Genomic DNA, 56,432 nt, shown 5'->3' with positions numbered 1-56,432 from the left:
CACAGCCTGCGGCGCGACCGTAAAAGCCTGATCGACGTCGAGGCGTCGATGAACGAGTACCTGGAGCAGCGCGACTGGCGCGTCAACGCCAATGCCAACCAGGGCTACTCGCTGGGCGGGCTGATTCTCAACGTCTCCGGCAAGGTGATCGCCAACTACTGGCTCGATCACGTCTATCCACCCGCCGTCGGCGCGGCCCACCGCAACGCCGACCTGCACATCCACGACCTCGACATGCTGGCCGGCTACTGCGCCGGCTGGTCGCTGCGCACGCTCCTGAACGAAGGCTTGAACGGCGTGCCGGGCAAGATCGAATCGTCACCGCCCAAGCACATGTCGAGCGCCATCGGCCAGATCGTCAACTTCCTCGGCACCCTGCAAAACGAGTGGGCCGGGGCCCAGGCCTTCAGTTCCTTCGATACCTATATGGCGCCCTACGTGCGCGCCGACGCCCTGAGTTACGAGAGCGTCAAGCAGTACATCCAGGAGCTGATCTACAACCTGAACGTGCCCTCACGCTGGGGTACGCAGACGCCGTTCACCAACCTCACGTTCGACTGGGTGTGTCCGGAAGACCTGCGCGAGCAGGTGCCGTTCATCGCCGGCGTCGAAATGCCGTTCACCTACGGCGATCTGCAAGTGGAAATGGACATGATCAACCGCGCCTACATCGAGATCATGATGACCGGCGACGCCAAGGGCCGCGTGTTCACCTTCCCGATCCCGACCTACAACATCACCGAGGACTTCGCGTGGCACAGCCCGAACGCCGAGCTGCTGTTCGAAATGACGGCGCGCTACGGCCTGCCCTACTTCCAGAACTTCCTCAATTCGGAACTGAAACCGAACATGATCCGCTCGATGTGCTGCCGCCTGCAGCTCGACCTGCGCGAACTGCTCAAGCGCGGCAACGGCCTGTTCGGATCGGCCGAGCAAACCGGTTCGCTCGGCGTGGTGACCATCAACTGCGCCCGCCTCGGCTACCTGCATGCCGACGACGAGGATGGCCTGTTCGAGGCGCTCGACCGCCTGCTCGACCTTGGCCGCGACAGCCTGGAAATCAAGCGCAAGGTGATTGAGCGGCATATGGACAATGGCCTGTTCCCCTACACGAAGCGCTACCTGGGCACCTTGCGCAACCATTTCTCGACCCTGGGCGTGAACGGGGTGAATGAAATGATCCGCAATTTCACGTGGGGCGAGCAGGATATCGCCAGCGAATGGGGCCATGCGTTCGCCTTGCGCCTGCTGGACCATGTGCGCGCGCGCATGCTGGAATTCCAGGACCAGACCGGCCATATGTACAACCTGGAAGCGACGCCCGCCGAAGGCACCACCTACCGTTTCGCGCGCGAAGACCGCAAGCGCCATCCGGACATCCTGCAGGCCGGCACCGATGCCATGCCCTACTACACCAACTCCTCGCAACTGCCGGTCGGCTTTACGGACGACCCGTTCGAGGCGCTGGAACGCCAGGATCCGCTGCAGCGCAAATACACGGGCGGCACCGTGCTGCATCTGTACATGAGCGAGCCGCTGTCCACGGCCGACGCCTGCCGCCAGCTGGTGCGGCGCGCGCTAAGCCGCTTCGGCCTGCCGTACATCACCGTCACGCCCACGTTTTCAATCTGCCCCAAACACGGCTACCTCGGAGGCAGCCATCCGTTTTGTCCCAAATGCGATCTCGATCTGATCGCGCGCAAGCAACGCGAAGTTGCGTAACCACCCAAGGAGTAGTCCATGTCAGACCTGAGCCAAGCCGTTTTCTTCGTTCCCCAAACCATCACCCTGAGCGACGCCGAGCGCCAGCCCTGCGAAGTCTGGACCCGCGTGATGGGTTATCACCGCCCTGTGTCGTCCTTCAATACCGGCAAGAAGGGCGAGTTCCACGAGCGTACCTGGTTTACCGAGCGCGCCGTTGCGGCGCGCGGCTAGCATGGGTGCCGGCGAGCTGCGGGTGGGCGGCATCACCGCCTTCACCGCGACCGACTTTCCCGGCAAGCTGGCGGCCGCGGTGTTCATCCAGGGATGCCCGTGGCGCTGCGGCTACTGCCACAATCCGCATCTGCAGCTGCGCCAGCACGGGCCGCTGACGTGGGCCTCGGTCATGGCGCTGCTGGTGCGCCGTGCCGGTTTGCTCGACGGCGTGGTGTTCAGCGGCGGCGAGCCGACCATGGATCCGGCCCTGCCGGACGCCATGGCGGCCGTGCGCGAGTTGGGGCTTGCGGTCGGCCTGCACACGGCGTGCATCTACCCGCGCCAGTTGAAGGCGGTGTTGCCGCTGGTGGACTGGGTGGGGTTCGATATCAAGGCGCCGTTCGACGCCTACCAGCGCGTGACGGGCGTCTTCGGCAGCGGCGAGCCGGCCCGCGCCTGCCTGGAGATGATCGTCGACAGCGGCGTGCCGCACGAATGCCGGACCACGCTGCATCCGGCCCTGCTGTCGGAGGCCGAGGTGGAAGGCCTGGCGGGCACGCTGGCCGATGCTGGCGTGCGCAATTACGCTATCCAGACCTTCCGGGCGCAAGGCTGCGCCGATGCGGGCCTGAATGCGACCGCCGGCGTAGTGATGGGCGAAGCGGCACTGGCGCGCATCGCGGCGCGCTTCGAGAGCTTCGTGCTGCGGCCTGCCTAGTCTGGCCTATTCCGGCCTATTTCTGCGCCGTCGTTTCCACGCCATGGCTGCAACTGGCCGAAACGACGCGCTCTTTTCTCAATTGCCCGACATCGCTGCGCAGCTGCGCCGTCAACTCCGCGGCGTGCTCGCGGTCGAAATCGGCATGCATCCGCTTGCGCACCCCAAGTTCATTGAGCATCACATGCTAGTCCGGCACCACGCCTTGCTGCGCCAGGCACTGGCGCGCGCAGGCCAGCGGACAGCCGTCGATGGCCAGTACCGGGCGGCCGGAACGGGCCAGCTTGACCAGCGGCGCAACGCCCCCGCCCACGCCGGCGATGCACGACATTTCGGCCGCGCCGCTGCGGTCGAGCGCCAGCGCCAGATGGTTGGCCATCTGCGCCGCGCTCGAACAACCCGAACATGAATACACCAGCGGCAGCGCCGCCCTGTCCGCATCCATCATCACTCTCCTTCAGTTGGAGGCAGCCCAGCGCCAGCGCGCCGGCAGCAGGCGCTCCGGGTCGAACAGCGCCACGTCGATCGCGTCGATCGTGTTCTTTACCAGCAGCCCCAGTTCGGTATCGCCTTCCATGGTCAGGCGACGCGAAAAAAACAGGGTGTCCGGATCTTCGCGCCGCTGCGCCAGCAGCAAAAAGTCGCGCGCGCTGGCGCCGATCGACAGGTCGGCCTTGCCGGCCCCCGACAGGGCGACAAAGCGCGATCCGCGCCAGCTCACATCGAAGCGCACCCCGGCGTCGGTGACGCCGATGCTGATCGAGCGCCCTTCCAGTGCGGCGCGCACGTCGCCCGGCAGTTGCGGCCCGAGCACGCGGCTCAAGCCGGCGGCGAACAACAGCGAGCCGGGAAAACGCGGCAGGTGGCCAAGCGCCCGGGCCAGCGGCTTCGGCAGGATCGGATAGACGGGCGCTTTCATGCCGCCTCCCGCCTGTCGAACGCCATGCCCGGCTTGCCATGCCAGTAACCGTCGCAGGGCGCCGCCGGCATCAGCGGCGCCAGGCCGGCCTGCGCCTGCGCGCCGCCGATCTGGCCCAGGCGCGCCCGGTCGAACAAGCCGACGATGGCTTCGGTATGCTGCGCCTGGGGACTGATGCGCATCACGTCCGCGCCCATCGCTTCCATGTCGGGCATTTCGCCGAGCAGGTTGTACACCAGGTGCGACTGGATCTGGGTGCCGTTCAGGATCAGGAAGGTGTCGGCGTCGCGCGTGCGCAGCTCCAGGCCGTCCGGATGCGCCATGCAGCTGAACTGGCAGTCATCCTTGCCCAGGTTGCGGTGGCGCGCCGTGAAGCAGCGCGCGGAAAACGCCAGCGGCATGCGCCCGTAGGCGAACACCTCGGTTTCCAGTCCCGCCGGGCGGCTTTGCAGCATCGTCGCCAGCGCAGCGCGGCCCATTTCGAGCGGCATGACCCAGCGCCGCGCGCCCAGCTGCGCCATCAGGGCCACGCTGTCTTCGTTGTACAGGTTCAGGTGCGGCCCGGCCACAAACGGCAACGCGCCATCGAGGCAGTGCACGGCGCCGATGTCGTTCGCTTCGACCGCGAAGCGGCCGTTCGATGTCAGCTTGCGCAGGTTGGTCAGGTCGCTGCCCGATTCGAGCAGCGCCTGGGTCGACAGCACCACCTCCTTGCCGGCGTCGGCCAGCATGGCGGCAAGCGACAGCCAGTCGGGCAGGCGCAGCTCGTGGCGCCGCGAGCAAACCGTTTCGCCCAGGTAGACAATATCGACCGCGCTTGCCGCCACCGATTCGTAGAACGCCATCATCGTATCGCGCGGCCAGTAGTACAACACCGGACCGAGGGCCAGTTTCATCATAGTGCCTCCCTTACTTCCATGAGCGGTGGTAGGCGCCCAGCGTATGCTGCTGCCCCTCTGCCACCTTGTTCAGATCGGCCATCCAGGCCTGCTTGGCCGAAAAGCGCTTCGGACTGGCGCGGTACTGGTCGATTGCCTCGCGCCATACGCGCGTTACCTGCGCCACGTACGCGGGACTGCGCTGGCGCCCTTCGATCTTGATCGCGCTCACGCCCAGTTCAATGAGCTGCGGCAGCAGCTCCAGGGTATTGAGGCTGGCCGGTTCCTCGATGGCGTAAAACTGTTCGCCGGCGACGTCGAAACGGCCCTTGCAGAGAGTCGGATAATTGGCCTGCTCGGCGTCGGCGTAGCGGTCGATCAGCACGCCGTTGAGACGCGACTCCAGCCCGGCCGGCGTCTGCTGCCAGCGCACCGCCTTGGCCGGCGAACACACGCCGTGCGTGTTGGGCGACTCGCCCGTGGCGTACGACGAGAGCGCGCAGCGCCCCTCGACCATCACGCACAGGCTGCCGAAGCCGAACACCTCAATCTCGACCGGCGTGTTGCGCACCACCTGCTCCACCTGCGCCACCGACAGCACTCGCGGCAGCACCGCGCGCGCGATGCCGAAATGGCGGTGGAAAAAGTTGATGGCCTCGTAGTTGGTGGCCGAACCCTGCACCGACAGGTGCAGCCGCAGCGCCGGATAGCGCTCGGCGGCGTAGCGCATCAGTCCCGGATCGGCCAGGATCACGGCGTCGATGCCGGCGCCGGCGGCGCGGTCGATGGCGCGCCGCCACAGCGCGCCGGCGGCCGGTTGCGGATAGGTGTTCAGCGCCAGCAGTACCTTGCAGCCGCGCGCGTGGCTGTAGGCGATGCCCTGTTCGATCGCGGCCTCGTCGAAGTTCAGGCCGGCGAAGTTGCGCGCATTGGTCGCGTCGCGAAAGCCGAGGTAGACGCAGTCGGCGCCGTTGTCCACGGCCGCCTTGAGTGCCGGCAGGCTGCCGGCCGGGCACACCAGTTCAAACGGCGTGGCGCCGTCGGAAGTATTTGACATCATGTTCATTCGTCGTAAGGTGGGGCCTGCACTGTAGCCCGACGGCATGCCGGAAATCTTTGACCTGCATCAAGGATTTTCGGCATGCGAAGCGGCGACAATGACCCCATGGACAAACAGCAGGAGAACACGATGGAGACTATCGGCAGCTATCTCGAAGCCGACCATGTTCGTTGCGATGCGCTGTTCGCAAGCGCGCGCCACGCCGTGCGCAAGGGCTCGTGGCGCGAGGCGGGACACGCCTTCGCCACGTTCTGCCACGCGCTCGAACGCCATTTGCTGATGGAGGAACGGATCGTGTTCCCCGCTTTCGAGAACGCCATTGGCGCGGCCAGCGCGCCCACCGCATCGATGCGCAGCGAGCATCTGCGCATCCGCGGCGTGGTGCAGCGCCTGTCCAATGCGCTGCGCGGGCGCGACACCGAAGCCTTCCTCGATCATGCCGACACCCTGGGCATTGTGCTGTACCAGCACAGCGAAAAGGAAGAAGGCGTGCTCTATCCGATGATCGAACGCGTACTGGCGCCAAGCTGCCACAAGCTGGTGGCGGCCATGCAGGCCTTCGGTGCGATGGACGACATGGCCAGCGCCGCATGAACGCCGGCACGCCCCACATCCACCACATCGACGTGCGCGGCCTGGAGCCACCCGAGCCGCTCGAGCGCGTGCTCGACGCGCTCGAGACGCTGCCGGCCAGCGACCACCTGTGCATGCTGATCGAACGCGAACCTCGCCCGCTGTACCGCATCCTCGCGCACAACGGCTATGGCCACAGCACCACCGTCTTGCCCGACTATCAATATGAAGTGCGGATCTGGCGCCGCGCGCCGGACGCCTGACGCATGCAGCGCACCATCTCGCTCGAACAGTCGCCGCCGCTCGGCGCGGTGCTGCGCTACTTCCTCGCCACGCCGGTCTTCGCGCTGCTGGCCGGCGCGCTGCTGCTGTGGCAAGGCGCCCCGGCGCTGGCCTCGCGCTGGTCGCCCTCCACCCTGGCGCTGACCCACCTGCTGACGCTTGGTACGCTGGGCATGGCCATGGCCGGCGCGCTGATCCAGATCCTGCCCGTGGTGGCCGGCGTCACGCTGCCGCGTGCGCGCATCCTCGGTCCCGGCGTGCACGCGCTGCTCGCAGGTGGCACGGCGGCGTTGGCGGGCGCTTTCCTGTTCACCCGCCCATGGCTGTTCCAACTGGCGCTGCTCCTGCTGCTGCCCGGCTTTACGTGGCTGATCGGCGCACTCACGGTGGCCTTGTGGCAGATGCCGCCGCCCGGCGCCCTGCCGATGACGGCCACGGTCAGGCTGGCCCTCGGCAGTCTGCTTGTCACCGTGTGCCTCGGCGCGCTGCTGGCGGGCGCCTTTGCCTGGCCGGCATCGGCCGCGCTGCTGCCGCTGATGCTGGCCACCGACGTGCACGCGCTGTGGGGCGTGTTCGGCTGGGCGGGATTGCTGCTCGTTGGCGTGTCGTTCCAGGTCGTGCCCATGTTCCAGGTGACGCCCCTGTACGACAAGCCGCTGCCGCAGGTGCTGGGTGTGACGATTTTTCTGCTGCTGGTCGTGTGGACCGTGAGCGCCGCGGCGCTGCGCGCGCGCCTGGCCTGGATCGACACCCTTGCCAGCGCGCTGCTGCTGACCGCCTACGCGCTGTTCGCGCTGGCCACGCTGCGCCTGCTGGCGCGCCGCAAACGGCCGCAGGCCGACGCCATGACCCTGTTCTGGCGCCTCGCAATGGCCAGCATGCTGGCCTGCGCGGCACTGTGGGCGGCAGCGGCGCAGGTCGCCGGCGATGGCCGCACCATGGCGATGGGCGTCCTGATGCTGGCCGGCTTCCTCTACTCGACCATCAACGGCATGCTGTACAAGATCGTGCCATTCCTGCTCTGGCGCGACTTGCAGGAGCGCGCCGCCGACGGTCAGCGCGTGCCGGCGATCAAAACGCTAATCCCCGACCAGGACGCGCAGCGCCAGTTCTGGCTGCACGCGGCGGCCCTGGCCTTGCTGGTGACGGCCTGCTGGTGGCCGGCGCTGCTGGCGCGGCCGGCGGCCGCGGCGATGTGCCTGTCGGCCGGCTGGCTGTTGCTGAACCTGGCGACTGCGCTCAGGCGCGCTTGCAACGCAGTCGCCTCCGGCCCGGCGCGCACGGCCCCATGGCCGACGTCCTGATCGGGATGGCGTTACCGCCTTGACGAACACCTCATAAACACATACCTAAGCTTCCCTTAGCCAAGAGCTGTGCGGCAATCGTGTCGCACCGGAGCTTCGTCGGCAATGGCAGCTATATTCCCGATGGAACGATCCTGCCGGAACGGGTACTGGTCGGCGTGCACACCCATGCCCCGAAGAACGAGCGCATGGAAAGCGGCGACACCTGGCTCGGCTCGCCGCCGATCCACCTGCCGGCGCGCGAAAAGGTGGCGGCTACCCGGAATGGCTGACCGACCGGCCGTCCGCGCTGTGGCGCATCGGACGCACGCTGGTGGAAACTTTCCGCATTGTCGCGCCGCATGCCTTGGTGATCGCGGTCGGCTACACCGTCGTGCTCGACCTCATGCCGCTTGCCGCTGGCGGGCCGACGACCGATATTACCGAGTTCGACTGCGTGTCGATTGGCGATTACAGCGAGCTCAACGCCTTCGCCTGCCCACAGACGCACCGGTATGAAGACCGGGTGATGAAGATCGACCATGTGGAGATCGGCAGCAAAGTGACGATGGGACCCCGCAGTGCCGTGCTCTACAGCGCCAAGGTCGGCGACAACGCCCGCCTGGGTCCCTTGACCCTGGTCATGAAGGGAGAACATATCCCCAAGGGGACCAGCTGGGCGGGCTGCCCGGCGGCCCCGGCGCGCCCTTGAGCGCCTCCACAACCGGGGTCAGACCTCAATTAAGAAATGTTGCTCAATTGAGGTCTGCCCCCCGTGCGATCCATGTCATGCGCGGCCGGTAAAAACGAGGCTGGCTACCAGCGCATCGGCCAACTCAACCACCACGGCATGCCGCCTGCGCGCTTCCGAACGCTTTTTCGACTGGATCTGCTCCATATCGGGTTCCTGCACCGGCTCGCACGCAAGCCCATAATCGCCATCGGCACGACGTTCGGCGCCCAGCTCATTCCACATCTGGTCGTAGTCGGCCAACACCTTGCCGCGACGAATCGCGCCGTGCACCACGCGGTTCGCATTCCCGACCAGCCGCACGCGGCCGCAACCGAAGGCATACCCGAGCTGCCGCACCAGGGTCACCAGTAAATGCTTGGGCCGCACGCCGTGCAACTCGCGCGTTGCTGTGCGGATCGATTCAAGCCCATCGCCACCCTTGGGCCCCTGAATGCAGCCGATACACACAATCGCCGCCCCAGCCTCCTCCGCAAACGTGAACGCCAGCGAGAACACCGGCGTTCCACTTTCGCACAATTGCAGCACCAGCTCGCCTTCGCGTTCCATGGTGGACACGGCGCGCAACTGCAGCTCGTACACGGTGCCGGTTTTCCCCTCAACCGATCCGAGCGGCACGCCGGCGCGCGCGGCGGCGACGATCATCGGCCCCAGCCCGCGGCTGAATACGAAGCCGTAATGAATCGCCAGCACGCGCAGACGCGCTTCCGCGCACAGCACATTGCTCATGTAGGGGCGATAAATCTTGTACAGCAGCTTGGGGGAATCGCGGACCAGGTCGCAAAACACCGGATGCGCGTTCAGTACGCGCAGCCATTGCCCGGTAACACGGCGGTGGAATAGCGCCCGCGCATGCAGCTTGAGCCGTTCACGCCAATATTGCGACGTGGGCAAACTGGCCGGCACGCCCGAGCGCAACGTGATCGACGGCGTCAGGAAAAATGTCTCCAGCCCCCCTGCGAGAGGGCCTTCTTGAAAATTCATTGCGCACTCCGGAGGGCAATCTGAACAATGCAACAGTTGGCTTGTCGTCCGAACACCACCATCGCACTAATTGCCTATTGTAAATTAAAATAACCGTAGTAAATACATTTTATTTCCTGATGCACACATAAGCATAGACGCACGCTAATAGCTCCATGGAATTGATCCACGCTGAATGCACTGCCAATGCGATATTTCCACGCAGCATTTCAAGTAAAATGACCACTTTATCCGACCGGTCTGCAGGAATGCGTTTTCACCACACTGACATTACCCTCCTGCCGCCGTATGAACGCCTGTTCGGCCCCGTCACGCAGGCAAGAATCATTCGTCTGTGCGTTCTGTACCTGGCGTTGTTCGGCGCCGGATCGGCTTTCCTGTTCCTGTCGCACCAGGAGAACCTGCGCATCTTCGGCATGGGATTGATCGTGCCCGGGGGCGGCTTCCTGGCCCACGCCGACATCTGCACACAGAATGGCATCGGCCACCTGCTCGCCGCTCTCGCCGGTGTGGCCGCTTTTGGGTTTTCGCTGATGATCTGGTTCGGCACGGGCAATATCCTTGCGCCTCCCCTGGTCTGGCTGGGACTGGCCATCGGCGCGGCCACCATGCGCCATGGCGCGCTGCGCGAATCCACCGTCGGCATGGTCTTTGCCGGTCTGGCGCTGGCGATGAGTGCCACGGCGGTCGCCATGGCCGCCTGGTTCGCGCTGGGGCGCCGGCAAAGGCGGCTCGACAATGCTTATCTGGCCAGCCAGACCGGCCGCCTCGGCCTGATCTTCGACGCCGGCATCGCCCCCGCTCGCGCAGCCGAAATGTCGCTCGAACACCTCCAGCGCCTGCGCTTCGCGCTCGATCGCGCCCTGCAAGCGCTCGACCAGTTCAACGGCTTCGAAAAAATCGACCAGTTTCAAACCGCCGCCACCCGCTATCAGCTGAACTTCCTGGCGTACGGCGTGGCGCTGACCCAGGCGCGTTTCACGCCGGCCTTTCGCGGCTACATGCACGACGCCCAGATCGCGCTGCTCGACAAACAGGCGCAGCACCAGGTCTGGTCGTACTGGAAGCTGGAAAACCTGTGGGGCAACCTGCGAGCCGATCCCGACCCGGTGGCGCGCGAAAACATCATGTACACCGGCTTCGTGGCGTTGCAAATGGCGCTGTTCGGTGCCAGCACGGGACGCCGCGACTTTTCAGAAACCGGCCGTTTTACACTCACCCACCCGTCGGGCAAACGCTACGCGCATGATGCCGCCTCGCTGGTGGGGCGCCTTGAGCACGAGTACAGCACCTCGCCCTACTATCTGATCGCGTGCGAACCGAATTGGGTCTACCCGCTCTGCAATACCATCGGCGCGAGCGCCATCATGGCGTTCGACGCCCAGCATCAAGAGCAGCGCTGGGCCGCCCGCGCGCAGGACTTCCGCCATCACCTGGAAGCCGAGTTCCTCGACGGCTTCGGACGCTACGTCCCCTGCAAATCGGCCCGCACCGGCCTGGCCCTGCCGGCCATCGGCGGCGTGATGCCGCTGGCGATGCCGTGCTTCTTCCTCAACGTAATTGCGCCCGACCTGGCGCGCCGCCAGTGGCTGCTGCTGCGCCGACAGCTGTTCGACCGCAGTGGCGCATTGCGCCGCCGCGCCTTCTGGCCTATCGATACCGGCAACTACGGCTTCTCGCGCGCCAGCGCCTACTGTGCCACCGCCCTGGCGGCCGCGGAACTGGGCGACAGCGCCGTCTACAGCGCTTGCCTGGACGCGCTGGAAAAAGAATGCCCAAGTGTGTTCAAGGATGGCGTGATCCACCGCCGCAAGGCGTCGGTATGGGCCCATGGCGTGGAACTGATGGCCCGTGCCGGCGCGCGCGACGGCTTTCGCGATGTGATCGTCGCCCCGAAACCGGTAACGGGACCGCAGCTGGACAGCCTGGCCTACCCCGCCATCCTGGTCGCCAGCGCCCACGCCGACCACAACGCCCTGCGCGCGGTGCTCTACGCCGACGGCGTCCACGCCATCGGCTTGCGTGGCCTGCAGGCGAACGCACATTATCTTGCCAATGGCATCCCCATCACGGCCAACGCCACCGGTCAGGCGCGCTTCGATTTGGCGCTCAATGGGCGCACAAGCCTGCACGTGCAGCCCCAGGGAGGCGGATAATGGCGTGCTGCGTGCTCATTGCCGCTGTCATCGGCGGCGTAATCGGATTAAAGTCGTGGCTGACACTGGCGGCGCGGCGGCCGGGCCAGGCCCAGGACTGGCGCTTGATCAAACCTACGGACCAACCATGAACGAGACCAAAAACGTCGGCACGCCGGAGCCCTTTTCGCTGGCGGCGCGCTCCAAGAGCTTCGGCTACGCCATCGCGGGCATCGTCTTCATGCTCAAAACCCAGCACAACGCCTGGCTGCACCTGATCGCGACCATGATCGTGGCTGGAATGGCGTTCTATTTCAAGGTCAGCGCGGCCGACTGGCGCTGGCTGGTGGTGGCGATGGTCGCGGTGTGGGTGGCCGAGACCATCAACACGGCGGTCGAATACGTCTGCGATGTTGTCTCGCCGGGCTACGCGATCGCCGTCAAGCATGCCAAGGACATCGCGGCCGGCGGCGTGCTGATCGCCGCCGTCGGCGCGGTGCTGATCGGCGCGCTGACGTTCTGGCCATATTTCTGACCAGGTGGCGCGCCGGCTCTAGGCCTGGCGCTGGGCGGCGTCGCGCCGCTCGCTGTAGCGGTCGACCAGATAATCGCTGCGCTCGCGCACCAGCAGCGTGAACTTGAACAGCTCTTCCATCACGTCGACCACGCGGTCGTAATACGGCGACGGCTTCATGCGCCCGGCCTCGTCGAACTGCTCGTACGCCTTCGGCACCGACGACTGGTTCGGAATCGTCACCATGCGCATCCAGCGTCCGAGCAGGCGCAGGGTGTTGACGGTATTGAACGACTGCGAGCCGCCCGATACCTGCATCACCGCCAGCGTGCGTCCCTGGGTCGGCCGGGTGGCGCCGACTTCGAGCGGAATCCAGTCGATCTGGTTCTTCATCACGGACGTGATGGCACCATGCCGCTCCGGGCTGCACCATACCTGCCCTTCCGACCAGAGCGACAACGCGCGCAATTCGGCCACCTTGGGGTGCGTGGCCGCTTCGCTGTCGGTCACGGGCAGGCCATGCGGATCGAAAATGCGCACTTCGGCGCCCATGTGGGCCAGGATACGCGCCGCTTCTTCGGTGAGAAAGCGGCTGAACGAGCGCTCGCGCAGGGAGCCGTACAGCAGCAGGATGCGCGGCGGATGGTCGAAGCGCACCGGCGGTGCCAGCTTATCCCCGGTCGGCAGGTCGAACTGCGCTTCGCTCAGGTTGGGCAGGGTCATATCCATTCAGGCTTCCTTTGGTGGCAGGATGTCGAGTACAAGGTCGCCGGGACGGCACAGGCGCACACCGAGCGGCGTGACCACGAACGGGCGGTTGATCAGGGTCGGATGCGCCACCATGGCGTCCAGCAGGACATCGTCGCTCACGGCCGCATCGGCAAGGCCAAGATCGGCATATTCAGGTTCCTTGGTGCGCATGGCGTCGCGCACGCCAAGCCCCGCGCGTGCAATCAGGTCGGCCAGCACGGCGCGCGTGGGTGGCTCGGCAAGATAGTCGACGACATGCGGCTCGGCGCCGCTGGCGCGTATCAGTTCCAGGGCGGCGCGCGAATTGCTGCAGCGCGCATTGTGGTAAATGGTGATGGTCATTGAGGGCTTTCGGGAAGTGTCGGGCGAGTGCACGGCGCGCCGCTGCAGCAGTTCTCGGTCAGGAAACCGATCAGCGCATTCATCGTCGCAAAATCGGCGGCGTAGATCACGAAACGGCCGTCCTGGCGCGCCGTGACCAGCGCCGCATGCGTCAGTTCCTTGAGATGAAACGACAGCGACGATGGCGCGATGCCCAGCTGCGTGGCGATGTGGCTGGCGGCCATGCCGCTTGGCCCGGCCTGCACCAGCAGGCGAAACACCGCCAGGCGCGATTCCTGCGCCACGGCGCTCAGCGCCGTCAGTGCCTGCTTGGTTTGCATGATGGGATATCCACGGATTCGATCATTCAATAATAATCGAATTATGGAATCGGCGCAAGCGCTCACCCCGCAGCGCAGGAAGGTCAGGCCACCGCGGCAAGCAGCAGCACGCCCGCGGCACCGATTGCCGCGCCGGCCAGCCGCGTCACGCGCGCCCTGCCGGCCGCATAGCCGGCTGCCAGCAGCACAGCACTCGCACTAAGGAAGCCCGCGGCGCTGGCCACGCCGAGCAGTTCGCGGCCGTGCGCCTGGCCGTGCAGCAGCGCGAAGCCAGCCACCAGCGCCATCGCCAGCGCGGCCGGCACGCGCGCGGCGCCCGCCAGCAGCGCGCCGATGAGCACCACGGTGGCCGCCAGCCCTGCCTCGATCGGCACGCCCACCTGTACGGCCGCGCCCAGCGCCATCATCAATACGAACACCGGCAACAGCGCGCCCCTGCCCTGCTGCCGGCTCCACAAGCCAACGCCCAGCATGGCCAGCAGATGATCGATGCCGCCGAACGGATGCGCAAGGCCGGCCGCGAAACCGGCCACGACGTCGTGTCCCGGATGGGCTGCGGCGGGCAGCGCGAGCAGGCACAGTGCAAAGGCGAGTGTCTTTTTCATTGCGTGTTTTCTCCTGATTTGGCATCGAGCAGGCCCTGTTCGCGGATGAAGGCCACAACGGCCTCCACGCCTTCGCCGCTGCGCAGGTTGGTGAAGATGAAAGGACGCTCGCCGCGCTGGCGCCGCGCGTCGTGCGCCATGATGTCGAGATTGGCCCCGACGTGCGGCGCCAGGTCGGTCTTGTTGATGATCAGCAGATCGGAGCGCGTGATGCCGGGGCCGCCCTTGCGCGGTATTTTCTCGCCGCCGGCCACGTCGATCACATACAGGGTCAGGTCCGACAGTTCGGGACTGAAGGTCGCCGCCAGGTTGTCGCCGCCGGACTCGATCAGGATCAGGTCCAGGTCGGGAAAGTCGGCCTGCATGCGCGCGATGGCTTCCAGGTTGATCGAGGCGTCCTCGCGGATCGCCGTGTGCGGGCAGCCGCCCGTCTCCACGCCCATCAGGCGCTCGGCCGGCAGCGCCCCGGCGCGCAGCAGGATCTCCATGTCTTCGCGCGTGTAGATGTCGTTGGTGATGACCGCCATGTCGAACTGGTCGCGCATGCTTTTGCAAAGCTTCTCGCACAGTGCCGTCTTGCCGGAACCGACCGGGCCGCCAATGCCGACCCGCAGGGGATTTGATGTCATGCCTTCTCTCTCTTCCTTAATAATCATGATCGGTACAATCTGCCGTGCTGCACCTCGTGCCGCATCGACAGCATGGACAGGCCGGGCGACCAGTTCGACATGGCGTCGTCGCCCAGCGTTTGTGCGCGCCGCGCCGCCTGTTCGATCTCGCCGCGCAGCGACAGCAGCATGCGCTGGCCCGCCACCTGCCCAAGCGGAACCGACTTGACGCACACCAGCACCTGGTTCTCAACCCAAGAAAACAGCATCGCCAGCAGCGCTTCCTCATGCGGGATGCCGAGCGCGTCGACCGCGCAGGCAAACGCGGTCGGCAGCGCCACCTCCGGCCCCAGCGCCGCCACGCCGGCCACGCCCAGCTCCGCGATCAGGCGCGTGAGCGAGTAGCCCATCTGGATCGTCTCTGCGCGGAACTCCGCGCTGTCGCGCGAGGCCAGGAAACGTTCGCTCCACAAGGCGACCGATGCGTGGTCGTGCGCCTCGAACGCCTTGAGCAGGCGCCAGAACAGGGGCGCATCCCACTGCGCGACGACTTCGTCCAGGTGGCGCGCGATCCACGCACGGCCGCTGTCGGCATCAGTGACCAGGCCCGCCTCCAGCGCCGCTTCCAGCCCTTGCGAATAGCTGTAGCCGCCAATGGGCAGTGCCGGGCTGGCAAATTGCAGCAAGTGCAGCAGCGCGCTGGCGTTCATGCCGGCGCCGGATCGCTGGGCCGGTGAATCTTCTGGCGTAACGGCACCGGTGCAAGCAGATGGCCGTCATGGCCGTGGCTGTGCCCTCCACCGGCATACGCCCCCGCCTCCGGCTCGAACGGCGCGTTCTCCTGCACCACGCGCGCACCGAGTCCCTCCACCATTTCCTTGAGCACCGGGTCGACCCGGATGCGCAGGAAGCCGTCGCCGATCTGCGCCTGCGTATGCCGGTTCCCCAGGTGGAAAGCGCAGCGCGCCATGGTCAACGGGGTGTCGCAGTGGACCACGTAGGTCGGTTCGCTGGCCGCGACGACGCGCACCACGCGCTTCTCGGCACCGGTCAGCAGCTCGCCGTCGCGCAGCACCGTGCCGCGCACCATGAACAGCGCCACTTCGTCGCCGCCGGCGAGGCGTGCGCGCAGGCGGCATTTTTCGCGCTGGTCGTAGGCCAGCACCAGTTCATCGTCGACGCGTTCGGCGTGCGCCAGCTTGGTGTGCAATGTCATCATCGTAGGGCCTCTCAGAACAGGAAATAGCGCTGCGCCATCGGCAGCACGGCGGCCGCCTCGCAGACCAGCAGCTGGCCGTCGGCGCGCACTTCATAGGTTTCGGGATCGACTTCCATATGCGGCGTGGCGCCGTTGTGGATCATGTCGCGCTTGCGCAGGTGACGCATGCCGTGCACGGGAATGAGCGTCTTCGTCAAACCCAGTTGCGCGCCGATGCCCGCGTCGTAGGCGGCCTGCGAGACGAAAGTAAAGGATTTGTTCAGGCCGCCGCCAAAGGCGCCGAACATCATGCGGTAGTGCACCGGCTGCGGCGTGGGGATCGAGGCGTTCGGGTCGCCCATCTGGGCCGCCGCGATCATGCCGCCCTTGACGATCAGCGACGGCTTGACGCCGAAAAAGGCCGGCTTCCAGAGCACGATATCGGCAATCTTTCCCACTTCCAGCGAGCCGACCGCGTGCGACACGCCATGCGTGATGGCCGGGTTAATCGTGTACTTGGCGATGTAGCGCTTGACGCGAAAGTTATCGCTGCGCGACGAATCGGGCGCGAGCGGCCCGCGCTGCTGCTTCATCTTGTGGGCGGTCTGCCAGGTGCGCATGATCACCTCGCCCACCCGCCCCATGGCCTGCGAGTCGGACGACATCATCGAGATCGCGCCCAGGTCGTGCAGGATATCCTCGGCGGCGATGGTCTCGCGCCGGATGCGCGACTCGGCGAACGCCACGTCTTCCGCAATGGCCGGGTCCAGGTGATGGCACACCATCAGCATGTCGAGATGTTCGTCGAGCGTGTTGACGGTGAACGGGCGGGTCGGATTGGTTGACGACGGCAGTACGTTGTCCTGCCCGACGGCGGCGATGATGTCCGGCGCATGGCCGCCGCCTGCGCCTTCGGTATGAAAGGTGTGGATCGTGCGGTCCTTGAAGGCGTCCAGCGTGGTCTCTAAAAAACCGCCTTCGTTGAGCGTGTCCGAATGCAGGGCCACCTGCACGTCCATGCGCTCGGCCACCGCCAGGCAGTTATCGATGGCGGCCGGGGTGCTGCCCCAGTCCTCGTGCAGCTTCAGGCCGATGGCGCCGGCCAGCACCTGTTCCTCCAGCGGCCCTGGCAGGCTGACGTTCCCCTTGCCCATGAAGCCCAGGTTCATCGGAAAGGCATCGGCCGCGCCCAGCATCGCGTGCAGGTGCCAGGGCCCGGGCGTGCAGGTGGTGGCCGCGGTGCCGGTCGCAGGCCCCGTGCCGCCCCCGATCATGGTGGTGATGCCGCTCATGAGCGCTTCTTCGATCTGCTGCGGGCAGATGAAGTGGATGTGCGTATCGACTCCGCCGGCGGTGACGATCATGCCCTCGCCGGCGATGATTTCGGTGGCGCCGCCGATGGCCATGATCACGCCGGGCTGCACGTCCGGGTTGCCGGCCTTGCCGATGGCGGCGATCAGGCCGTTTTTCAGGCCGATGTCGGCCTTGACGATACCCCAATGGTCGACGATGACTGCGTTGGTGATGACGGTATCCATTACGTCGGCGTGCAGCCGCTGCGACTGGCCCATACCGTCGCGGATGGTTTTACCGCCCCCGAACTTGACCTCCTCGCCATGGATGGCGAAGTCGCGCTCGATCTCGATGAACAGGTCGGTGTCGGCGAGGCGGATGCGGTCGCCCGTGGTGGGTCCGAACATGTCGGCATAGGCGCGGCGGCTGATCGAGGGCATGCTAGTTGCCTCCGTGCGGCGGCAGTTCGCCCATCACCAGGCCGTTAAAGCCGAAAACCATGCGCGCGCCGCCAAGCGCCACCAGTTCCACGGTGCGCTGCTGGCCGGGCTCGAAACGCACCGCGGTGCCGGAGGCGATATTGAGCCGCATGCCGATCGCCGCGCTGCGCGCGAACTGCAGCGCCGTGTTGACCTCGAAGAAGTGAAAATGCGAGCCGACCTGGATCGGCCGGTCGCCGCTGTTTGCCACCACCACGGTGCGGGTGGCGCGGCCGGCGTTGAGCTCAATGTCGCCGTCGGCCAGCAGGTATTCGCCAGGTATCATCGTCATCTGCGCTCTCAGGCAATGGGGTTGTGGACGGTCACGAGCTTGCTGCCGTCCGGGAAGGTCGCTTCGACCTGGATGTCGGGGATCATCTCGGCGATGCCGTCCATGACGTCGGCGCGGGTCAGGATGGCGGCGCCTTCGGACATCAGCTGCGCCACCGTCTTGCCGTCGCGCGCACCCTCCATGATGGCCGCGCTGATCAGCGCCACGGCTTCCGGATAATTGAGTTTGAGGCCGCGCGCCATGCGCCGTTCGGCCAGCAAGGCGGCGGTGAAGATCAGCAGTTTGTCTTTTTCGCGCGGAGTCAGGTCCATGGATCGTGTTCTCTTGTCTAGGTATTCCAGATGCGCGGCAGCGGCGCGGCGCGCCCGAGCAGGTGCGGGCGCAATAACTGCCACACGGAAAAAATGGCGCGGCGCGCGCTTTCGCTGTCGTTGCCCAGGTAGCGCGCGACGAACACCGATTTGACTTGGGTGATGCCAAGTGCCGGGTCGAGCGCGCGCATGGCGTCGATCAGGGCGCCGCCGGCCGGCTTGCCGACACCGACCAGGGTGGCGCAGACGCTGGCGCCGTTCAGCCCCAATGGACTGTGCATGGCGGCGCTGCCACCAATCAGCGCGCCCTGCTCCCACCACAGCAGCTTGCCGCCACGGCGAATCTGCGTGTGCTGGGTGATGGTGCCGTTATCGAAAGTTTCGCCCGAGGCGCGCCGGCCGAAGCACAGGATGTCGCAGCCGATGTAGCAGGCGTTCGCCGCCAGTTCCACCCGTTGTTCCAGCGCCACGTGGGCGCCGTTGAAGAAGATGGCTTCCTGCGGCATCCATTCGACCGCCGCGCCGGTGCCGGCCTCGATCAGCACATCCTGGCGCGAGATGTTGCCGTTGGCGCGATACCATTTGGCGGCGCCGGGTGACGTGAGAAAGGCGTGACTGGCGTCGCCCGCAGCCACGCCCACCGACAGCCGGTCGCCGCCCACCACGCCGCCGGGCGGGTGCACGACGATGGCGTGGCAGACGCGCGGACCTTCCGGATACAGCGGTTTTTGCACGCGCAGCGGCCCGCTGTGGACACGCTCGATCAGGCGCGTGGTGCCCGCATCGTCGGCGAAGCGCAGCCGCAGGCTGGCTTGCCATGCACTCTGGGTCGGATCGGTCTGGTGGCAATCTCGCATACCTGTCGAATGAGCAGGATGCGTGCCAGCGCGCGCGGCACGTTCACGGTGCGGCGCGCCCGCAACGGGTGATCAGGCGCACCGCGACGGCGCGCGTGCACCGGCTTGGTGCGTTCGACGCGTTTTCAGCGTGCAGCTAGAACTTCACGCCCATCGACACCGACAGCACATCGCGGTCGACCTGGGTGTTGTAGACGCCGCCCCACACCGGCAGGTACGCTACCTCGGCCACGTAGCGCTTCAGGTATTCCATCCGCAGGCCGATGTTCATCGTGCGGCGGCCCTCGCTGAGCACGAAGTCGTACGACCATCCCTTCACTTCATGCTGCAGCTGCGCCCAGGCGTGCAGGTTCAGCCCTTTGAGCACCTGCGCCATGCGCGCGTCCACCCGCACGCGATAGGCATGCGCGGTCGGGCTTACGTAGCCGTCGGCGCTGCACTGGCGGGCGGCGTCGCTGCTGGTGACCTGGCAAGCCCCGTTGACGGGACCATTGCCATACTGGTCGGCGCGGCCGTAGCGCCGCACTGTGGGATCGGGCAGCCCGGCGACATGCTTGACCACTACCTCGCCCAAGGTGCTGACGGCAATCCCTCCCAGCATGGGCCAGTCCTGCTGCACACCCGCCTGCAGCTGGAAGGTACGATAGCGGTCGTAGGTGTGATACAGCGCACCTGGGGCGAGCGCATCGACATCCTTGCGCAGCAAGGTGACGATCGCCGGATTGAGGAACGCCGGCAAGGTGTCTCCTGGCGGAAGCTGGATCGGCTGATTCGGACGGTAGGTCAGCTCCCCGAACAGGCTTCCATGCGCGCGCCGGTGCGCAAGCGTCAGCGATGTCATGCCGATGCCGCCCGGGTATTCGGTGAAGTAGCGCATATTCTTGCCATCCGGGTCGCCCGCGATCAGGCCCGTGCCGGTCCGCTGTGCCTTGCGCACGCCCGGCAGCGGGTTGCGGCTGGTGTAGCGCGCATGATACAGGCCCACATCCAGGGCCAGCGGAGCGGACTTCCAGGTCAGCGCGGCGCCGTACTGGCGCTCGTCGACCGGATCGGGATTATCCATGCGCTTGACGAAAGCGCCGCGCGCCAGGCGTACCCGGTCGCTGACGGGCATCGGTCCGGCAAAGGCCTGGTTGCAGCCTTGCGCAACGTAGTCGGTGGTGGCCCAGAAGGTGCCGCACAAATCCATCGCCGATGGCCGGAAGCGGAACTGGTAAAAACCCTCGATCCCGACACCGCTGGGCGCCTCCACGCGCGCGAACAGCATGGGCGCGGGCACCAGGGATTCCTGCGGCACGGCGTCGGCGCGCCGGCGCGCAGGGAAGTCGACCGCGTTAATGGCGGACAGGCCGCCCGGAAAACCGCCGCGCTCCCCCCACGCCAGCGATTGCTGCCCCAGGCGCGCGAGCATGCGCGCGCCATCGGCCTGCGCACTGTGCTGGACGAAAACGTCGCCTAGCGCGACGCCCGAAAAACGCGACAGGCGCGCGCCGCCGGCGTCGTCGAGCGGCCTCCCGGCGGCGTAGCCATTGATGCTGTTGCCCCAAGCGCGCTCATGGTCGCTCAGGGCGAAATCGTGCCAGGCCTTCACGCGCACCAACGCACTGAAACCGCCCTCGCCGGCCGTCAGGTCGATATAGCCCTTGAGCGTGCGCGAGACGGCATCCCCACGCCGGAAGTTCAGGTTGGCGTCATCGCTGTTCTGGCCCGCGCTGGCAACCCCGGACAGACCCACGGCCGCCGCGTTATACGGAACCAGCATGTGCGGCGCCGATGCCTCGGTGCGAAAGCTCGCGCCGAAGCCGAGCCGCCCGCTGACATTGGTTTCCAGCGCGTACGCCGGCGTTCCCGCCAGGGCGGCAAGTGTGAAAGCGGCGTGAAAGTGCCGACGCCTGGGTCGATGCATGTGAAAGCCTGTCATAAGTTGCACGAAGGCGTCGCGCCGGCTAAAGATCCGCCGGCACGCGCCACTCTATTTACTTTTGGTTACAAGCTCAATTTAACACGGTGATTGGCGCTTGTCACGGTGCTCAGGTACCCCATACATCGGCTTCGGTAAAGCCCAGTTCCGCGAAATCCGGCGCCCGGTCTTCGCTCTCGCCACGGCTGTAGAATTCGTCGAGCTGCGGGGGCTCGACGCTGGTCCCGGCGAGCATCGCGTGCACCTGCCCACGGTGGTGGATCTGGTGCTGGAACAGGTGCGCCAGCAGGCGCGCGGGCGTGTCGAGTTTGAGCCCGTCGTCGCGCAGGATGCCGACGTCGCGTGCGAGGATGGCCTCGTCGAGCTGGCGGCAATAGGCGATCAGGCGCTGGTCGCACATTTTTTGCGCGGCCCACAGCTCGGCGCAGGTGGCAAACGGTTCTTCCGGCTCGAAAAAGGCTGCACAGTAGTCCGGATGCGGCCCGTCGCCGCGCGCCGCGCGTTCCATGGCGTCGATATAGAACCAGTCGACCGTCAGAATATGATTGAGCGTCATTTTGATCGACGGGAAAAAGCTGGTGCGCGTGGCCAGTTCAAACTCTTCCTGCGACAGTTGGGCGCAGGCGCGCAGCAGACGGTGATTGGCCCAGGCGTTGTTGTAGGCCTGTGCGATCAGGTAGCGCGAAAATTGACTCATGATGTGACGTTATGAAGTTGACGTAAGAAGCTAAGCGGAGGCGCCATACAGCACCTCGGCGCGCTGGAACAGGATCCACGAGGTCGCGATGTATTTGTCGCCGCTGCGCGCCACGTGGCCCTTGTGCGAATGGGTAAAGCCGGCCGGCGCGATGATCAGGCGCCCCTGGCGCGCTTCGATCTTGCGCTTCTGATAGTAGAACTCCGTCTCGCCGCCCTCTTCCACATCGTTCAGGTAGAACTGGAACAGCAGCGCGCGGTGCAGGCTCTCGCAGCTCGCGTTCTGCGGGTAAATCTCGGAATGCCAGTGATGATAGCCGCCGCTGGCCTGTGCGTATTTTTGCACGTTGATTTGGCCGGCGCGGTACATGGTGCGCATCAGCTCATCGATATGGGCGGTACCGCATTCGTCGAAATTTTCGGGCGACAGCGTCACCGGCTCGCCGGTGACCGGATGGATCACCTGCGGGGACAGCGCGCCAATGAGCATCATGCGGTATTTGTTCATGTAGGCGCACAGATGCTCACGCACCGCCTGCATCATGATGCCCGCCACGTCCCGCCACTCCTCGTGCGCCGAAATGGTCAGGTCGTAGCTGTCTTTCTTGGTCGTGTCGACGCCGTTGCCGGTCTTGCCGCGCACAACCTTGCCGCTGGCGCCGAAGCGCGCAATGATGGCCGCGCACTGCTCGCGCGTCAGGGCATTGTCGTAAATCTCGATGAAGTCGTCCAACGTCGGTCTCCGGATCTGATTTTTCTGATACCGGCATAGTACACAAGGCGCGGCGCCGGGTCACTAGTCCGATTACACGGCGACGTTCCATTCCAGGCCATGCGGCAGGGTGCGCGGGCCGAATACGAAGTGCAGCACCCGGCGCCGGCTCTGCCCGAGCGCCTTGGACGACGCATGCAGCAGCAGCGGGCGCATCACCAGCGCGCTGCCGACGCCGGCGATGCAGGCGACGGCCGCGGTAACAGCGCGAACGGCGGGCAGGTCGGCTGGCGCAATCACGCCCGCGCGGTGCGACCCCGGCACCACGACCAGCGGGCCGTCGCCGGCGCTGCACGGGTCCAAGTGCACGCGCACGGCCACCAGTTCCCGCAGCAACGCCGGCGGCGCCTGCACGAACACGGCGCCTTCCTTGACCGACCAGCCGCGCAGAGCGGGCGCATCGACGCGCGCCGCCACCGGAATGCTCAGGTCCTGGTGCATCGGCACCAGCCAGTTGCGGCCCGCCGACTTTTCAAAGTAGGTGCACTGCACCGCCAGCGCATCGGGGTCCAGGCAGGCGGCCAGCGCAGGATCGGCGCGCAGGCGCGCGGCCAGCGCGGCGCACCACGGTTGCGACAGCAGGCAGCGCGTGCCGCCCGAGGCCGACGCAACCGGTTGAACCAGCTCGCCCAGCCGCGCGCATTCGGCCGGGGACAGCACGGCGGGCGCCAGCGCATAGCCCATCTGGTCGAACTGCGCCATCATTTGAGCGCCAGCGCGTCCGACGCCATCGCCGCGCTCAGGAAAATTTTGCCGTTGATCGCGCCAATCAGGTCGCTCGTTTTCAGGCGGTCCATGACCGGCCCCTTGACTTCGGCCAGATGCAGGCCGATGCCGCGCTGGCGCAGCGTCAGATTCAGCTCGCCCAGGCCGAACAGGGCCGACGTATCGATCGAGCTGACCGCCGTCATCACCAGCACCAGGTGGCGGGTGGCCGGATGCAGCGCCAGCTCGTCTTCGATGCGGCCGTTGACCGCTTCCACATTGCCGAAAAAGAGATTGGCGTCGATGCGCAGCATCAGCACGTCGGGCACGGTGCCGGCCGGGTAGCGTTCGATATTGCGGAAATGCTCGGTGCCGGCGATACGGCCCAGTACCGCGATATGCGGACGACTGGCGCGCCAGATCAGGGTGCCCAGCGAGAGCAGCACGCCGAGGATGACGCCGTAGTCGACGCCCAGCGCGATCACGCCGCCGGCCGTCGCCAGCAGGGCCAGCGCGTCGCCGCGGTCGTAGCGCCACGCGGTGCGCAAGGTATCCAGTTCCAGCATGCCCAGTACCGCCACGATAATGGTGGCGGCCAGCGCGGGCAGCGGCAGCAGCGCCAGCCAGCCGGTCGGCGCGACCAGCGCCAATGCCAGCAGCACGCCGGTGATGATGCTCGCCAGCGGCGTATTCGCCCCAGCCGCGAAGTTCACGCCCGAACGCGACAGGCTGCCGGTGACCGGCAGGCCGCCCGTGAGCGCACTGCCGATGTTGGCCACGCCCAGGCCGACCAGCTCCATATTACTTTGCAGTTTTTCCTGGCGCTTGAGCGCGAGCGTTTGCGCGGCCGACATCCCCAGCAAAAAGATCATGAAGCCGATCAGCAGCGCCGGCTGCAGCAGCGCGCGCCAGTGGGCACTGGACGTGGCCAGGTTCAGGCCAGGCAGGCCGGAGGCGACGTCGCCGGTGCACTGCACGCCCAGCGCCGGCAGGTCCATCACGCCCGACAGCAGCGTGGCGCCAAGCACCACCAGCATGGGAGCGAGGCGCGCGCCAATGTCGGCAACGCCGGTCGGCAAGCCTGCGCGGCGCAGCAGCGCTGCCAGGTAGTATTTTGCCAGCAGCAGCAAGGCGATCGCGCCACCGCCCAGCAGTGCGCTGGGCACGTGCACCTGCGGCAGCGCGCCCCCGGCCAGCACCTTCAACTGGCCGAAAGCGATCACGATGGCGGCGCCGATGGTGAACCCGCTCATGACCGGACGCGAGAAAAAGTTGGCCACGTAGCCGAGCCGCAGCAGACCGCACAGAAGCAGCACCGCGCCGGAAGCGAGTGCCAGTTGGGCGGCGAGCACGATATACAGGCCGGAGCCGGGCGCGGCGAGCGGCGCCAGGGCGGCCGCCGTCATGAGCGAGATGATCGCCATCGGGCCGACCGACTGGGTCATGCTCGATCCGAACAGCGCGTACAGGATGGGGGGAAGAATGCTGGCGTAGATGCCGGCGACAGGCGGCAGGCCGGCCACCAGGGCGTAGGCCATCCCCTGCGGGATCATCATGAGGGCGACGACAATGCCGGCGCTGATATCACCGGGCAGCAACGCGCGCCGGTAGTTTCTTAACCACTGCAGCATGCCCACTTGATCTGTTTATCCTTTGCGCCGATGATGGGGGATTATACCGCCCCGCGTCGCTCCCGCCGAGTGCCGCCTTGGCGCGGGAGCGGCGGGGGTTTGCGGCAGCGGCCAAGCTTACGACATCGCCAGCTCCACGCAGTTGCGTCCCGCGCGCTTGGCGCGTCCCAGCGCCGCATCGACCCGCAGCATCAGCCCGTCGGCGCTTTCCTGGTCGGCCAGCTGCCCCACGCCGAGCGATATGGTAAGGCGGTCGCAGCCCGCGATATCGGTCTGGGCCACCGCCATGCGGATTTTCTCGGCGATCTTGAGTGCGTCGATCGCGCTGTTATGCGGCACGATGATCAAAAATTCCTCGCCGCCCGAGCGTATCAGCACGTCGCTGGCACGCAGCACCGACTGGGTCACCTCCGCCACCGTGCGCAGCGCGGCATCGCCCACCGGATGGCCAAACTGGTCGTTGATGGCCTTGAAACGGTCGATGTCGAAGCCGATCAGCGCGAGCGGCACCTTGTAGCGGCGGGCGCGCTTGATTTCCAGTTCGAGCAGGTGCTCGCCGTGGCGCCGGTTGGCCACGCCGGTCAGCGCGTCGACCGTCGCCAGGTGCGTCACGCGCCCAAGCAAGGCTTCGTTCTCGCGGCTCATCGCGGCCATGCGCAGGCCGAAGCCGGCCAGCTGCGCCAGCGCCACGAACGAATCGAGTTCCTCGCCGCTGAACTGGCGCGCGCGCGCGAACATCAGGCACAGCGACCCGGCCAGGGCGCTGCCCGGCCCGGATCCCAGCGGCAGCCCGATGACCGTCTCCACACCCTTGTCGACCAGCGAGAGTGCCAGTTCCGGCTCGCCGGCCTTGGCCGGCGCGTCGAGCAAGGCCATCTCGTTGCTGCATGCGGCGACGAGGCCCGGAAAGGCATGCCGCAGCGGCGACTGCAGCAGCCGGTCGCTGCGGTGAAGCACCCGCGCCAGATTGAGGCCCGTGGGCGAATACTGCGCTTCGAGCTGCAGGTCGCCCGGCACATCCATCCGGAACAGCGACGCGTGCACGGCGCCGGAAGCGTCGCACAGCGCCACGCAAATCTGTTCGGCCACGTTGGTAAGGTCGTCCACATCGACCAGCGCCTGCTGCAGCCGGGTTCTCAAGGCCAGCAGCGAGCGCAGGTCGTCCGCATGCGTTTCGGGCGCGCTGGGCGCGGCCAGCTGCGCCGTGATCGCGGCACGCAGGTCGGTATCGTCGAGCGGCGAAATGGCGTACGCCAGCGGACCGAATTTCATCAGCGCGGGCAGCCAGCCGGCACTGATGAAAGGACACAGGAGCAGCACCGGCGCACCGGCGCGGCACGCGATCAGTTCACCGAGCCCGTCGAGATCGAAACTGCTGTCGAACCGTTCAAGGTCGATGATGAGAAGGTCGACCCGCTCCTGGCCCAGCAGGACGGTGGCCTGCTCGGTGCCGTCGGCGATGAACAGGCGCGCGAACATGTCGGCGTACATGCCCTGGAAATCGACCCGACGCTGTCCTACCGGATTCAGATAAAGTCCAATCTGCTGCGCCATCGGGTCTCCTTGAGCACGAAAATATGCGGCATAAATACGCAGTGGCAACATACCTTGCGTCCGCCCGCCGTACAGTTTGCCATAAAGCACCAGAGCGGCATACAGCAACACGTGCGGTGTGTGCGCGGGCGCACCGTCAGTGCGACACCAAGATCAGATACTTCTCGTTCAAACGGAGGAAGCACCATGGCAAATACGGATGAGAACGGACTGAATTCACAGGTCGAGGCGGTCGCCGACAAGCAACGCGCAATCCAGAGCAGGCAGGATCAGAAAGACGCCTCGGCCAGCAAGGAAGAAAGCAAGGAGGCGGTGCAAACGGGCGGCCCGGTGCAGCCAGCGCCGCCGCTGCCGTCGCAGCATCTGGTCAAACCCGGCATCGAAGCGTCGATGGAACTCAAGCCGCGCTTCATGGCCGAAGGCTACAAGGGCAGCGGCAAGCTGCAAGGGCAGACGGCCGTCATCACCGGCGGCGACTCCGGCATCGGGCGCGCGGTTGCCGTGCTGTTCGCGCGCGAAGGCGCCGATGTGGCGATTTTCTACCTGAACGAGCACGAAGACGCGCAGGAAACCAAGCGCTGCATCGAGGCCGAAGGCCAGCGCTGCATCACGGTGGCGGGCGACGTCAAGGATATGGCGTTCTGCAAGGAAGCCGTCGACAAGGTCGTGGCCGAATTCGGCCGCCTTGATGTGCTGGTCAACAACGCCGCCTTCCAGGAACATGCGGAGTCGCTGCTGGAGCTGACCGAAGAGCGCTTCGACGAAACCATGCGCACCAATATCTACGGCTACTTCCACATGGCCAAGGCCGCCCTGCCCTATCTCAAGCGCGGCGCGGCGATCATCAATACCGGGTCGGTCACTGGGCTGCAGGGTTCGGGCAAGCTGCTCGATTACTCGGCCACCAAGGGCGCGATCCACGCGTTCACGATGTCGCTGGCGTCCAATCTGCTGGACCAGGGCATCCGCGTCAATGCAATTGCGCCGGGACCGGTATGGACGCCTCTCAATCCGGCCGACCAGCCGCCGCAGAAGATCGTCAAGTTCGGGCAGAGCACCGACATGCGTCGTCCGGCCCAGCCGGAGGAGCTGTCGCCGGCATATGTGTTCCTGGCCTCGGCGGTGTGTTCGAGCTATATCACCGGCATCGTGTTGCCGGTCACAGGCAGCGTAGGCAGCTAAGGAAAGGACCGGCATATGGGACGCAGTCTATGGAAAGGCGCAATCAGCTTCGGGCTGGTGCATATTCCGGTCGAGATGTATCCTGCCGTGCGCGACAACGCGCTCGACCTGACCATGCTCGACCGCCGCGACTTCTCGCCGGTCGGCTTCAAGCGCTATAACAAGGGGAACAACAAGGAAGTGGTCTGGGACGATATCGTCAAGGGCTACGAGTACAGCGACGGCGAATACGTCGTGCTGTCCGAAGAAGACCTGCGCCGGGCGAACCCCGAGGCCACCGGCACCATCGACATTTTGGCGTTTGTCGACGCCGAAACGGTACCGCTGCTGTACTACGAGCAGCCCTATTATCTGGCGCCCGGCAAGGGCGGCGACAAGGTGTATGCGCTGCTGCGCGAAACCTTGCGCAAGGTCGGCAAGATCGGCATCGCCACGGTGGTCATCCGCGTCAAGCAGCATCTGGCGGCGCTGGTGTGCGAGGGCGACACGATTGTACTCAACACGCTGCGCTACAGCGACGAGATTCGGCCGACCGATGAACTGAAGATCCCGACCGCCAAGTCGAAAACCGCCGCCATCTCGGACAAGGAACTGAAGATGGCGATGGCGCTCGTCGAAGGCATGAGCGAAGACTGGGAGCCGGAGCAGTACCACGACACCTACCGCGAGGACATCCTGGCGCTGGTCGAGAAGAAGGTCAAGGCCAGGCAGACCAAGACCATCACCATGCCGGAGAAGGAAAAGGCGCCTGCCAGCAAAGGCAACGTCATCGATCTGGTGGCGCTGCTGCAGCAAAGCCTGGGCAAAAAGCCCGGCAAGGGCAAGGCGGCCAACGACGATCAGGATGGCGGCGAGGAAGAGGAAGCGCCGGCCAAACCGCGCAAGACGGCATCGAAAACCACGGGCACCAAGGCGGTAGCCAAGAGCGCGGCGAAGCCGGCGGCCAAGGCCAAATCGGCACCGGCCAAGGCTGCGCCGGCCCGGCGCAAGGCCGCGTAGTATCCCGACAGGAGACGCATGGAAGAGATTTTTGCTTTACTCGAGTGGCCGGCGATGGCGATCAGTCTTGCCGCCGCATGGTGGATGGGGTCCAAGAAGCCCGGCAAGCGCATCGTGGCGTTCTGGATGCTCATCGTCGGTAACCTGATGTGGATCGCCTGGGGTTGGGGCGAAGCCGCGTGGGCGCTCATCGCGCTCAACGTGGGGCTGCTGGCCCTCAACGTGCGCGGTATTCGCAAGAACGAGGATGCCTGACTATCTGACACCAACGATAATCATGTGATAATGTTAATTGCTTCGCAGCGCAGTTGCCGATATAAAGCTGCCACTATTTAACAGGACATCACCATGAAATTTGCCACCATGGCAGCCGCCGCGCTGTTCTCATTGACCACCGGCGCGGCGCTTGCCGACGTTACCGAACAGGACGCCATTCAAGCCCAGGTTGCCTCCGCGATGGCGTCCGGCGACTACGCCCTCGCAAAGTGCCCCAAGCTGAGCGTCGACAAGGAACGCCTCGCCGAACAGATTAAAAAATCCGGCAAGACGGCGGAACAATTGCGCGCGACGGAGGAATACGCCGAACAACGCAATGTGGTCGAGACCATGGCGAAAGGCGAAAAAGGCTTTATGGTGTGCATGGTGCTGTCGCGCGCGCACGGGGGATATGGCCGCGGCATCATCGTCGAAAAAGAATAGGGGCGCGCATCGCAAGACCGAGCGCGACTCGTCATGTCATGGCGGCCGCGCTGCCGGTCTTGCGGCATTTCTACCCAACTCTGCCGAACGGCGATTGTACAAACCTATCGCTCAAATAAATTTAATTGCCTTTGACTAAATAGTTGACTCATCTACACTCCTCGCATCGAATCACCACTGAGGAGTTGCAAGCATGAGCCAAGACCAACAGATCACTACCGCCGCCGGCATTGCGGTCGCCGACAACCAGAACTCCATCAGCGCCGGTCCACGCGGGCCCTTGCTGCTGCAGGACTTCCACCTGATCGAAAAACTCCAGCACTTCAACCGCGAGCGCATTCCCGAGCGCGTGGTACACGCCAAAGGGTCGGGCGCCTACGGCACCTTCACCGTTACGCACGACATCCGCCACTTCACCAAAGCGAAACTATTGAGCGAAATCGGCAAGAAAACCGAGACCTTCGCCCGCTTCTCCACCGTTGGCGGTGAGCGCGGCAGCGCCGACACCGAACGCGACCCGCGCGGCTTCGCCCTGCGCTTCTACACCGAAGAAGGCAACTGGGACCTGGTTGGCAACAACACGCCGATGTTCTTCATCAAGGACCCGATCAAGTTCCCCGACTTCATCCACACTCAAAAGCGCTGCCCGCGCAGCAACCTCAAGTCGGCGCACATGATGTTCGATTTCTGGAGCAAGGCCCCGGAAAGCCTGCACCAGGTGACGATGCTGTTTTCGGACCGTGGAACCCCGGACGGCTACCGCCACATGGACGGTTTCGGCAGCCACACCTATAGCCTGATCAACGCCGCCGGCGAACGTGTCTACGTCAAGTGGCACTTCAAGACGCGCCAGGGCATCAAGAACCTCTCGGCGGCCGACGCGGCGCGCATCGCCGGCGAAGATCCGGACTACGCCCAGCGCGACCTGTTCGGCGCCATCGAACGCGGCGAGTTTCCGCAGTGGGAAGTGCGCCTCCAGGTAGCGACCGAGCAGCAGCTGGAGGACTGGGAAGCGCGCACCGGCTGGAATCCGTTCGACCTGACCAAGGTCTGGCCGCACCGCGACTTCCCGCTGCACCCGGTCGGCATCTTTGAACTCAATCGCAATCCCGACAATTACCACGCCGAAGTCGAACAGGTGGCGTTTTCGCCGGCAAACGCGGTGCCCGGCATGGGCTATTCGCCGGACAAAATGCTGCAAGGCCGCCTGTTCGCCTACCACGACGCCCAGTTGTACCGCGTCGGCACCAACCACCAGCACCTGCCGGTCAATGCGCCACGCTGCCCGTTCCACAATCAGCAGCGCGATGGCACGATGGCGGTGCACAACGGCGGGGCGGCGCAGAACTACGCCACCGTCAACGCCGGGGGCAGCGCACCGCGCGGCATGGGTCACGGCGAACCTGAGCTCGGCCTGCGCGGCGGCGCCGGCCGCTTCGACGGCCGCGGCATGGAAGACGACTACACCCAGGCCGGCAATCTGTTCCGCCTCCTGACCCCACAGGAGAAACTGAACCTGTGCGCCAACCTGGCCGGGCCCCTCAGCCAGGTCAACGATGAAATCCTGCAGCGCCAGCTGGCGCACTTCGACAAGGCCGACAGCGCCTACGGCGCCGGCGTACGGGCCGCGCTGAACATCAGGTAAGCGCCGTGCGCGCGGGCTCCCGAGGCCCGCGCGCACCAAACGTCAGTGCTTCTTGAAGCCCAGCTTCTTCATGGCGGCCGTCAGCGTCTTGGCGGCCTTGGCGTAACCGGCCCACGGTTCATTGCCGTGGTCGAGCCGCGTGTGCACGTTTTGCACGGTCCACTGCGCGCCCGACTTGAGGCCGGCCAGTTCATCCCACCCAACCGGCACCGAAATCCCCAGCCCCGGCCGCACGCGTGCCGACCACGCGCATGCCGTGGTGGCGCCGCGCCCGTTGCGCAGGTAATCGATGAAGATCTTGCCGACCCGGTTTTTCGGCCCGCTCTTGAACGCAAAGCGATCCGGCAGCGTGGCGGCCAGATGGCGCACCACTTCCTGCGAAAAATCCTTCACCGTATCCCAATCGAGCCCGCCCTTGAGCGGCACCACCACGTGCAAGCCCTTGCCGCCGCTGGTCTTCAGAAAACACGGCAGCCCCAGTTCTTCCAGAAAAGCGTGCATCAACTGCGCTGCTTCCTGTATGGCGGCCCAGTCGACGCCCTCGCCCGGGTCCAGGTCGAACACCATGCGGTTGGGCGTCTCGTAGCTCTTGCCGATCGCGTTCTGGGTGTGAAACTCCACCACGTTCCACTGCGCCGCCGACAAAATGCCACTCGCGCTGCCCACTTCCAGCATCGGCGGATGCTCGGGATCGAGCGCCGGCTCCATCTGCTTCACGCCGGGCAGCTTGCCTACCTCCGCGTGCTTCTGGAAAAACAGCTCGCCCCCCACGCCGGACGGCGCGCGCACCAGCGAGACCGGCCTGCCCTTCAGGTGCTCCATCATCAGCGGGCCGACCAGCGCGTAGTAGCGAATCAGTTCGATCTTGGTGGTGCCGCTTTGCTCGTCGATTACCCGCTCGCCATTGGTCACCTTCAGGGTGGCCGGCAGCTTGTTCTCCAGCGCCGCCGGTTCCGCCTTCCTGGTTGCGGCCCTGGTTTTGGGTTTGGCCGCCGTCGTTGTTTGCGTCTGCATCGTATCCTCCACATGTTTGGCCACTTCGCGCCGGATATCCTTGGCTGGCTTGTCGCTGCGCAGGCCCTGGAATACGGCGTGGCGAATTGCCCCCGCACTGGTCCACTCGGCAAAGCTGACCTCCGCGATCAGCTTGGGCTTGACCCAGTGATGCTTGCGGCCCGCCACCGCCTTGGGCGGAAACGGGCTCTCGTCGGTATCGAGGGCGCTTAATTTGTCTTTCAGGTCGCGCAGCACGGACTGGGTGAAGCCGCTGCCGACGTTACCGGCGTACTGCAACACGCCATCCTTGTCGTGGGTCCCGAGAAGCAGCGAACCGATGCCGGCGCGCGAACCCTGCGGGTCGGTGTAGCCACCGATGACGAATTCCTGGCGTTGGCCGCATTTGAGCTTGATCCAGTCGGGCGAACGGCGCGTGACATAGCGCGAGTCGCGCCGCTTGCCGATCACCCCTTCCAGTCCCAGCTTGCAGGCGGCTACGACCAGTTCCTCGGGGTCGGTACCGAATTCGCTTGAGAAGCGCACCGCCTCGGACGCCCCCTTTTCCAGCGCGGCGCCGAGCAGCGCGCGGCGCGCTTCGAGCGGTACCTCGCGCAGGTCGTAGCCCTTGAAGTACGGTGCATCGAACAGGAAGTACACGATATCGGCGGTATTGGAGCCATCGAACGCCAGCTGCAGCAGGCCAAAGCTGGGCCGGCCGTTCTCGTCATGCACCACGATCTCGCCGTCGTACCAGCCATCGGGCAGCTTGAGTTTGACAAGTTCTTTTTGCAGCGGTTCGAGCTTGTGGGTCCAGTCGTGGCCATTGCGGGTGAACAGCTGCACCTGTTTCCCCTCGATCCGGGCCAGCAGGCGATAGCCATCGAACTTGACCTCGAAGATCCAGTTGGCAGCATCCGACGGCGGCTGGTCGACCAGGGTGGCCAGTTCCGGCGAAAGCGTCGCCGGCAGCGCGGCCTTGACCGCTGCCTCGGGCATGCCACGGATACTGGTCTTCGGCGCAGGTTTTGCGGGCGCTGCCGCCCTCGCCTTCGATTTGACCGCTTTGGCACCCGGCATGGGCAGTTTGCTGACGCTGTCGGGCAGCTCGTCGACGACCGAGAACTCGGCGGCGGGCCTGGTGTAATCGTCCTTCTCCTTGATCAGCAGCCAGGGCTCCTGCTTTTCGCCCTTGCCCTTCATCCGCACCAACACCCACTTGCCGTGCATTTTATGGCCGTGCATTTCGAACTTGAGGTTCCCGCTCTCGTAGCCCTTGCGCGGATCGTCGAGCGGCTGCCAGGTGCCCTTGTCCCAGATGATCACCTTGCCGGCCCCATACTGCTTCTCCGGGATCGTGCCCTCGAAGCTGGAGTACGATATCGGATGATCCTCGACGTGGACCGCCATCCGCTTGTCCTTGGTGTCGTAGCTGGGCCCCTTGGGCACCGCCCAGCTTTTCATGGTGCCGTCCAGTTCCAGCCTGAAGTCGTAGTGCAGCCGGCTGGCCCAGTGCTTCTGGATGACGAAGGTCAGCGCATCGGGCGCCGATTCGCCGCCTTCGGCCGGTTCGGTCGTAATCGAGAAATTGCGCTTGGACTTATAGACCTTCAATGCATCCGGCATGGCGGCGACCTTTGCTTTGTGTTTTTTTGCCGAGTCTAGAGCCAGGCGGGCCGGACGACTGTTCGCCAGCTAACTGAGCCGATTGTAAGTAGTTGTAAATCGCGTCAACTGATGCGAATGTGGCCGCGTTAGTGACTCTGTAGCACCCAAGAATAGCTCCACCATATAACCACACTGAGGAAACACCATGAAAAAAGTTATCGCATCGCTGGTCGCCGGTCTGTTCGCTACCTCGGTTTTCGCCCAGGCTCCTGCCGCTCCTGCTGCCACCGCACCAGTAGTCAAAGCTGAAGCTAAAGAAACGAAAGCAGTCGCCAAAGCCGACGCAAAAGAAGCCAAAGCCGATGCCAAAGCTGATGCAAAAGTAGAAAAAGCGCACGCTGAAGCCAAGTCGGACGTCGCTGAAGCCAACGCCGATGCCACCAAATCGAAAGCCAAAGCACGTGCCAAGGCTAAAAAAGCCAAGGCAGAAGCCAAAGCCGACAAAGCTGTCGACAATGCAGAAGCCAAAAAAGACGCAGCAATGAAGTAAGTTGTCCCGGTAGTGAGAAGAAAAAGACAGGGCGCCTGTCTTTTTTTTCGTCCGCATTTTCATGCGCATCTCGTCAAATTTCATGAGGAAACAAGTTTTCGCCGGAGAAATGTGTGCGGTGCATTTTTTCACGCCTTTTCCAACCCCTTTTTGCCCGATGCTCCGTTTCACAGGCAATGCCGGTGTCACCGGCCAACCGGAGCTTGCCATGTTCAACCGATTCCTTAGCGCGGCGCTGCTGTTGCTCGCCTGCCCCCTCACCCACGCAACCCGGTTCATGCCTGAGCCACGGCCGGTGCGCCTGATGCCGACGCAAGCGGCGACCCAGCCGATCGAGCTGCAGCAGCTGACCGTCAATGCCGTCGTCAGCGGCAACATGGCCCAGACCACCGTGCGCATGGTGTTCTACAACCCGAACCCGCGCCAACTCGAAGGCAATCTGCAGTTCCCCCTGCTCGAGGGCCAGCAGATCAACGCCTTCGCGCTCGATATCGGCGGCAAGATGCGCCCTGCGGTTCCGGTCGAAAAGGAGCGGGGCCGCGCCGTGTTCGAGGAAATCGTCCGCCGCCGCGTCGATCCGGCCCTGCTCGAAGTCACGCAGGGGAACAACTTCAAGCTGCGCGTGTATCCGATCATGGCGCGCCGTACGCGCACGGTGGAGCTGACCTACGGTGAAGCGCTGCCCCACAATGGCGGCCTGTCCACCTACCGGCTGCCGCTTGAATACGGAAAGGTGCGCAACATGGACGTGACCATCCGCGTGAACGGTGCCGCCACGGCACCAGTGGTGGACGGCCTTGAAACCGGTCTGCATTTCGAATCCAGGGCGGGCGCATACGAAGCCCACATGCGGCGCCAGGACGTGACGGCCAGCGGAAACATCGTTATCCAGACCGGCACCGGCAGCAAAGCGCGCCTCTACACGGAGAAACGCCTCGGCGAATCGTGGTTCCTGGCCGAGATACCGGTTGCGCAAGCCATGGAGCGGCGTACGCCGGCGCACATCCTCGGCCTGTTGTGGGATAGCTCCGGATCGGCCGAGAAACGCGACATCAACGCCGAACTGGCCAGCCTCGATCAGTACTTCCGCGCGCTCGGATCGGTACAAGTGCGCCTGACACGTTTGCGCGACCGCCCGGAAGAACGGCAAGTGTTCGATATCCGTGGCGGCGACTGGAGCGCACTGCGGCGCGCGCTGGAAAGCACCCGATACGACGGCGCCAGCGCACTCAATGACTGGAAGCCGGACGCGGATGTCGACCAGTACCTGCTCTTCAGCGACGGCCTGTCCAACTACGGAGCGGGCAAAGCGCCCGTGCTGGCGCCGCACCAGTCGCTGTTTGCCCTGACCTCGTCGCCGTCGGCCGATACCGGCCGCCTTGCCGCGCTGGCTGAACGCCACCACGGCCGGTTCATCTGGATCGATCAGCGCGCACCGGCCAGCATGACCGCTGCGCTGACGTTCATGCCGGCGCGCGTCGAACATGTGTCGGCGACCGGCGCGACCGACATTCAAGTCGGCACGGGCACGGCCGAAGGCGGCATGCTGCGCATCGCAGGGCGCTTGCTTGCGCCCGACGCCGCCTTGTCCGTCACGCTGGCAAACGGCGCAAAGACCGACATCGTCAAACTGCAGGTGAGCGCCGACGCGCCGCAGCATCCGCTGGCCGCATTGACATGGGCGGCGCTGCGCCTGCGCGCGCTGGAAGCGGACGCCGACCTGCATCGCGCCGAAATTGCCCGCATCGGACGCCGCTTCGGCATCCCGACGCGGGATACGTCGCTGATCGTGCTTGAGACGCTTGACGACTATGTGCGCTACGAGATCGAGCCGCCGGCCGACTACCTTGACGCCTGGCACAAGCGCAAGGAGCTGCTCAGCGCCGACCGTCGCGCCGCGCGGGTGAAGCACCTTGACGAGGTAGTGATGAGTTTCCAGAACCGCACGGCATGGTGGAATACCTTGTTCCCACGCGCGCGGGCGAAGGCCGCGCCGGAGTTCAGCCAGGGATACCTGCGGGGTGCGATGCCGGCGCCAGCGGCTTCCGCGCCACTGGCGGCAAATGTATCGGGCGAACTGGCGAGGTTTTCACCGGCAGCGGATGCAAAGATGGCGTTCAAGCCCGCATTGCAAAGACTGACGAGTGAAAAAATGAGCGAGAAAAGCATGCCCGCTATCGGCATGGGCCTGAAAAAATGGGTGCCGAACGCGCCCTACATCAGGCGTTTGCGCGACGCCGATCCGGGCACCGCGTACGCCATCTATCTCGACCAGAAACCGGACTACGCCAACAGCAGCGCCTTCTACCTCGACGCCGCCGACATCCTGCTGGAGAAAGGCCAGCGCGACCTGGCGCTGCGGGTGCTGTCCAACCTGGCCGAGATGGACCTGGAAAACCGCGCGGTGCTGCGCATCCTCGGCTATCGCCTGCTGCAGGCCGGTGCGCCGCAACTGGCGGTGCCGGTATTCGAAAAGGTGCTGCGCCTGGCAGGTGAAGAACCGCAGTCCTGGCGCGACCTCGGCCTGGCGCTGGCGGCCACCGGCCGCACTCAGGAAGCGATCGACACGCTGTACGAGGTCGTCGAGCGCCCCTGGAACGGCCGTTTTCCGGATATCGAGACCATCGTCCTGGCTGAAATCAACGCCATTGTCGCGGCGTCGGCAAAGCCGCTGGACGTGCGCCGCATCGACCCGCGCCTGCGCGCCAACCTTCCGCTCGACTTGCGCGTGCTGCTCACGTGGGACGCCGACAACAGCGACATGGACCTGTGGGTGACCGCGCCGGACGGCGAAAGATCGAGCTATGAGAACCGGATGTCGAGCCGGGGCGCGCGCATGTCGAACGATTTCACCGGAGGCTACGGGCCGGAGGAGTTTTCGCTGCGCCGCGCCGCGCCAGGAAAATACCGGATCGAGGCAAACTACTACGGCAACAGCCAGCAGGTGGTGGCGGGCGCCACGACCTTGCAGGTCAAGCTGTTTACCGCGTTCGGTACGCCGCGCCAGAAAGAGCAGTCCATTACGCTGCGCCTGAAAGAGCGCAGCGAAACGGTGTTTGTGGGCGAATTCGAGGTCAAGCCTTGATGAGTCTCAACGCTTGATTGCTGCGATCCGGGCCAGCATCTCGTCTGGCACCGGATGGTTGGGATAGGCGACGCGGAACTTGGTCCACTCGGCCAGCGCGTCGTCTTTCAGGTCGGCCTTGAGCATGGCGTCGATCACCGACAGCCAGTCGCGCGCCCGCTTGGCGTGCGCAGCTTCCTGATCCGCGCGTGGCGCGGCCGTGGCTTTCTTTGCCGCGGGTGCCGTACGGTTCGACGACACTACATTCCCTGAAATCCGTTCGGACGGTGGAGCCGCAGCCATTTTCAGTGCCGGAAGGTCCGCCGCAGTTTCCCGTTCTACCCGTGCTCTCGATTGTGCTACAGCATAGTCATCCACCACTCGCTGTTTCGCCTCAAAACCGGCTCTGGCCATGGCCTCGTCCGCAGCGGACGGCGGTTGGGCGGATTTGAACTGCTCCGGCGCGGCAGGTGGCGGCACTGGCGGCGCCGCTGCGATCACTGGCGGCGTTGATTGTGCTGACGGCGCACGGGCACTCGCCTCTGGCGAAGGTTGTTCCGCTGATGGTGCGGCGGCCATCGCCACCGGCGCTGCCGGTCGCGCTGCCGGCGCTTGTGGAAGTGCGACTGCTTGTGGTGGCGTGGGCGCCATTTCGGCAACCACCGCTGACGCTGGCTCCGGCGCCATCGCTGCGGCAGGCCGCTCCTGCTCGTCCGCCGCTGCCACCATTGCGTTCTCCGCCGGTGTCCCGCCACCCCGGTACAACTGGTGTCCCAGTACCCCGGCGAGCACGCCCGCCGCAATCCCGGCCGGTATGCGCCAGCGCCTGCCCAGGCCTGGCGCCAGCCGTGGCGACGCCTCGCCACCGGTGGCGTCATTGGCCGCGGCCGGACGCGCCTCTTGCGCCAGCCCGGCTTTCACATATCCGAGGATCGCCGCATTGAGCTTCGGGCTGGAAGCGGGCTGGGTCAACCCCTGCAGACGGCGCGACAGATCGTCTTCCCCACGCAGGAAGGCGTCGAACTCCTCGTCGCTCATGTCATCGTTGTTCACTCAGGCTCCCTTCGCGCAGTTTGCGCATCGCGTAGCGCAACCGGCTCTTGACCGTTTCCACCGGCGCTGCCACCACCGCGGCGATATCTTCAAGGCTCATGCCGCAAAACTGCTGCAGTACCAGCGCCTCTTTCTGCTCGCTCGGCAAACCGGCCAGTGCCAGGTGCAGGCTGTCGTGCTGCTGCTTCTGTTCCAGCGCGACGTCGGGCGAAACCACATCGTGCGCCGCATCGGCCAGCGAGTCAAATACGTCGCGGCCATCCGTGCCGCTGCCCAGTTCCGCAGCCAGCAGCGGTTGCTGCTGGCGCAGCAGGTCGAGCAGGCGATTGCGGGCGATCTGGTACAAATAGGTGCGAAACGCCGCCTGCGGCTCGTAGCGGCTGCGCGCATGATGCAGGTTGATCCAGCTGTCCTGCACGATCTCGTCGACCCAGTCCGCGCGCGGCGAACGCCAGGCGACGAAGCGGTACAGGCCCGCATGGTGACGGCGATAGAGCTCCTCGAAGGCGACCAGGTCGCCATCGCGGTAGCGCAGCATCAGCTGCTCGTCTTGTAGGGTGGCGGGCATGTGCGGCCATTGTATGGCCTGCCCTGTGAATACGCAATTGCCGCGGCGTGAAACGCCGCGGCAATACGAGGGTGGGATGCTTACTTGATGCCTACTTTGATGCTTACTGCCAGCCGCCGCCCAGGGAGCGGATCAGCGCTACGGTGGTCACGGCACGGTCGCCCCGCAGCTGGACCGCGTTACGTTCCACCGCGGCCAGGTTGCGCTGGGCGTCGAGCAGGTCCAGATAACTCGAACGGCCCGCCTGGTACAGCTTCTGCGCCAGGTCGGCCGAACGGCGTGCCGACACCACCGCCGCGTCGATTTGCTCCGTCTGGCCAGCCAGGATGCGCAGGCCGGCCAGGTTGTCCTCGACTTCGGCAAAGGCCACCAGCACGTTCTGGCGGTAGGTTGCGACCGATTCCTCCAGCACCGCTTCGCTGCGCGCGATATTGGCCTTGTTGCGGCCACCGTCGATGATCGGCATCGACAGCAGTGCGCCCAGTACCCACGAACGCGCACTCCAGTTGAACAGATTGCCGCCGCTGCCAGACTCGGTGCCCAAACCGCCGGTCAGGCTCAGGGACGGATACATCGCCGTTTTAGCTACGCCGATGCGGGCGTTCGCAGCGATCATCGCGCGCTGGGCGGCGGTGATGTCGGGACGGCGCTCAAGCAGCTTCGATGGCAGCCCGGCCGGAATGGCCGGCAGCAGCGCCGACTCCACCAGCGGGTTGACGTCGGCACTGAACATGGCCGCCGGTTTCCCCAGCAGCACCGCCAGCGCATGCTCGTACTGCACGCGCTGACGCTGCAAGCCGATCGCCTCGGCCTTCACCGTCGACAGTTCGGTCCTGGAGCGGGCCAGGTCGAATTCGCCGATGTCGCCATTGTCGTAACGGCTCTGGTTCACCTTCACGCTTTGCGTGCGCAGGTCCACCGTGCGCGCCAGGGTCGCCAGTTCGGCGTCCGTTTCGCGCAGCTTGAAGTAGGTCTGCGCCACATCGGCCTGCAAGGCCAGCAGCACCGACTTGTAGGTCGCCTCGGATGCCTCGGCATCGGCGCGCGAGGCGCTGACGTTGGCGGCCACGCGGCCGAACAGATCGAGCTCGTAGCTGGCCGTCAGCCTGGCCTGGTACACATTGCCGGGAGCGACCGCCGCATCGTCGGCCAGGCCGCGCGACACGCCGGAATTACGGCTGCGCTGCGCGCCCATGCCCGCCCCCACCTGCGGCGAACGGTCCGCCGCAGACAGGCCGGCCAGCGCCCTGGCCTGCTTCACCCGCGCCGCGGCCACCGCCAGACTGGCGTTGGCGTCGGCCGCTTCCTTGATCAGGGCGGTCAGGTTGGCGTCGTTAAACGCCAGCCACCACTCGCCGCGCGCCTGCCCTTCGGCCGGCTGGGCCACCTTCCAGCGGGTGCCGTCGGCCGCTTGCAGCGGTTCGGACGACTCCTTGAAGCTCGATGGCATGTCGAGCGCTGGCGCTTTCAGTTCCGGCACGCTGGAACAGGCTACCAGCAGCAGCGCCGCCAGCAGAGGCGCAATGCGCCTGGTGATGGTTCTCGTCATATCAGTCATTACACTGCTCCTTCCAGATGCGCAGGCACTGCCACGCTTGATTTCTTTTCCATCTTCTTGGCGAAGGTACGCAGCAGCACATAGAACACCGGCGTAAGGAATAGACCGAAGAAGGTCACGCCCAGCATGCCGCCGAATACCGCCACGCCCATCGCATGGCGCATCTCGGCGCCGGCGCCGCTCGAAAACACCAGCGGTACCACGCCCATGATGAACGCGATCGACGTCATCAGGATCGGACGCAGACGCAGGCGGCACGATTCCAGCGCCGCTTCGACGATGGTGCGGCCATGGTCTTCGAGTTCGCGGGCGAATTCGACGATCAGAATCGCATTCTTCGACGCCAGCCCGACCAGCACGAACAGCGCGATCTGGGTAAAGATGTTGTTGTCGCCACCGGTCAGCTTGACGCCAATGAGCGCGCACAGGATCGACATCGGCACGATCAGGATCACCGCCAGCGGCAGGGTCCAGCTTTCGTACTGGGCAGCGAGTACCAGGAACACCAGCAGTACGCACAGCGGGAATACCAGCACCATCGTGTTACCCGACAAAATCTCCTGGTAGGTCAGTTCGGTCCATTCGTACGACACGCCTTTCGGCAGCACTTCGGCAACGATCTTCTCGAGGGCAGCCTGCGCCTGGCCGGACGAGACGCCAGGAGCCGGGCCGCCGTTCAAGTCGGCCGACACGTAGGCGTTGTAGCGCTGCACGCGGTCAGGGCCATAGGTATCCTTGATGCGCATCAGCGACGACAGAGGAATCATCTCGCCCTTGTCGTTACGGACCTTGAGCTGGGCAATCTGGTCGGCATGCGAGCGGAACGGCGCATCGGCCTGCACCCGCACCTGGTAGGTACGGCCAAACTGGTTAAAGTCGTTCACGTACAGCGAGCCCAGATTGATCTGCAAGGTCTGGTAGATCGTCGTCAGCGGCACGCCAAGCTGCTTGGCCTTGACCTTGTCGACGTCCGCGAACAGCTGCGGCACGTTGATCTGGAAGCTGGAGAATATGCCAGCGAGCTGCGGGTCCTGCCAGGCTTTCATCTGCACCGCCTGCGTCGCCTTGTACAACTCGTCGTAGCCCACGTTGCCGCGGTCCTCGATCATCATCTTGAAGCCGCCGACCGTGCCAAGGCCATTGACCGGCGGTGGCGGGAACACCATGATGAAGGCGTCCTGGATGGCGCCCAGGCGTTTATTGACTTCCGCCGCGATTTCGGGACCGGACAGGCCCTTGCCGGTGCGCTCTTCGAACGACTTGAGCGTGACGAACACGATGCCGGCGTTAGGCGCATTGGTGAAGTCGTTGATCGACAGGCCTGGGAAGGCGATTGACGATTCCACGCCGGGAACCTTGGCCACGATGTCGGACATCTGGCGAATCACGGCATCGGTACGGTCCAGCGAGGCCGCATCGGGCAGCTGGGCGAAACCGACCAGGTACTGCTTGTCCTGGGCCGGCACGAAGCCGCTCGGCACCGCCTTGAACATGAACACGGCGGCCACGGCCAGCACGGCGTACACCATCAGCGAGATGCCCTTGCGTTTCAGGACGATATTCACGCCACCTTCATACTTGGTCGATGCGCGGCCGAAGAAGCGGTTGAACCAGGCGAAGAAACGGCCGAACAGCTTGTCCATCACGCGCGTCAGTCGATCTTTCGGCGCATGGTGCGGCTTGAGCAAGGCGGCGGCAAGTGCCGGCGACAGGGTCAGCGAGCTGAATGCCGAAATCACGGTCGAAATCGCGATCGTCAGCGCAAACTGGCGATAGAACTGGCCCGACAGGCCGGCCACGAACGCAATCGGCACGAACACGGCGCACAACACCAGGGCGATGGCGATGATCGGACCGCTCACCTCTTTCATCGCCTGCACAGTCGCGTCGCGCGGGGTCAAGCCGGCTGCGATATTGCGTTCCACGTTCTCCACCACGACGATGGCGTCATCGACCACGATACCGATGGCCAGCACAAGCCCGAACAGCGACAGCGTGTTGATCGAAAAGCCGAAGCCCAGCATCACCGCAAAGGTGCCGATGATCGATACCGGTACGGCCAGCAGCGGAATGATCGATGCGCGCCAGGTCTGCAGGAAGATGATCACGACCAGCACCACCAGCGCCACCGCTTCTAGCAGGGTATGGATCACCGATTTGATCGATGCGCGCACGAACTGGGTCGGATCGTATTCCACGCTGAAGTCGACGCCCTCGGGGAAGTCTTTCTTCAGTTCCGCCATCTTGGCGCGTACGTCGGACGACAGCTGCAGCGCATTGGCGCCCGGCGCTTCGAAAATACCGATGGCGGCGGCCGACTTGTTGTTCAGCAGAGCGCGCAGGGAGTAGGAATTCGATCCCAGTTCAAGCCGCGCCACATCCTTCAAGTGGGTAATGGCGCCGTCGGAACCGGTGCGCACGATGATGTCGCCGAATTCCTCGACCGAGGTCAAACGGCCCTGGGTGTTAACGGTCAGCTGGAACTCGGCGCCTTTCGACGGCGAGGCGCCGATCACGCCGGCGGCGACCTGCACGTTCTGCTCGCGCACCGCTGCCACCACGTCGGACGCGGTCATGCCGCGTGCCGCCACCTTCTGCGGGTCGAGCCAGATGCGCATGGCGTAGTCGCCCGCGCCGAACAGCTGGGTGTCGCCCATTCCCGGGATGCGGGCCAGCTGGTCTTTCACGTTCAGCACCGCGTAGTTGCGCAGGTAGACGTCGTCGTAGCGGCCCGTTGGCGAGACCAGGTGAACCACCATGGTCAGGTTGGGCGAGCTTTTCACGGCGGTCACGCCGATCTGGCGCACTTCCTCGGGCAGGCGCGGCAAGGCACGCTGGATCCGGTTCTGCACCTGCGACTCGGCCTGTTCGACGTCGGTGCCGACCTTGAACGTCACGGTCAGCATCAGCGAGCCGTCCGAGGTGTTCTGCGACGACATGTACAGCATGTTTTCGACGCCGTTGATCTGCTCTTCCAACGGCGCGGCGACGGTTTCGGCGATCACTTTCGGGTTCGCGCCAGGATACTGCGCACGCACCACCACCGATGGCGGCACCACGTCAGGGTATTCGGAGATCGGCAGTGCGAAGATCGACAGCAGGCCGGCCACGAATATGATGATCGACAGGACGGCCGCGAAAATCGGCCGGTCGATAAAGAATCGTGAAAAGTTCATGTGAATTATTCCTTGGTTTTAGCCGATGCGTCGGCGACCTTGAGCTCGGCCTTGACCTCGGCCTTGGCATCGGCGGCCTTCGGTTCCGCCGTCTTGGTATCGTCAGCCTTTGCTTGCGGCGTCTTGCTGTCCTGGTCCATCGCCACGATCTGGGCCGTCACCGGCGCGCCCGGCTGCACGCGCTGCAGGCCATTGACGACGATCTTCTCGCCCGGCTTGACGCCGCTGCGCACCACGCGCAGGCCGTCGATGGACGGGCCGAGCGTCACGGCGCGGTATTCGGCCTTGCTGTCGGCGCCGATCACGTAGACGAATTTGCGGTTCTGGTCGGTGCCGATGGCGCGGTCGCTGATCAGGACCGTCTTCGCTTGCGTGCTGTCGCTACCGCTCAATTGAACGCGTGCGAACAGGCCGGGAACGAGCGTGTTGTCGGTGTTGTCGAACATCGCGCGCATGCGAACGCTGCCGGTGGCCGAATCGAGGCGGTTGTCGACGAATTCGAGCTTGCCTTCGTGCGGGAAGCCGCTTTCGTTGGCCAGGCCGATCTTGACCGGCACCGTCGCGCCCTTCTGGGCCACGCGGCCGACGCGCAGGTAGGTATCTTCGTCGCCGTCGAAGGTGGCGTAGATCGGATTGCTCGACACGACCGAGGTCAGGATCACCGTGCCATCGACCAGGTTACCGGTGGTGACTTCGGCTTTCGAGACGCGCCCGCCGATCGGCGCGTGCACATTGGTGTAGCTCAGGTTCAGGCGCGCCGCTTCGAGCGAGGCCTGGGCCGCGCGCACGTTGGCGTCCAGTTCCTTCAGGCCCGAAGCCTTTTCGTCGAACTCGCGTTGCGCGATCGCCTTGTCGCCCAGCAGGCGCTCGGCGCGGGCCAGTTCGAGCTTGGCCAGGTCGGCGCGCGCGCGCGCCGAGCTGACGGCCGCTTCGGCGCGATTCGCTTCGGCCTGGTACGGACGCGGGTCGATCACGAACAGGATGTCGCCCTTCTTGACGACGCTGCCCGGCTTGAAGTTCACCGACGTGATGAAGCCATTGACGCGCGCACGGATGTCGACCCGGTCGACCGCTTCCAGGCGGCCCGAAAACTCCTGGGTCTCGTTGACCGAGCGTTCGATCACGGTGGCGGCGGTGATCGGCGGACCTGCTGGCGCTGCCGGCTGGGCCTTGCTGTTCGCATCTTCACAACCGGCCAGCGCCGCCAGCCCCGCCAGTGCCATCGCGGCGGCCAGCGGCCGGGCGAAGGTCATTAATCGATTAGTGGTTTTCATTTTTTTCCTCTTTAATATGAAAATATTTAATAAATCAGGCGGTAAGCTGGGCTACAGCGACCTGCTGCCTTGCGAACGGCGAAAAGGGTCCGTACGCTGCGGCGAGGGTCTCTCAGCGCAGCTGCACGGGATTAACTGGTGTGGTGTTACTGGTGACGCGCTATGTCAGGATGGGCTGGGCGGGGCGTCCAGGCCGTGTAAAAAATTACCGATTTCATGCAGCGCAACGGCCTTGCAGGCACATTCGTTGCGCGCGGCCGGGTCTTGCAGCGGCGCTGGCGCCATCCGCTTGACCGTGGTGGTGACGCCGCAGGTGGTCAGCTTGGCGCCGTATTGTTCAGCCTCGTCGCGTAATGGGTCGTCTTCGGCCGACAGGATCAGGGCCGGCGGCAGGTTCTTGAGCCGGCTCGATTGCAGCGGCGACGCATACGGGTGCGTGCGGTCGGCGGCATTGGGCAGGTAGCCGCGGTAGCTCGCGGCGCAGCTGTCGGCCACGCCGGCCTGGGTGGCGTCCTGCGGAATCTCGCGCATCGAGCAGGTCGACAGGCCCGGGTCGAGCATCGGCATGATCAGGATCTGGCCGGCCAGTGCCGGGCCGCCCCGGTCGCGCGCAATCAGCGTGCACACCGCGGCCAGATTGGCGCCTGCCTCGATCCCCGACACCACCAGGCGCTTGCCGCTCCATCCCAGCTTGGCCTTGTGCTTCTTGGCCCAGGCCAGCACCGCGTGCGCATCTTCGGCGGCGGCGGGAAACGGCCGCTCGGTCGCCAGGGTGTAGCACGATGCCAGCACCAGGTACTGGCTCGAGCAGCTGGCCAGGTGGCGCAGGAATTCGTCGGCGTCATCGAGGTCGCCGCCGACAAAGCCGCCGCTGTGGAAGAACACGATCAGGCCATCCTTCTTGGCGCCGGCGTCGCCGCCCGCATACAGACGCGCAGCCAGCGGGCCTTCGGCCCCCGCAACCTCCAGGTCGCGGATTTTCAGCTGCACCGGCGCGTCCACGGGATTCATTCCGCCACTCCCGCTTCTTCGTCGGCGCTGGCCATCAGCGCGCCGCCGAACAGGTCATGTGCGAGTGCGTCAAAACCGACGCTCTCGGCGCTCGCCGCCTGCGGAAACTGGTCGGTCAGGGCGGTACCGGTCAGCGTCAGCATCGCCATCGCGAGTGTCGCGACCATCATGATTGCTTTTTGATAACGCATAAAAAGTTCCCCTTTCCTTCCAGTTGTCCCTACATCCTTTGATGCAGTACGGTCACTTTAAACTTGTTCTACAATCTGATAAAGAGGGCAAGAGCGAATTGATTGTTCAGTATTCTGAACAATACGGAGGAATATGAATAAATTGCAAGCGATGGAGGTGTTCGTGCAGGTCGTCGACGCCGGGGGATTCACGCGCGCGGCGGAGAACATGCAGCTGCCCAAGGCCACCGTCTCGACCCTGGTGCAGGCGCTGGAACTGGCGCTCGAAGTCAAGTTGTTGCACCGCACAACGCGCCATGTGAGCGTGACCGCCGACGGCGCCGCCTACTACGAGCGCTGCCTGCGCATCCTGTCGGATGTGCGCGAAGCCGAGGAATCGCTCTCGCGCAACCGTGCCAATCCGAGCGGACGGCTGCGGGTGGATGTATCGAGCGGCATCGCCAACGACCTCCTGATTCCCGCGCTGTCCGACTTTTTCCATCGCTACCCGGACATCCGCGTCGACCTCGGATGCAGCGACCGTCCGGTCGACCTGATCGAAGAAGGCGTCGATTGCGCCATCCGCGGCGGCAACCTGCCCGATTCGGCCCTGATCGCGCGCCGCGTCGGCGTTCTGCATTTCGTCACCTGCGCCACGCCCGCGTACCTGAACCAGCATGGGCGCCCCACGCACCCGAACGACCTGGCCAGCCACCGCTGCATCAACTACTTTTCCACCAAGACCGGCAAGACCTACGACTGGGATTTCGCGCGCGGCGATGAAGTGATCAACATCGCGGCCCCGGCCTGCCTGGCCGTCAACGATTCGACCGCGTATATGAGAGCCGGCATGCAGGGACTGGGGCTGGTACAGATGTCGAGCTTCATGGCCGAATCGATGGTCGCCGCCGGCACGCTGGAAATCGTCCTCGCCGACTGGACCAGCACCCCGCTGCCGATCAACGTGGTGTACCCTCAGAACCGCCACCTGTCGGCCAAGGTGCGCGTGTTCGTCGAATGGGTCGCCGACCTGTTCCTCACCTATCCACAACTGCAACTGCAAAGGCTCTGACATGCATACGATCGTTTTTCTGGACCGCGACAGTCTCAAGGCGTACGTGCGCCCCCCCGCGTTCGGGCATGTGTGGCGCGAGCACGCCGCCACCGAAGCGGGCGACGTGGTGGAGCGACTGCGCGGCGCCACGATCGCCATCACCAACAAGGTACCGCTGAGGGCTGCCGACATCGCGCAGCTGCCGGACCTGAAAATGGTGGCCATTTCCGCCACCGGCACCAACAACGTCGATCTCGACGCCTGCCGCGCGCGCGGCATCGTGGTATCGAATATCCGCGACTACTCGCTGGTGTCGGTGCCGGAGCACTGTTTCAGCCTCATTCTTGCCCTGCGCCGCAATCTGAAGGCCTACGGCGCCGACGTGGATGCGGGGCACTGGCAAAGGTCGAGCCAGTTTTGCCTGCTTGGCCATCCGATAGCCGACCTGGCGGGCAGCCGGCTCGGCATCGTCGGCTACGGGGCGCTGGGCAAGAAGGTGGCGGCCATCGGGCGCGCCTTCGGCATGCGCGTCTGCGTGGTGTCGCGCTCCAAGGTGGACGACCGTGAGGTCGAGGTGGTCACGTTCGACGAACTGCTGCGCACCAGCGACGTGGTCAGCCTGCACCTGCCGCTGACCGCGCAGACGGCCAACATGATCGGGGCGGAGCAGCTGGCGCGCATGAAGCCTGGCGCCCTCCTGATCAACACGGCGCGCGGCGGCCTGGTGGACGAAGCGGCGCTGGCCAGCGCGCTGACCGGCGGCGTGCTCGGTGGCGCCGGTTTCGACGTATTGAGCACGGAGCCGCCATCGCCGGACAATCCGCTGCTGGCATTGCGGCTGCCGAATTTCATCCTGACGCCGCACGTGGCCTGGGCCAGCTCTGGAGCGATGCAGACCCTGGCCGATATGCTGATCGATAATGTGGAGGCGTTCGAGGCCGGCAAACCCCTCAACGTCGTATGACAATGACCTGAACCGGCGGGCCGGGTGCGCACCGCAAGCGCCCGGCTCGCGCCCGCGTCCATGCCAATGCCAATGCCCCGCGTCAGGATTGGGCCGCGCGCAGGAAACGGCCGATCAGGTTCAGGATGGCGGTCTCGTTGACGCCCGCCGTGCTATAAGGCAGGTTCAGTTCCGATGCCGTAGCGATGGCCATGTTCAATTGCGGCACGAGCAGCGCAAACTGTCCGCCATAACCCCAGGCCAGGTTCACACTGAGACCTTCGATGGTTCCCGTCCACCACAGATTGCTGTAGCCGATCTTCTTCAACGCCCCCAAATCGCCCAGTCCCTTCACATGCGGCGTGAAGCTGTCGGTCAACCAGGCTGCCGGAACCACCGTGCTGCCCTTCCATTGCCCGCCTTGCAAGGCCATCCACGCCAGTTTCATCAGGTCCCGGGTGCGCAGCTGCAGGCCGAACGAGCCATGCACCATGCCGCTGGCATCGCGCGACCAGGCCGACCTTTCGATGCCGAGGGGTTGGAACAATTTGCTGGTCGCGAGCGCAAGCGCGTCAACGCCGTTAGCGTTGCGCAAAATGGGCGACATCAGATGCGAGGAGGCGGTGGTGTAATTCCACACCTTGCCCGCTCCCTTGCCATCGGAAGGCAGTCCAAGCGCAAACGCCGTCATGTCCGGAGCGCCCGTGGCATCGAGCTGGCGCGTCGCTTCGTCCCATTGCTGCCCGCCGCACATGTCGAGAAGCTGCTGCAGGGTGATCCCGGCGGCATACGCATTCGGCGTCGTGGCCAGCTCCTTCGGCAGCAGCTTGCCCAGCGTGTCCGCAGTGCTGGCGATCATGCCGGCGGCAAGCGTCTGGCCAATCAGCATGCTGCTGACCGACTTGCTAACTGAAGCGACGCTGCGCAGATCCGACGACTTGCCGCCGTTGTAGTATCGCTCGCCGATCAATTGTCCATTGCGCACGACCAGCATGCCATACAAAAAGGTGTGGGCGGCGCCTTCATCGAGCAGCGTTTGCATGGCGGCAGCGGGAATGCCCTGGCTCGCTGGCGTGGAAAGCGGCCAGTCGTCATCGGCGATATTGGTCGCAATCGGCAGCTCGAGCCCTCTGTGCGTTGCGCTGTTCGGGCCCGGATTGTCGCCCCCGCCGCATCCACCCAGCCAAGGTCCGAGTAACGCCAATCCAAGCAGTTCACGTCGAGTAAGCAAGTTATGTCTCCGTCATATTGTTATCAACTTATTATGCATGAGGAAGCGGCCGCCTGTCGGTATATTTACATCGCAGCTTGTCGGGGATTGGCCGACGCCGGCAAGGATGTGCGGCGTGCGCCAATGACAGCGTTCAGAAGGTTCCGGGCAGCAGAATGCGCTGGTCGACGTCGTTCACGTCGCGCAAGCCGCAAAACGCCATCGTCAGATCGAGTTCGTTACGGATGATCTCCAGGCACCTGGTCACGCCCTGCTCGCCCATCGCTCCCAGGCCGTACAGGAACGGCCGACCGATATAGACGCCCTTGGCGCCGAGTGCCAGCGCCCGGATCACGTCCTGCCCCGAGCGCACGCCGCCATCCATGTGCACCTCGATGCGCTTGCCCACCGCCTCCACGATGGCCGGCAGCGCGCCGATGCTCGACTGGGCGCCATCGAGCTGTCGTCCGCCGTGGTTCGACACGATCAGCGCGTCGGCCCCGGAGTCAAGCGCCAGGCGCGCATCCTCGGCATCCATGATGCCCTTGATGATCAGCTTTCCGCCCCAGCGCTGCTTGATCCATTCCACGTCGGCCCAGGACAGCGCCGGGTCGAACTGCTGCGAGGTCCACGCCGACAATGACGACATGTCCGTCACGTCGCTGGCATGGCCGACGATATTGCCGAAGCCGCGCCGCGGCGTGCGCAGGATGCGCATGCACCAGCGCGGCTTGGTCATCAGGTTCACGATGTTCGCCAGCGTCATTTTCGGTGGTGCCGTCATGCCGTTGCGGATATCCTTGTGGCGCTGGCCCAGCACCTGCAAGTCGAGCGTGAGCACCAGCGCCGAACAGCGCGCCGCCTTGGCGCGGTCGATCAGGCGGTTGATGAATTCGCGGTCCTTCATCACGTACAGCTGGAACCAGAACGGTTTGGTGGTATGGGCCGCCACATCCTCGATCGAACAGATGCTCATCGTCGACAAGGTGAACGGCACGCCGAAGCGTTCGGCGGCGCGCGCGGCCAGGATTTCGCCATCCGCATGCTGCATGCCGGTCAGGCCGGTGGGTGCCAGCGCCACCGGCATCGCCACCTCCTGCCCCACCATCGTGGTGCGCGTGGTGCGGTCGACCAGGTTGACCGCCACCCGCTGGCGGAATTTGATCTTCGCAAAATCGTCGCTGTTGGCGCGGTAGGTCGATTCGGTCCACGAACCGGCGTCGGCATAGTCGTAAAACATGCGCGGCACGCGCTTGCGTGCCAGTACCCGCAAATCTTCAATCGTCGTGATGATGGTCATGCAATCCTTGTCGTATGGGCGGTGTGGTTTTTAACAGCGCCACTTCAAATGGGCAATTGTGCGCAACGCTCTGGAGCGAGCAGATTGACGACGGCGATGCGGCGCACTGTAAAATGCTTGCCAGATACTCAATAGTACATCGGACACGATGCCTTACCTCACATTGGCGGACACACGCCGTCTGCCCACTCCGGATTCCCGATGACCCCATCCTGGCAATATCTCTCCCGCGCTTTAGCATGTGCCGTCGTGCTGCTGGCGTCCATGCAGTCGGCGTACGCGGAATGCCCGATAATCAAGCGCGTGCGGCCGACGAATTTTGTCTCTGACGAGGTGCGGGCGCTTTTTGACAAAAAAGACTATAAAAAACTGGACGCCTTGTACGCCAGATATCTGAAAGAAAAGTCGAGGACTGACGATAGCGTCTCCACGCTGCAGGCGTATTTCCATGGCATTGCGCAGTCGTTTGATGGCTGTGGTACAGCATCCGAAACGGACAACAAAGCACTGGCCCAAGAGGCCTCGTTGCGCGCATGGAGCAAGGCGTCGCCCAAGTCGCCCGCGCCCAGACTGGCGTTGGCGTTCTTCACCTCCAGCCACGGCTGGCATGCGCGGGGAGACGGTTACGTATCCACAGTGAGCCCGGAGGCGTGGAAACTGTTCAATCTGCGGAACGCATCGGCCAAGGCTCAGCTCGATGCTCTGGCCCCGGCCCACAAGACCAACCCGGCTTGGTATGCGGGCATGCTGAGCGTTGGCATGGCGCAGGGAGCGACGGGGCAAACGATCGACGCACTGTACGACAAGGGGGTCGCCCTCGATCCCTACTATATGGATCTGCATTTTAACAAAGCGAACTACTACGCGAAAATGTGGTACGGATCCAGGGAGGAGTTCAGCGACGTCGTCGAGCGCGCGGTCGAACTGACCAGGGAACGGCTCGGACAAACCATGTACACTCGCCTGCACTGGTCGTACTCGCGATCGTCGGCCATGTTCACATCCGGCGAGGTCAGCTGGCCCAGAATGAAGACCGGGTTCGAGGATATCCTGGCCACCTTCCCTGAAAATCGCACAAGAAACTATCTCGGCACGTTCGCCTGCCTCGCCAAGGATGCGAAGTACCTCAAGCAGCAGCTCGACGTGCTGGGCGACGACGTCGATCCGAGGTTCTGGGGAACCAAGCGCAACTACGCCTATTGCAAGGCCCTGGCCAAACACAGCGACACCGGGAAGCTGCCAAGCTGCTTCGTGCATGCAGAAACCGGCTACGTGGAGTGCGATTGAGCGCGGCCCGCCTGCCTTCGCGGGTCCCTTGGACAGAACTATAGCGGCGCCACGCGCAGCGGCAGGTCGATGAAGAAGGTCGTGCCGCGCTCCGCGCTGCTCTCGACGCGGATGCTCCCCTCCAGCAGCGACGTGACGATGTTGTAGGTGATATTCAAACCCAGTCCCGAGCCGCCCTGCCCCATCTTGGTCGTAAAAAACGGATCGAAGATGCGCGCCTGGTGTTCGGCCGGGATGCCCACGCCGTCGTCATGGAAGGTCACCAGTACCCGCTCCGTGCCCTGCCGCGTGGCCGTCACCGTCATCGCCCCGCCGCTGCGGCCCTCGAACGCATGCAGCATCGCGTTATTAATCAGGTTGATCATCACCTGTCCGAACGGTCCCGGATAGCTCTCCATCTCGATGTCCGGCTCCAGCTCCAGCTCCAGCGTGTGGCCGGCCTTGCGCACCTGGTTCATCATGGTGGCGACGATTTCGTGCGTCGCCTGCTCCAGATGAAAGCGGCGCCGCTTCGCACTGGCCTGGTCCACCGCCACCTGCTTGAAGCTGTTGAGCAGGTCGGCCGCGTTGAACAGGCTGCGCATGATCAGCTCCGCCGCCTCCTGCGACGCATCGATGAATACCTTCAGTTCGGAGCGGCGGATGCTGGCGCCGTCGAACTTCTGCGCGATCTCTGTGGTCTTCTCCTGCAGCGTGCTGGCCATCAGCAGGCTGTTGCCGATCGGGGTGTTCAGTTCATGCGCCACGCCGGCCACCAGCGAACCGAGCGCCGCCAGCTTTTCCTGCGATACCAGCTGCGTTTGCGCATCCTGCAGCTGGCGATAGGCGTCGGCGTTATCGAAGGCCACGCCGACATACGAGGCGAGCGTGCGCAGCATGTCGAGGTGAATGCGCTCGTAGGCATTCTCGACGTAGCTGTGCACCGACACCACGCCCAGCATGCGGCCATTGACCGCGATCGGCACGTACAGCAGCGAGCGCGGTGGCGTCGGCAGCGAGCCGTCTTCGAGCGTGCCCAGATTGTCTTCGCTGGACGTGAGCGACAGGTCGGTGATGTAGTTGCCGTACTCCTTTTCCAGGTCATTGATGAACACATCGCGCTCGTTCACGATGCACCACACCGCAAGCTGGTTCGGATTGTCCATGCTGCGCGAATACGGCGCATAGCGCTTGCCACCCTCGATCGCAAACGGATAATCGATGCTGGCGCGCTCGGGACGATACAGGCCGATGCCGAACACGCTCGCATCCATCAACTCATTGACGTGCGCGTACAGCATCAGCATGATCGATTCGCTATCGAGTTTGGCGGTCAGCTTGCGCCCGATCTCGCTCAGGAGCGCGATGTTACGGTGCGCGTGTTCGACTTCCACCTTCTGGCGTTCGACCGAGTCCTTCTGCAGCTGCAATTCGGCGGTGCGGGTACCGACCTGGCGTTCGAGAAGGAATTTTTGCTGCACCAGCGCGCGCACCCGCACACGCATCAGCGCATAACCCAGGCCTAGCCCCAGCAGCGCCAGTATCATGCGGAACCACCACGTTTTCCAGGCCGGCGGCGTGATGGTGATCGCCAGCGCGGTGGGCGCCTCGCTCCATACGCCGTCCTTGTTGCTGGCCCGGACGCGGAACACGTACTGCCCCGGATCGAGATTGGTATAGGTGGCAAAGCGCTTGCCGGCGTCGGTGCTGACCCAGCCCTGGTCGAAGCCTTCGAGCTGGTAAAGGTAGCGGTTGCGCTGGGGATCGGCAAAATGCAGGGCCGCGAATTCCAGCGACAGCACCGTGTCGCGGTGCGACAGCGTGATCGATTTCGCATCCTCGATCGGGCCGTCGAAGGTGATGCCATCGAGCTTCTGGCCCGCGCGCAGGGGGCGGTTGAAGATCAGGAAGTCGGTGATCACTACCGCCGGCGGGTACGGGTTTTCGCGGATCGCCTCGGGCCGGAACGAGGTCAGGCCGTTGATGCCGCCGAAGTGCAGGCTGCCGTCGCCCAGGCGCGCGGCCGCGCCGACAAAGTACGAGCCATCGGTCAGGCCGTCCTTGGAGGTGTAGCGCTTGACCTGCCCGTTGGACGGGTCGAGGCGCGCCAGGCCGGCGGTGCTGCTGACCCACAGCATGCCCGCATCGTCTTCCAGGATGGCGCCGATCGGATCGGAAGCGGCGGCGCCATTGAGCGCAAAGAAGCGAAAGCGAACCTGCCCGTCCGCACCGGTTTCGACCCGGTGCAGGCCGCCCGCCGTGCCGACCCAGAGCTGCCCCTTGCGCGACTCGAACAGATAATAGATGCGGCTATGGCGCAGGCTGGCCGGATCGGCCGGGTTATAGCGGTAATGAGTAAAGCGGCTGGTGGCCCGGTCCAGCCGTTCGAGGCCGTTGTCGGTGCCGATCCAGATGAAGCCCTGGCGGTCTTCGAGCATCGCGAAGCCGTGGTTCTCGCCCAGGCTGTGCGGGTTGTCCGGATCGTGGTGCCAGCCGCTCCGGCTGCCGCTGGCCGGATCGTAGCGCAGCACGCCGCCGCGCGTGAGCACCCACAGCATGCCGGCGCGGTCGATCATCAGGCGCTGGATGTAGGACGTGGTGGCGTCCACCCCAATCGGCAGCGGCGTGGAGCGCCCGCTTTGCTTGTCGATCCACGACAAGCCGCTGGGCGTGCCGACCCACACGCGATCGGGCGCCACCGCCAGCGCGGTCACCAGCTGGCCGGGCAGCAGCCGCGTGACCGTCGCGCTGGCCACGTCCAGCCGGTTGACGCCGCCGCCGGTCGTGCCCAGCCACAGCGTGTCCTTGCCGTCGGCCGCAATGGTGCGGATCTTGTTCGAACTGAGGCTGGCGGGATCGTCCGCGATATGCGCAAGCCGGTTGAAGCCGCCGCTGGCGATATCGACCCGGTTGACGCCACCGAACCAGCTGCCGACCCACAAGGTGCCGCTGCGGTCGAGGAAGCTGGCCGCGATCCGGTTATCCGACAGCGAATGACGGTCCAGCGGCTGGTGGCGGTAGCTGACAAACCTGTCGCTGGCGGTATCGCGCCACAGCAGGCCATCGAGTTCGGTGCCGACCCACAGGCCGCCCTTGGGATCGTGATACAGCGATACCACGCGCACCGCGCCGACGCCGTCGTCCTTGCCGATCTGGCGCCGTGACGGCGCCGCCCCGCCCAGCCGCCACGCGTGCAGACCGGCGCCGGTGCCGATCCATAAGGTGCGGTTCGGTCCGAGCGAGAGCGACAGCACCTGGTTGCGCGCGGCCTCCTGCGGCGCGGCGAGGGTAAAGCGCTCGAACCGCCGCGCGCCTGGCGCGAGCCGGTCCAGGCCCCGCGCGGTGCCGACCCACAGGCTGCCATCGGTATCGCGCGCCAGGGAGTTGACCCGGTCGTCGCTCAGGCTGGCCGCGTCGGCCGGATCGTGGCGCGTGGTGGCAAAGCGGCCGGTGGCCGGGTCGAAGTGTTTGAGCCCTTCGCCGGTGGCCAGCCACAGGCCGCCGCGCCCGTCGCTGACGATGGCCGACACCGCGCGGTTGTTCAAGCCGGCCGGCTCACTGCCGGCGCTGGCGTAGCGGACGAATTTCTGCATGCTGCGCTCGTAGCGGATCAGGCCACCCTTGGTACCGAACCAGAGGCGCCCCTTGTCATCCTCGAAGGACGCGGAGATGTAGTTGTCGGCGATGCTGCCAGCATCGGCCGGGTCGTTCTTGAAGACGGTCATGCGGTAGCCGTCATAGCGGTTCAGGCCCGCCTGGGTGCCGAACCACATGAAGCCCTGGCGGTCCTGCAGGATGCTTTGCACCGATTCCTGCGACAAACCCTGTTCGAGCCCGATATGCTCGAAGCGCAGGCTGCGCACCGGCGACGCGAGCGCCGCGCCCATGCACGCCCCCCCCAGCACCCAGGCCAGGGCCAGCCGGGACAGCATCGCGTTCGGGCGGGTGGTGAATTGGAGCTTCATTCGGGCGTTCCACGCAGCAATAGGAGTAATCTAACAGATGCCCGGCCGGGGATGACAATTACTTGCTGTTGTCCTCTTTCTGTTTCCCCTCTGGACAAACAACGCAGGCGCCCCTACAATAGCGCCTTCTTCGGAAATACAAGCGATCTGAAGAGTGGTAGAAGCGCCAGGAAAGAACGAGCCAGCAAATCAAGGTTCCGAAAACAGGGTGAAGCTGCTATAATATTTGCTTACGCGGCTGTAGCTCAGCTGGATAGAGTACTTGGCTACGAACCAAGGGGTCGTGGGTTCAATTCCTGCCAGCCGCACCAAAATTCGTCATGATGAAGGGCCTGTAAAGAAATTTGCAGGCCCTTTTTCTGTGTGGAGCTTTTTTATTTGGCCCCATCCAGCAATATCCTCTGGAAGATTTGGCAAATCAAAAATGCGCTGCTATAATATTCGCTTGCGCGGCTGTAGCTCAGCTGGATAGAGTACTTGGCTACGAACCAAGGGGTCGTGGGTTCAATTCCTGCCAGCCGCACCAAAATTCGTATGACGAAGGGCCTGTATAGAAATTTACAGGCCCTTTTTCTTTGAGGCGCCATTTTTTTATTCGGCTGTTTCCTGCAACCTTCTCAGGAAGATTTGGTAATTTCAAAATCGGCTGCTATAATCTTTGCTTCTGCGGCTGTAGCTCAGCTGGATAGAGTACTTGGCTACGAACCAAGGGGTCGTGGGTTCAATTCCTGCCAGCCGCACCAGAAATTCGTAAGGACGAAGGGTCCGGGGAGAAATCCCCGGGCCCTTTTTCTTT

Annotated in this window: 50 protein-coding genes, 3 tRNA genes and 2 pseudogenes (1 of these 55 running past the window's edge); 22 read left to right on the top strand and 33 right to left on the bottom strand. The window is 64.8% G+C overall.

Annotated elements, in window-relative coordinates; all coding sequences use genetic code 11:
* Both RBA40_RS24720 and RBA40_RS24715 read left to right on the top strand, forming a co-directional pair.
* Nucleotides 1-1,935: pseudogene (locus RBA40_RS24720) on the top strand (ribonucleoside triphosphate reductase); it begins 294 nt to the left of the window's first position.
* Nucleotide 1,936: 1 nt separating this feature from the next.
* Entirely contained in the window at nucleotides 1,937-2,635 is a 699-nt protein-coding gene (locus tag RBA40_RS24715) for an anaerobic ribonucleoside-triphosphate reductase activating protein (RefSeq protein WP_306650765.1), read from the top strand.
* A 16-nt stretch (nucleotides 2,636-2,651) separates the two neighbouring features.
* Here the strand turns inward: RBA40_RS24715 and RBA40_RS33605 are convergent.
* The 4 genes and pseudogenes from RBA40_RS33605 to ubiU all read right to left on the bottom strand — a co-directional run bounded on the left by RBA40_RS33605 (nucleotide 2,652) and on the right by ubiU (nucleotide 5,492).
* Nucleotides 2,652-3,080 (bottom strand): annotated as a pseudogene (locus tag RBA40_RS33605) (putative zinc-binding protein).
* Between the two features lie 12 nt (nucleotides 3,081-3,092).
* Nucleotides 3,093-3,554, bottom strand: a complete 462-nt coding sequence (ubiT, locus tag RBA40_RS24700) for a ubiquinone anaerobic biosynthesis accessory factor UbiT (RefSeq protein ID WP_306650761.1) — start codon at nucleotides 3,552-3,554, stop codon at nucleotides 3,093-3,095.
* Nucleotides 3,551-4,450 carry a ubiquinone anaerobic biosynthesis protein UbiV gene (ubiV, locus tag RBA40_RS24695; RefSeq protein ID WP_306650828.1) on the bottom strand — a complete coding sequence of 300 codons (900 nt, stop codon included), beginning with the start codon at nucleotides 4,448-4,450 and terminating at the stop codon, nucleotides 3,551-3,553. The genes ubiT and ubiV overlap by 4 nt, the downstream gene beginning before the upstream one ends.
* A 13-nt stretch (nucleotides 4,451-4,463) precedes the next feature.
* The gene (gene ubiU, locus RBA40_RS24690) at nucleotides 4,464-5,492 is read right to left on the bottom strand and encodes a ubiquinone anaerobic biosynthesis protein UbiU (RefSeq protein ID WP_374710548.1); all 1,029 of its coding nucleotides are present in this window, start codon (nucleotides 5,490-5,492) and stop codon (nucleotides 4,464-4,466) included.
* Nucleotides 5,493-5,621: 129 nt separating this feature from the next.
* Here ubiU and RBA40_RS24685 point away from each other — a divergent pair, with 129 nt between their 5' ends.
* From RBA40_RS24685 to RBA40_RS24665, 5 genes are all read left to right on the top strand, one after another.
* Nucleotides 5,622-6,086, top strand: coding sequence for a hemerythrin domain-containing protein (locus RBA40_RS24685; RefSeq protein WP_306650759.1), 465 nt, complete (start codon nucleotides 5,622-5,624; stop codon nucleotides 6,084-6,086).
* Complete coding sequence (locus RBA40_RS24680; RefSeq protein WP_099878723.1) at nucleotides 6,083-6,328, top strand: DUF2249 domain-containing protein; 246 nt, start codon at nucleotides 6,083-6,085, stop codon at nucleotides 6,326-6,328. Before RBA40_RS24685 ends, RBA40_RS24680 begins: the two co-directional genes overlap by 4 nt.
* Before the next feature lie 3 nt (nucleotides 6,329-6,331).
* Entirely contained in the window at nucleotides 6,332-7,651 is a 1,320-nt protein-coding gene (locus RBA40_RS24675) for a permease (RefSeq protein WP_306650758.1), read from the top strand.
* Between the two features lie 80 nt (nucleotides 7,652-7,731).
* A complete protein-coding gene (locus tag RBA40_RS24670) occupies nucleotides 7,732-7,923 on the top strand; it encodes a hypothetical protein (RefSeq protein ID WP_306650756.1) in 192 nt (63 codons plus the stop codon).
* A 41-nt stretch (nucleotides 7,924-7,964) separates the two neighbouring features.
* The gene (locus RBA40_RS24665; RefSeq protein WP_306650754.1) at nucleotides 7,965-8,342 is read left to right on the top strand and encodes a hypothetical protein; all 378 of its coding nucleotides are present in this window, start codon (nucleotides 7,965-7,967) and stop codon (nucleotides 8,340-8,342) included.
* Nucleotides 8,343-8,417: 75 nt separating this feature from the next.
* On the opposite strand, the gene RBA40_RS24660 is transcribed toward RBA40_RS24665, so the two are convergent.
* Nucleotides 8,418-9,365 (bottom strand): DUF535 family protein, encoded by a 948-nt coding sequence (locus RBA40_RS24660; RefSeq protein ID WP_306650752.1) that lies wholly within the window; start codon nucleotides 9,363-9,365, stop codon nucleotides 8,418-8,420.
* Nucleotides 9,366-9,613: 248 nt separating this feature from the next.
* On the opposite strand from RBA40_RS24660, the gene RBA40_RS24655 reads away from it, so the two are divergent.
* Nucleotides 9,614-11,521, top strand: coding sequence for a linalool dehydratase/isomerase domain-containing protein (locus RBA40_RS24655; protein WP_306650750.1), 1,908 nt, complete (start codon nucleotides 9,614-9,616; stop codon nucleotides 11,519-11,521).
* Nucleotides 11,522-11,648: 127 nt separating this feature from the next.
* Nucleotides 11,649-12,035 carry a diacylglycerol kinase family protein gene (locus RBA40_RS24650; RefSeq protein ID WP_306650748.1) on the top strand — a complete coding sequence of 129 codons (387 nt, stop codon included), beginning with the start codon at nucleotides 11,649-11,651 and terminating at the stop codon, nucleotides 12,033-12,035.
* An 18-nt stretch (nucleotides 12,036-12,053) separates the two neighbouring features.
* Here the strand turns inward: RBA40_RS24650 and arsH are convergent, their stop codons facing one another.
* The 17 genes from arsH to RBA40_RS24565 all read right to left on the bottom strand — a co-directional run bounded on the left by arsH (nucleotide 12,054) and on the right by RBA40_RS24565 (nucleotide 26,348).
* A complete protein-coding gene (arsH, locus tag RBA40_RS24645; RefSeq protein WP_374710547.1) occupies nucleotides 12,054-12,743 on the bottom strand; it encodes an arsenical resistance protein ArsH in 690 nt (229 codons plus the stop codon).
* The gene (gene arsC / locus RBA40_RS24640) at nucleotides 12,744-13,106 is read right to left on the bottom strand and encodes an arsenate reductase (glutaredoxin) (protein ID WP_306650746.1); all 363 of its coding nucleotides are present in this window, start codon (nucleotides 13,104-13,106) and stop codon (nucleotides 12,744-12,746) included.
* A complete protein-coding gene (locus RBA40_RS24635) occupies nucleotides 13,103-13,426 on the bottom strand; it encodes an ArsR/SmtB family transcription factor (protein WP_306650744.1) in 324 nt (107 codons plus the stop codon). Before RBA40_RS24635 ends, arsC begins: the two co-directional genes overlap by 4 nt.
* A gap of 83 nt (nucleotides 13,427-13,509) precedes the next feature.
* Entirely contained in the window at nucleotides 13,510-14,031 is a 522-nt protein-coding gene (locus RBA40_RS24630; RefSeq protein WP_306650742.1) for a HupE/UreJ family protein, read from the bottom strand.
* Nucleotides 14,028-14,660: an urease accessory protein UreG gene (ureG, locus tag RBA40_RS24625; RefSeq protein ID WP_306650740.1), complete on the bottom strand. Its 633-nt coding sequence runs from the start codon at nucleotides 14,658-14,660 to the stop codon at nucleotides 14,028-14,030. Before ureG ends, RBA40_RS24630 begins: the two co-directional genes overlap by 4 nt.
* A gap of 23 nt (nucleotides 14,661-14,683) precedes the next feature.
* Nucleotides 14,684-15,349, bottom strand: coding sequence for an urease accessory protein UreF (locus RBA40_RS24620; RefSeq protein ID WP_306650738.1), 666 nt, complete (start codon nucleotides 15,347-15,349; stop codon nucleotides 14,684-14,686).
* A complete protein-coding gene (ureE, locus tag RBA40_RS24615) occupies nucleotides 15,346-15,858 on the bottom strand; it encodes an urease accessory protein UreE (RefSeq protein WP_306650737.1) in 513 nt (170 codons plus the stop codon). The genes RBA40_RS24620 and ureE overlap by 4 nt, the downstream gene beginning before the upstream one ends.
* A gap of 11 nt (nucleotides 15,859-15,869) precedes the next feature.
* Nucleotides 15,870-17,570, bottom strand: a complete 1,701-nt coding sequence (ureC, locus tag RBA40_RS24610; RefSeq protein ID WP_306650735.1) for an urease subunit alpha — start codon at nucleotides 17,568-17,570, stop codon at nucleotides 15,870-15,872.
* A gap of 1 nt (nucleotide 17,571) precedes the next feature.
* Complete coding sequence (locus RBA40_RS24605) at nucleotides 17,572-17,895, bottom strand: urease subunit beta (RefSeq protein ID WP_306620628.1); 324 nt, start codon at nucleotides 17,893-17,895, stop codon at nucleotides 17,572-17,574.
* A gap of 14 nt (nucleotides 17,896-17,909) precedes the next feature.
* Nucleotides 17,910-18,212: an urease subunit gamma gene (locus tag RBA40_RS24600; RefSeq protein ID WP_306650733.1), complete on the bottom strand. Its 303-nt coding sequence runs from the start codon at nucleotides 18,210-18,212 to the stop codon at nucleotides 17,910-17,912.
* A 17-nt stretch (nucleotides 18,213-18,229) separates the two neighbouring features.
* Entirely contained in the window at nucleotides 18,230-19,069 is an 840-nt protein-coding gene (locus RBA40_RS24595) for an urease accessory protein UreD (protein ID WP_306650732.1), read from the bottom strand.
* 136 nt (nucleotides 19,070-19,205) lie between these two features.
* The gene (locus RBA40_RS24590; protein ID WP_306650730.1) at nucleotides 19,206-20,975 is read right to left on the bottom strand and encodes a DUF1302 domain-containing protein; all 1,770 of its coding nucleotides are present in this window, start codon (nucleotides 20,973-20,975) and stop codon (nucleotides 19,206-19,208) included.
* A gap of 124 nt (nucleotides 20,976-21,099) precedes the next feature.
* Nucleotides 21,100-21,687 (bottom strand): DinB family protein, encoded by a 588-nt coding sequence (locus RBA40_RS24585; RefSeq protein ID WP_306650728.1) that lies wholly within the window; start codon nucleotides 21,685-21,687, stop codon nucleotides 21,100-21,102.
* Between the two features lie 30 nt (nucleotides 21,688-21,717).
* Nucleotides 21,718-22,419 (bottom strand): 2OG-Fe(II) oxygenase, encoded by a 702-nt coding sequence (locus tag RBA40_RS24580; protein WP_306650727.1) that lies wholly within the window; start codon nucleotides 22,417-22,419, stop codon nucleotides 21,718-21,720.
* A gap of 72 nt (nucleotides 22,420-22,491) precedes the next feature.
* A complete protein-coding gene (locus RBA40_RS24575; RefSeq protein WP_306650726.1) occupies nucleotides 22,492-23,163 on the bottom strand; it encodes a phytanoyl-CoA dioxygenase family protein in 672 nt (223 codons plus the stop codon).
* Nucleotides 23,160-24,794 (bottom strand): SulP family inorganic anion transporter, encoded by a 1,635-nt coding sequence (locus RBA40_RS24570; RefSeq protein ID WP_306650725.1) that lies wholly within the window; start codon nucleotides 24,792-24,794, stop codon nucleotides 23,160-23,162. The genes RBA40_RS24575 and RBA40_RS24570 overlap by 4 nt, the downstream gene beginning before the upstream one ends.
* A 117-nt stretch (nucleotides 24,795-24,911) precedes the next feature.
* A complete protein-coding gene (locus RBA40_RS24565; RefSeq protein ID WP_306650724.1) occupies nucleotides 24,912-26,348 on the bottom strand; it encodes a GGDEF domain-containing protein in 1,437 nt (478 codons plus the stop codon).
* Nucleotides 26,349-26,534: 186 nt separating this feature from the next.
* Between RBA40_RS24565 and RBA40_RS24560 the strand changes: the two genes are divergently transcribed.
* From RBA40_RS24560 to RBA40_RS24540, 5 genes are all read left to right on the top strand, one after another.
* Nucleotides 26,535-27,530, top strand: a complete 996-nt coding sequence (locus tag RBA40_RS24560; RefSeq protein ID WP_306650722.1) for an SDR family oxidoreductase — start codon at nucleotides 26,535-26,537, stop codon at nucleotides 27,528-27,530.
* Between the two features lie 15 nt (nucleotides 27,531-27,545).
* Entirely contained in the window at nucleotides 27,546-28,529 is a 984-nt protein-coding gene (ku, locus tag RBA40_RS24555) for a non-homologous end joining protein Ku (RefSeq protein ID WP_306650721.1), read from the top strand.
* 18 nt (nucleotides 28,530-28,547) lie between these two features.
* Entirely contained in the window at nucleotides 28,548-28,784 is a 237-nt protein-coding gene (locus tag RBA40_RS24550) for a hypothetical protein (RefSeq protein ID WP_099878681.1), read from the top strand.
* A gap of 108 nt (nucleotides 28,785-28,892) precedes the next feature.
* Nucleotides 28,893-29,228, top strand: coding sequence for a hypothetical protein (locus RBA40_RS24545; protein WP_306650720.1), 336 nt, complete (start codon nucleotides 28,893-28,895; stop codon nucleotides 29,226-29,228).
* A 193-nt stretch (nucleotides 29,229-29,421) separates the two neighbouring features.
* A complete protein-coding gene (locus RBA40_RS24540) occupies nucleotides 29,422-30,873 on the top strand; it encodes a catalase (RefSeq protein WP_306650718.1) in 1,452 nt (483 codons plus the stop codon).
* A 42-nt stretch (nucleotides 30,874-30,915) separates the two neighbouring features.
* Here the strand turns inward: RBA40_RS24540 and ligD are convergent, their stop codons facing one another.
* A complete protein-coding gene (gene ligD, locus RBA40_RS24535; RefSeq protein WP_306650717.1) occupies nucleotides 30,916-33,492 on the bottom strand; it encodes a DNA ligase D in 2,577 nt (858 codons plus the stop codon).
* Between the two features lie 187 nt (nucleotides 33,493-33,679).
* On the opposite strand from ligD, the gene RBA40_RS24530 reads away from it, so the two are divergent.
* Together RBA40_RS24530 and RBA40_RS24525 are read left to right on the top strand one after the other, a co-directional pair.
* Nucleotides 33,680-34,024 carry a hypothetical protein gene (locus RBA40_RS24530; protein ID WP_306650715.1) on the top strand — a complete coding sequence of 115 codons (345 nt, stop codon included), beginning with the start codon at nucleotides 33,680-33,682 and terminating at the stop codon, nucleotides 34,022-34,024.
* Between the two features lie 208 nt (nucleotides 34,025-34,232).
* Nucleotides 34,233-37,109 (top strand): DUF2135 domain-containing protein, encoded by a 2,877-nt coding sequence (locus RBA40_RS24525; protein ID WP_306650714.1) that lies wholly within the window; start codon nucleotides 34,233-34,235, stop codon nucleotides 37,107-37,109.
* Nucleotides 37,110-37,115: 6 nt separating this feature from the next.
* Here the strand turns inward: RBA40_RS24525 and RBA40_RS24520 are convergent, their stop codons facing one another.
* From RBA40_RS24520 to RBA40_RS24490, 7 genes are all read right to left on the bottom strand, one after another.
* Nucleotides 37,116-38,141: a hypothetical protein gene (locus RBA40_RS24520; protein WP_306650713.1), complete on the bottom strand. Its 1,026-nt coding sequence runs from the start codon at nucleotides 38,139-38,141 to the stop codon at nucleotides 37,116-37,118.
* Nucleotides 38,128-38,709, bottom strand: a complete 582-nt coding sequence (locus RBA40_RS24515; RefSeq protein ID WP_306650712.1) for a sigma-70 family RNA polymerase sigma factor — start codon at nucleotides 38,707-38,709, stop codon at nucleotides 38,128-38,130. Before RBA40_RS24515 ends, RBA40_RS24520 begins: the two co-directional genes overlap by 14 nt.
* A gap of 103 nt (nucleotides 38,710-38,812) precedes the next feature.
* The gene (locus tag RBA40_RS24510; RefSeq protein ID WP_306650825.1) at nucleotides 38,813-40,258 is read right to left on the bottom strand and encodes an efflux transporter outer membrane subunit; all 1,446 of its coding nucleotides are present in this window, start codon (nucleotides 40,256-40,258) and stop codon (nucleotides 38,813-38,815) included.
* A gap of 8 nt (nucleotides 40,259-40,266) precedes the next feature.
* Nucleotides 40,267-43,443 carry an efflux RND transporter permease subunit gene (locus RBA40_RS24505; RefSeq protein WP_306650711.1) on the bottom strand — a complete coding sequence of 1,059 codons (3,177 nt, stop codon included), beginning with the start codon at nucleotides 43,441-43,443 and terminating at the stop codon, nucleotides 40,267-40,269.
* A gap of 5 nt (nucleotides 43,444-43,448) precedes the next feature.
* On the bottom strand, nucleotides 43,449-44,717 hold the full coding sequence (locus RBA40_RS24500) for an efflux RND transporter periplasmic adaptor subunit (protein ID WP_306650710.1): 1,269 nt from the start codon (nucleotides 44,715-44,717) through the stop codon (nucleotides 43,449-43,451).
* Nucleotides 44,718-44,882: 165 nt separating this feature from the next.
* Nucleotides 44,883-45,728, bottom strand: a complete 846-nt coding sequence (locus RBA40_RS24495) for an alpha/beta hydrolase (protein ID WP_306650709.1) — start codon at nucleotides 45,726-45,728, stop codon at nucleotides 44,883-44,885.
* On the bottom strand, nucleotides 45,725-45,919 hold the full coding sequence (locus tag RBA40_RS24490) for a hypothetical protein (RefSeq protein WP_099878658.1): 195 nt from the start codon (nucleotides 45,917-45,919) through the stop codon (nucleotides 45,725-45,727). The genes RBA40_RS24495 and RBA40_RS24490 overlap by 4 nt, the downstream gene beginning before the upstream one ends.
* A 133-nt stretch (nucleotides 45,920-46,052) precedes the next feature.
* On the opposite strand from RBA40_RS24490, the gene RBA40_RS24485 reads away from it, so the two are divergent.
* Together RBA40_RS24485 and RBA40_RS24480 are read left to right on the top strand one after the other, a co-directional pair.
* Nucleotides 46,053-46,970 carry a LysR family transcriptional regulator gene (locus RBA40_RS24485; RefSeq protein WP_099878656.1) on the top strand — a complete coding sequence of 306 codons (918 nt, stop codon included), beginning with the start codon at nucleotides 46,053-46,055 and terminating at the stop codon, nucleotides 46,968-46,970.
* A gap of 1 nt (nucleotide 46,971) precedes the next feature.
* Nucleotides 46,972-47,916, top strand: a complete 945-nt coding sequence (locus RBA40_RS24480) for a D-2-hydroxyacid dehydrogenase (protein ID WP_306650707.1) — start codon at nucleotides 46,972-46,974, stop codon at nucleotides 47,914-47,916.
* An 82-nt stretch (nucleotides 47,917-47,998) separates the two neighbouring features.
* Here the strand turns inward: RBA40_RS24480 and RBA40_RS24475 are convergent, their stop codons facing one another.
* Together RBA40_RS24475 and RBA40_RS24470 are read right to left on the bottom strand one after the other, a co-directional pair.
* Complete coding sequence (locus tag RBA40_RS24475; RefSeq protein WP_306650706.1) at nucleotides 47,999-49,126, bottom strand: serine hydrolase domain-containing protein; 1,128 nt, start codon at nucleotides 49,124-49,126, stop codon at nucleotides 47,999-48,001.
* A gap of 133 nt (nucleotides 49,127-49,259) precedes the next feature.
* Nucleotides 49,260-50,405 carry an alpha-hydroxy acid oxidase gene (locus RBA40_RS24470; RefSeq protein WP_306650705.1) on the bottom strand — a complete coding sequence of 382 codons (1,146 nt, stop codon included), beginning with the start codon at nucleotides 50,403-50,405 and terminating at the stop codon, nucleotides 49,260-49,262.
* Nucleotides 50,406-50,606: 201 nt separating this feature from the next.
* Between RBA40_RS24470 and RBA40_RS24465 the strand changes: the two genes are divergently transcribed.
* Nucleotides 50,607-51,692 carry a DUF4034 domain-containing protein gene (locus RBA40_RS24465; protein WP_306650703.1) on the top strand — a complete coding sequence of 362 codons (1,086 nt, stop codon included), beginning with the start codon at nucleotides 50,607-50,609 and terminating at the stop codon, nucleotides 51,690-51,692.
* A gap of 38 nt (nucleotides 51,693-51,730) precedes the next feature.
* On the opposite strand, the gene RBA40_RS24460 is transcribed toward RBA40_RS24465, so the two are convergent.
* Nucleotides 51,731-55,636 carry a two-component regulator propeller domain-containing protein gene (locus RBA40_RS24460; protein ID WP_306650701.1) on the bottom strand — a complete coding sequence of 1,302 codons (3,906 nt, stop codon included), beginning with the start codon at nucleotides 55,634-55,636 and terminating at the stop codon, nucleotides 51,731-51,733.
* A 234-nt stretch (nucleotides 55,637-55,870) separates the two neighbouring features.
* Here RBA40_RS24460 and RBA40_RS24455 point away from each other — a divergent pair.
* The 3 genes from RBA40_RS24455 to RBA40_RS24445 all read left to right on the top strand — a co-directional run bounded on the left by RBA40_RS24455 (nucleotide 55,871) and on the right by RBA40_RS24445 (nucleotide 56,379).
* Nucleotides 55,871-55,947 (top strand) — tRNA-Arg (locus tag RBA40_RS24455).
* A 138-nt stretch (nucleotides 55,948-56,085) separates the two neighbouring features.
* Nucleotides 56,086-56,162 (top strand) — tRNA-Arg (locus RBA40_RS24450).
* Between the two features lie 140 nt (nucleotides 56,163-56,302).
* Nucleotides 56,303-56,379: transfer RNA gene (locus tag RBA40_RS24445), tRNA-Arg, on the top strand.
* Nucleotides 56,380-56,432 lie beyond the last annotated feature (53 nt).

Source organism: Massilia pseudoviolaceinigra (genome assembly GCF_030846505.1).
Classification (GTDB): Bacteria; Pseudomonadota; Gammaproteobacteria; order Burkholderiales; family Burkholderiaceae_D; genus Telluria_A; species Telluria_A violaceinigra.
This window is presented reverse-complemented; position numbering and strand designations above follow the sequence as displayed.

Bases quoted from the DNA above. Each gene is read 5' to 3' on its own strand.
- RBA40_RS24715 (WP_306650765.1), top strand. From the start codon at position 1,937: ATGGGTGCCGGCGAGCTGCGGGTGGGCGGCATCACCGCCTTCACCGCG.
- ubiT (WP_306650761.1), bottom strand. From the start codon at position 3,554: ATGAAAGCGCCCGTCTATCCGATCCTGCCGAAGCCGCTGGCCCGGGCG.
- ubiV (WP_306650828.1), bottom strand. From the start codon at position 4,450: ATGAAACTGGCCCTCGGTCCGGTGTTGTACTACTGGCCGCGCGATACG.
- ubiU (WP_374710548.1), bottom strand. From the start codon at position 5,492: ATGATGTCAAATACTTCCGACGGCGCCACGCCGTTTGAACTGGTGTGC.
- RBA40_RS24685 (WP_306650759.1), top strand. From the start codon at position 5,622: ATGGAGACTATCGGCAGCTATCTCGAAGCCGACCATGTTCGTTGCGAT.
- RBA40_RS24680 (WP_099878723.1), top strand. From the start codon at position 6,083: ATGAACGCCGGCACGCCCCACATCCACCACATCGACGTGCGCGGCCTG.
- RBA40_RS24675 (WP_306650758.1), top strand. From the start codon at position 6,332: ATGCAGCGCACCATCTCGCTCGAACAGTCGCCGCCGCTCGGCGCGGTG.
- RBA40_RS24660 (WP_306650752.1), bottom strand. From the start codon at position 9,365: ATGAATTTTCAAGAAGGCCCTCTCGCAGGGGGGCTGGAGACATTTTTC.
- RBA40_RS24655 (WP_306650750.1), top strand. From the start codon at position 9,614: ATGCGTTTTCACCACACTGACATTACCCTCCTGCCGCCGTATGAACGC.
- RBA40_RS24650 (WP_306650748.1), top strand. From the start codon at position 11,649: ATGAACGAGACCAAAAACGTCGGCACGCCGGAGCCCTTTTCGCTGGCG.
- arsH (WP_374710547.1), bottom strand. From the start codon at position 12,743: ATGGATATGACCCTGCCCAACCTGAGCGAAGCGCAGTTCGACCTGCCG.
- arsC (WP_306650746.1), bottom strand. From the start codon at position 13,106: ATGACCATCACCATTTACCACAATGCGCGCTGCAGCAATTCGCGCGCC.
- RBA40_RS24635 (WP_306650744.1), bottom strand. From the start codon at position 13,426: ATGCAAACCAAGCAGGCACTGACGGCGCTGAGCGCCGTGGCGCAGGAA.
- RBA40_RS24630 (WP_306650742.1), bottom strand. From the start codon at position 14,031: ATGAAAAAGACACTCGCCTTTGCACTGTGCCTGCTCGCGCTGCCCGCC.
- ureG (WP_306650740.1), bottom strand. From the start codon at position 14,660: ATGACATCAAATCCCCTGCGGGTCGGCATTGGCGGCCCGGTCGGTTCC.
- RBA40_RS24620 (WP_306650738.1), bottom strand. From the start codon at position 15,349: ATGAACGCCAGCGCGCTGCTGCACTTGCTGCAATTTGCCAGCCCGGCA.
- ureE (WP_306650737.1), bottom strand. From the start codon at position 15,858: ATGATGACATTGCACACCAAGCTGGCGCACGCCGAACGCGTCGACGAT.
- ureC (WP_306650735.1), bottom strand. From the start codon at position 17,570: ATGCCCTCGATCAGCCGCCGCGCCTATGCCGACATGTTCGGACCCACC.
- RBA40_RS24605 (WP_306620628.1), bottom strand. From the start codon at position 17,895: ATGATACCTGGCGAATACCTGCTGGCCGACGGCGACATTGAGCTCAAC.
- RBA40_RS24600 (WP_306650733.1), bottom strand. From the start codon at position 18,212: ATGGACCTGACTCCGCGCGAAAAAGACAAACTGCTGATCTTCACCGCC.
- RBA40_RS24595 (WP_306650732.1), bottom strand. From the start codon at position 19,069: ATGCGAGATTGCCACCAGACCGATCCGACCCAGAGTGCATGGCAAGCC.
- RBA40_RS24590 (WP_306650730.1), bottom strand. From the start codon at position 20,975: ATGCATCGACCCAGGCGTCGGCACTTTCACGCCGCTTTCACACTTGCC.
- RBA40_RS24585 (WP_306650728.1), bottom strand. From the start codon at position 21,687: ATGAGTCAATTTTCGCGCTACCTGATCGCACAGGCCTACAACAACGCC.
- RBA40_RS24575 (WP_306650726.1), bottom strand. From the start codon at position 23,163: ATGATGGCGCAGTTCGACCAGATGGGCTATGCGCTGGCGCCCGCCGTG.
- RBA40_RS24570 (WP_306650725.1), bottom strand. From the start codon at position 24,794: ATGCTGCAGTGGTTAAGAAACTACCGGCGCGCGTTGCTGCCCGGTGAT.
- RBA40_RS24565 (WP_306650724.1), bottom strand. From the start codon at position 26,348: ATGGCGCAGCAGATTGGACTTTATCTGAATCCGGTAGGACAGCGTCGG.
- RBA40_RS24560 (WP_306650722.1), top strand. From the start codon at position 26,535: ATGGCAAATACGGATGAGAACGGACTGAATTCACAGGTCGAGGCGGTC.
- ku (WP_306650721.1), top strand. From the start codon at position 27,546: ATGGGACGCAGTCTATGGAAAGGCGCAATCAGCTTCGGGCTGGTGCAT.
- RBA40_RS24550 (WP_099878681.1), top strand. From the start codon at position 28,548: ATGGAAGAGATTTTTGCTTTACTCGAGTGGCCGGCGATGGCGATCAGT.
- RBA40_RS24545 (WP_306650720.1), top strand. From the start codon at position 28,893: ATGGCAGCCGCCGCGCTGTTCTCATTGACCACCGGCGCGGCGCTTGCC.
- RBA40_RS24540 (WP_306650718.1), top strand. From the start codon at position 29,422: ATGAGCCAAGACCAACAGATCACTACCGCCGCCGGCATTGCGGTCGCC.
- ligD (WP_306650717.1), bottom strand. From the start codon at position 33,492: ATGCCGGATGCATTGAAGGTCTATAAGTCCAAGCGCAATTTCTCGATT.
- RBA40_RS24530 (WP_306650715.1), top strand. From the start codon at position 33,680: ATGAAAAAAGTTATCGCATCGCTGGTCGCCGGTCTGTTCGCTACCTCG.
- RBA40_RS24525 (WP_306650714.1), top strand. From the start codon at position 34,233: ATGTTCAACCGATTCCTTAGCGCGGCGCTGCTGTTGCTCGCCTGCCCC.
- RBA40_RS24515 (WP_306650712.1), bottom strand. From the start codon at position 38,709: ATGCCCGCCACCCTACAAGACGAGCAGCTGATGCTGCGCTACCGCGAT.
- RBA40_RS24510 (WP_306650825.1), bottom strand. From the start codon at position 40,258: ATGACGAGAACCATCACCAGGCGCATTGCGCCTCTGCTGGCGGCGCTG.
- RBA40_RS24505 (WP_306650711.1), bottom strand. From the start codon at position 43,443: ATGAACTTTTCACGATTCTTTATCGACCGGCCGATTTTCGCGGCCGTC.
- RBA40_RS24500 (WP_306650710.1), bottom strand. From the start codon at position 44,717: ATGAAAACCACTAATCGATTAATGACCTTCGCCCGGCCGCTGGCCGCC.
- RBA40_RS24495 (WP_306650709.1), bottom strand. From the start codon at position 45,728: ATGAATCCCGTGGACGCGCCGGTGCAGCTGAAAATCCGCGACCTGGAG.
- RBA40_RS24490 (WP_099878658.1), bottom strand. From the start codon at position 45,919: ATGCGTTATCAAAAAGCAATCATGATGGTCGCGACACTCGCGATGGCG.
- RBA40_RS24485 (WP_099878656.1), top strand. From the start codon at position 46,053: ATGAATAAATTGCAAGCGATGGAGGTGTTCGTGCAGGTCGTCGACGCC.
- RBA40_RS24480 (WP_306650707.1), top strand. From the start codon at position 46,972: ATGCATACGATCGTTTTTCTGGACCGCGACAGTCTCAAGGCGTACGTG.
- RBA40_RS24470 (WP_306650705.1), bottom strand. From the start codon at position 50,405: ATGACCATCATCACGACGATTGAAGATTTGCGGGTACTGGCACGCAAG.
- RBA40_RS24465 (WP_306650703.1), top strand. From the start codon at position 50,607: ATGACCCCATCCTGGCAATATCTCTCCCGCGCTTTAGCATGTGCCGTC.
- RBA40_RS24460 (WP_306650701.1), bottom strand. From the start codon at position 55,636: ATGAAGCTCCAATTCACCACCCGCCCGAACGCGATGCTGTCCCGGCTG.